General features: G+C 65.9%; 39 protein-coding genes and 1 pseudogene. 19 read left to right on the plus strand and 21 right to left on the minus strand.

Annotated features, from left to right (window positions below; all coding sequences use genetic code 11):
• The 3 genes from JNK99_RS09015 to JNK99_RS09025 form a co-directional block, all read right to left on the minus strand.
• A partial coding sequence (locus tag JNK99_RS09015; RefSeq protein ID WP_291851651.1) for an adenosylcobalamin-dependent ribonucleoside-diphosphate reductase occupies positions 1-2,613 on the minus strand: 2,613 nt, incomplete at its 3' end.
• Positions 2,614-2,971: 358 nt separating this feature from the next.
• On the minus strand, positions 2,972-4,390 hold the full coding sequence (locus JNK99_RS09020) for a bifunctional enoyl-CoA hydratase/phosphate acetyltransferase (protein ID WP_291851655.1): 1,419 nt from the start codon (positions 4,388-4,390) through the stop codon (positions 2,972-2,974).
• Positions 4,391-4,609: 219 nt separating this feature from the next.
• Positions 4,610-5,839: a ChaN family lipoprotein gene (locus tag JNK99_RS09025; RefSeq protein ID WP_291851658.1), complete on the minus strand. Its 1,230-nt coding sequence runs from the start codon at positions 5,837-5,839 to the stop codon at positions 4,610-4,612.
• A gap of 139 nt (positions 5,840-5,978) precedes the next feature.
• Between JNK99_RS09025 and JNK99_RS09030 the strand changes: the two genes are divergently transcribed.
• Positions 5,979-8,060 carry a molybdopterin oxidoreductase family protein gene (locus JNK99_RS09030; protein WP_291851660.1) on the plus strand — a complete coding sequence of 694 codons (2,082 nt, stop codon included), beginning with the start codon at positions 5,979-5,981 and terminating at the stop codon, positions 8,058-8,060.
• On the opposite strand, the gene rsmI is transcribed toward JNK99_RS09030, so the two are convergent.
• Positions 8,024-8,917 (minus strand): 16S rRNA (cytidine(1402)-2'-O)-methyltransferase, encoded by an 894-nt coding sequence (gene rsmI, locus JNK99_RS09035; RefSeq protein WP_291851663.1) that lies wholly within the window; start codon positions 8,915-8,917, stop codon positions 8,024-8,026. The genes JNK99_RS09030 and rsmI overlap by 37 nt on opposite strands.
• 16 nt (positions 8,918-8,933) lie before the next feature.
• Here rsmI and JNK99_RS09040 point away from each other — a divergent pair, with 16 nt between their 5' ends.
• The 4 genes from JNK99_RS09040 to JNK99_RS09055 are packed head-to-tail and all read left to right on the plus strand — an operon-like array spanning position 8,934 to position 10,975.
• Positions 8,934-9,323, plus strand: coding sequence for a YraN family protein (locus JNK99_RS09040; RefSeq protein WP_291851666.1), 390 nt, complete (start codon positions 8,934-8,936; stop codon positions 9,321-9,323).
• Entirely contained in the window at positions 9,304-9,696 is a 393-nt protein-coding gene (locus JNK99_RS09045; RefSeq protein WP_291851668.1) for an HIRAN domain-containing protein, read from the plus strand. Before JNK99_RS09040 ends, JNK99_RS09045 begins: the two co-directional genes overlap by 20 nt.
• A gap of 38 nt (positions 9,697-9,734) precedes the next feature.
• Complete coding sequence (locus JNK99_RS09050) at positions 9,735-10,328, plus strand: phosphoheptose isomerase (protein WP_291851757.1); 594 nt, start codon at positions 9,735-9,737, stop codon at positions 10,326-10,328.
• Positions 10,325-10,975 (plus strand): BON domain-containing protein, encoded by a 651-nt coding sequence (locus tag JNK99_RS09055; RefSeq protein WP_291851671.1) that lies wholly within the window; start codon positions 10,325-10,327, stop codon positions 10,973-10,975. The genes JNK99_RS09050 and JNK99_RS09055 overlap by 4 nt, the downstream gene beginning before the upstream one ends.
• 29 nt (positions 10,976-11,004) lie before the next feature.
• Here JNK99_RS09055 and JNK99_RS09060 read toward each other — a convergent pair whose 3' ends face one another.
• Positions 11,005-11,361 carry a dihydroneopterin aldolase gene (locus JNK99_RS09060; protein WP_291851674.1) on the minus strand — a complete coding sequence of 119 codons (357 nt, stop codon included), beginning with the start codon at positions 11,359-11,361 and terminating at the stop codon, positions 11,005-11,007.
• Between the two features lie 113 nt (positions 11,362-11,474).
• Here JNK99_RS09060 and plsY point away from each other — a divergent pair, with 113 nt between their 5' ends.
• The 6 genes from plsY (at position 11,475) to JNK99_RS09090 (ending at position 19,697) form a co-directional block, all read left to right on the plus strand.
• Entirely contained in the window at positions 11,475-12,101 is a 627-nt protein-coding gene (plsY, locus tag JNK99_RS09065; RefSeq protein ID WP_291851677.1) for a glycerol-3-phosphate 1-O-acyltransferase PlsY, read from the plus strand.
• Positions 12,102-12,193: 92 nt separating this feature from the next.
• Entirely contained in the window at positions 12,194-14,329 is a 2,136-nt protein-coding gene (locus tag JNK99_RS09070; protein WP_291851680.1) for a class I SAM-dependent DNA methyltransferase, read from the plus strand.
• Entirely contained in the window at positions 14,326-15,591 is a 1,266-nt protein-coding gene (locus JNK99_RS09075; protein WP_291851683.1) for a restriction endonuclease subunit S, read from the plus strand. Before JNK99_RS09070 ends, JNK99_RS09075 begins: the two co-directional genes overlap by 4 nt.
• Before the next feature lie 114 nt (positions 15,592-15,705).
• Entirely contained in the window at positions 15,706-16,179 is a 474-nt protein-coding gene (locus JNK99_RS09080; RefSeq protein ID WP_291851685.1) for a helix-turn-helix domain-containing protein, read from the plus strand.
• Positions 16,180-16,191: 12 nt separating this feature from the next.
• Positions 16,192-16,434 (plus strand): hypothetical protein, encoded by a 243-nt coding sequence (locus JNK99_RS09085; RefSeq protein WP_291851688.1) that lies wholly within the window; start codon positions 16,192-16,194, stop codon positions 16,432-16,434.
• Positions 16,434-19,697: a type I restriction endonuclease subunit R gene (locus JNK99_RS09090; protein WP_291851691.1), complete on the plus strand. Its 3,264-nt coding sequence runs from the start codon at positions 16,434-16,436 to the stop codon at positions 19,695-19,697. The genes JNK99_RS09085 and JNK99_RS09090 overlap by 1 nt, the downstream gene beginning before the upstream one ends.
• Positions 19,698-19,811: 114 nt before the next feature.
• Here the strand turns inward: JNK99_RS09090 and tsaD are convergent, their stop codons facing one another.
• Positions 19,812-20,834 carry a tRNA (adenosine(37)-N6)-threonylcarbamoyltransferase complex transferase subunit TsaD gene (gene tsaD, locus JNK99_RS09095; RefSeq protein WP_291851760.1) on the minus strand — a complete coding sequence of 341 codons (1,023 nt, stop codon included), beginning with the start codon at positions 20,832-20,834 and terminating at the stop codon, positions 19,812-19,814.
• 130 nt (positions 20,835-20,964) lie between these two features.
• Here tsaD and JNK99_RS09100 point away from each other — a divergent pair, with 130 nt between their 5' ends.
• Both JNK99_RS09100 and JNK99_RS09105 read left to right on the plus strand, forming a co-directional pair.
• Positions 20,965-22,137 (plus strand): right-handed parallel beta-helix repeat-containing protein, encoded by a 1,173-nt coding sequence (locus tag JNK99_RS09100; protein WP_291851693.1) that lies wholly within the window; start codon positions 20,965-20,967, stop codon positions 22,135-22,137.
• A 294-nt stretch (positions 22,138-22,431) separates the two neighbouring features.
• On the plus strand, positions 22,432-26,217 hold the full coding sequence (locus JNK99_RS09105) for a S8 family serine peptidase (RefSeq protein ID WP_291851695.1): 3,786 nt from the start codon (positions 22,432-22,434) through the stop codon (positions 26,215-26,217).
• 17 nt (positions 26,218-26,234) lie between these two features.
• Here JNK99_RS09105 and JNK99_RS09110 read toward each other — a convergent pair whose 3' ends face one another.
• The 6 genes from JNK99_RS09110 to JNK99_RS09135 all read right to left on the minus strand — a co-directional run bounded on the left by JNK99_RS09110 (position 26,235) and on the right by JNK99_RS09135 (position 31,638).
• The gene (locus JNK99_RS09110; protein ID WP_291851698.1) at positions 26,235-27,254 is read right to left on the minus strand and encodes an NAD(P)-dependent alcohol dehydrogenase; all 1,020 of its coding nucleotides are present in this window, start codon (positions 27,252-27,254) and stop codon (positions 26,235-26,237) included.
• Positions 27,255-27,378: 124 nt separating this feature from the next.
• Positions 27,379-28,326, minus strand: a complete 948-nt coding sequence (locus tag JNK99_RS09115) for a DMT family transporter (protein WP_291851701.1) — start codon at positions 28,324-28,326, stop codon at positions 27,379-27,381.
• A 39-nt stretch (positions 28,327-28,365) separates the two neighbouring features.
• A complete protein-coding gene (locus JNK99_RS09120; RefSeq protein WP_291851704.1) occupies positions 28,366-28,818 on the minus strand; it encodes an SCP2 sterol-binding domain-containing protein in 453 nt (150 codons plus the stop codon).
• Positions 28,818-29,738 (minus strand): U32 family peptidase, encoded by a 921-nt coding sequence (locus tag JNK99_RS09125; protein WP_291851706.1) that lies wholly within the window; start codon positions 29,736-29,738, stop codon positions 28,818-28,820. The genes JNK99_RS09120 and JNK99_RS09125 overlap by 1 nt, the downstream gene beginning before the upstream one ends.
• Positions 29,739-29,752: 14 nt before the next feature.
• The gene (locus JNK99_RS09130; protein WP_291851709.1) at positions 29,753-30,766 is read right to left on the minus strand and encodes a peptidase U32 family protein; all 1,014 of its coding nucleotides are present in this window, start codon (positions 30,764-30,766) and stop codon (positions 29,753-29,755) included.
• Between the two features lie 62 nt (positions 30,767-30,828).
• Positions 30,829-31,638 carry a helical backbone metal receptor gene (locus JNK99_RS09135; RefSeq protein WP_291851712.1) on the minus strand — a complete coding sequence of 270 codons (810 nt, stop codon included), beginning with the start codon at positions 31,636-31,638 and terminating at the stop codon, positions 30,829-30,831.
• A gap of 33 nt (positions 31,639-31,671) precedes the next feature.
• Between JNK99_RS09135 and JNK99_RS09140 the strand changes: the two genes are divergently transcribed.
• A complete protein-coding gene (locus JNK99_RS09140) occupies positions 31,672-32,397 on the plus strand; it encodes an SDR family NAD(P)-dependent oxidoreductase (RefSeq protein ID WP_291851715.1) in 726 nt (241 codons plus the stop codon).
• Positions 32,398-32,447: 50 nt separating this feature from the next.
• Here JNK99_RS09140 and JNK99_RS09145 read toward each other — a convergent pair whose 3' ends face one another.
• The 7 genes from JNK99_RS09145 to argS all read right to left on the minus strand — a co-directional run bounded on the left by JNK99_RS09145 (position 32,448) and on the right by argS (position 39,642).
• A complete protein-coding gene (locus tag JNK99_RS09145) occupies positions 32,448-33,671 on the minus strand; it encodes a carboxylate--amine ligase (protein ID WP_291851717.1) in 1,224 nt (407 codons plus the stop codon).
• 9 nt (positions 33,672-33,680) lie between these two features.
• Positions 33,681-34,634: a polysaccharide deacetylase gene (locus JNK99_RS09150; RefSeq protein WP_291851720.1), complete on the minus strand. Its 954-nt coding sequence runs from the start codon at positions 34,632-34,634 to the stop codon at positions 33,681-33,683.
• Positions 34,631-35,236, minus strand: a complete 606-nt coding sequence (locus JNK99_RS09155) for a phosphotyrosine protein phosphatase (RefSeq protein WP_291851723.1) — start codon at positions 35,234-35,236, stop codon at positions 34,631-34,633. The genes JNK99_RS09150 and JNK99_RS09155 overlap by 4 nt, the downstream gene beginning before the upstream one ends.
• Positions 35,237-35,544: 308 nt before the next feature.
• Positions 35,545-36,312, minus strand: coding sequence for an SDR family oxidoreductase (locus JNK99_RS09160; protein WP_291851725.1), 768 nt, complete (start codon positions 36,310-36,312; stop codon positions 35,545-35,547).
• A gap of 87 nt (positions 36,313-36,399) precedes the next feature.
• Positions 36,400-37,044 (minus strand): thiol:disulfide interchange protein DsbA/DsbL, encoded by a 645-nt coding sequence (locus JNK99_RS09165; RefSeq protein ID WP_291851728.1) that lies wholly within the window; start codon positions 37,042-37,044, stop codon positions 36,400-36,402.
• Positions 37,045-37,058: 14 nt separating this feature from the next.
• Positions 37,059-37,835, minus strand: a complete 777-nt coding sequence (locus JNK99_RS09170) for an SPOR domain-containing protein (protein ID WP_291851732.1) — start codon at positions 37,833-37,835, stop codon at positions 37,059-37,061.
• Between the two features lie 34 nt (positions 37,836-37,869).
• Complete coding sequence (argS, locus tag JNK99_RS09175) at positions 37,870-39,642, minus strand: arginine--tRNA ligase (protein WP_291851734.1); 1,773 nt, start codon at positions 39,640-39,642, stop codon at positions 37,870-37,872.
• A 139-nt stretch (positions 39,643-39,781) separates the two neighbouring features.
• Here argS and ubiB point away from each other — a divergent pair, with 139 nt between their 5' ends.
• Complete coding sequence (gene ubiB / locus JNK99_RS09180; RefSeq protein ID WP_291851737.1) at positions 39,782-41,314, plus strand: ubiquinone biosynthesis regulatory protein kinase UbiB; 1,533 nt, start codon at positions 39,782-39,784, stop codon at positions 41,312-41,314.
• A 19-nt stretch (positions 41,315-41,333) separates the two neighbouring features.
• Positions 41,334-42,458: a beta-ketoacyl-ACP synthase III gene (locus tag JNK99_RS09185; RefSeq protein ID WP_291851740.1), complete on the plus strand. Its 1,125-nt coding sequence runs from the start codon at positions 41,334-41,336 to the stop codon at positions 42,456-42,458.
• A 16-nt stretch (positions 42,459-42,474) separates the two neighbouring features.
• Here JNK99_RS09185 and JNK99_RS09190 read toward each other — a convergent pair whose 3' ends face one another.
• Positions 42,475-46,350: a DUF3683 domain-containing protein gene (locus JNK99_RS09190; protein WP_291851746.1), complete on the minus strand. Its 3,876-nt coding sequence runs from the start codon at positions 46,348-46,350 to the stop codon at positions 42,475-42,477.
• Between the two features lie 220 nt (positions 46,351-46,570).
• Here JNK99_RS09190 and ilvA point away from each other — a divergent pair.
• The 3 genes and pseudogenes from ilvA to JNK99_RS09205 form a co-directional block, all read left to right on the plus strand.
• Positions 46,571-48,094, plus strand: a pseudogene (ilvA, locus tag JNK99_RS09195) (threonine ammonia-lyase, biosynthetic); the annotation flags it as partial.
• Positions 48,095-48,181: 87 nt separating this feature from the next.
• Positions 48,182-49,114, plus strand: a complete 933-nt coding sequence (gene cysK, locus JNK99_RS09200) for a cysteine synthase A (RefSeq protein WP_291851749.1) — start codon at positions 48,182-48,184, stop codon at positions 49,112-49,114.
• A gap of 18 nt (positions 49,115-49,132) precedes the next feature.
• Positions 49,133-50,293, plus strand: coding sequence for a PatB family C-S lyase (locus tag JNK99_RS09205; protein ID WP_291851752.1), 1,161 nt, complete (start codon positions 49,133-49,135; stop codon positions 50,291-50,293).
• A gap of 131 nt (positions 50,294-50,424) precedes the next feature.
• Here JNK99_RS09205 and glnE read toward each other — a convergent pair.
• Positions 50,425-53,065: bifunctional [glutamate--ammonia ligase]-adenylyl-L-tyrosine phosphorylase/[glutamate--ammonia-ligase] adenylyltransferase (gene glnE / locus JNK99_RS09210; RefSeq protein WP_291851755.1), on the minus strand; the 2,641-nt coding region annotated here is incomplete at its 5' end.

A 53,065-nucleotide genomic window follows, 5' to 3' on the forward strand; every position in this document is an offset into this window, starting at 1 on the left:
GAGTGGCTCGGGGTAGTCGAGCAGCTTCCTGAGCTTCATGCCGATCCACGCCGGATCGAGCACGCGCATGTCGAAGGACAGCAGCTTGGTCAGGCCGTCGAGGGCGCGCGGGTAGTTGCCGGAGAGCCAGACCGAGTACGGTCGCGTGACGCCGTCGGGCAGGGTGATTTCCTTGAGACCGAGGACGAAGTCTTCGCCGGTGGCCGGGTTGAAGACGTCGACCGTCCAGGAGAGTGTGCCGTCGGTACCGGTCTTCGGCTCCTTGCGGCTGAACATGGCGTCGAGCACCGGGGTCGGGCCTTCATGGCGGAACGAGCCGAGGCGTTCGACGCGGAACTGGATCAACTGCGCCATCGCGGCGACCACCGAGGGCATGCGCTTGTGTTCGCCATGCGGCGGGAAAGGCATGTCGAAGCCTTCGTCGCCGGCCGTCCTGGCCAGTGATTCGAGCTTCAGCGCCAGCCAGCCGTGGTCGTTGGCGCGCATGTCCATCGACAGGGTCTTGGCGACGGCGCCGAGGCCGCGCGGCTGTTCGGGGCCGTTGACCCAGGCTTCGAACGGCCAGCAACGGCCTTCCTGTTCGATCTCGCCGACGAAGAGGGCGAATTTGCCGTGCGTGTGCTCGATCATGTAGGTCCACGCCATGTTGCCCTCCGCCAGGTTGGGCCGGTTGGGCCAGCGCAGGCTGGCGAGCACCGGTGCGGGCAGCGTCTTGATGGTCAGCCGGCGGTTGGCGTCGCCAAGCTCGAAATCCTGCGGCTGCTTGCGGTCTTCGATCTGTTTCTGCGAGATGGGCGGTGACCCGACCGAGAGCACCGAGCCGAGCACGGCGTTCGGGCGGTAGGTGGCCAGCCCCTTGAGGCCGGATTTCCAGGCGCTCAGGTAGAGATCCTGGAAGTCTTCGTAGGGGTAGTCGGCGGGGACGTTGACCGTCTTGGAGATCGACGTGTCGATGTACGGGGCGACGGCGGCGACCATGTCCTTGTGCGCCCTGGCCGAGATTTCGAGCGCGGTGACGAAGTAGTCGGGCAGCTTGTCGACGTCGCCGCCGAGGTGCTTGTAGAGACGCCAGGCGTAGTCCTCGACGGCGTATTCCTTGAGCGTGCCGTCGGCCATCCGCTTCTTGCGGTGGTAGGTCCAGGAGAAGGGTGGTTCGATGCCGTTCGAGGCGTTGTCGGCGAAGGCCAGCGAGATGGTACCGGTCGGCGCGATCGACAGCAGGTGCGAGTTGCGCAGGCCGTGCTTGCGGATCTCGGACTTGATGTCGGCCGGCAGGCGCGAGGCGAAGTTGCCGCCGGCGAGGTAGAGTTCGCTGTTGAACAGCGGGAAGGCGCCGCGCTCCCTGGCCAGTTCGACCGACGCCAGGTAGGCGGTGTCGCGCAGGAATTCGGCGATGCGGGCACCCATCGCGGTGGCTTCCGGACGATCGTAGCGCAGGCGCAGCAGGCACAGGGTGTCGCCGAGACCGGTGAAGCCGAGGCCGATGCGGCGCTTGTTGGCGGCTTCCGCACGCTGCCGGTCGAGCGGCCAGGCGGTGACGTCGAGGACGTTGTCGAGCATGCGGGTGGACACCCTGATCACCTCGCCGAAGGTCTCGAAATCGAACTCGGCGTCGAGGGTGAACGGCGCCTTGACGAACAGCGTCAGGTTGATCGAACCGAGGCAGCAGCAGCCGTAGGGCGGCAGCGGTTGCTCGGCGCAGGGGTTGGTGGCCTCGATGACTTCGCAGTAATAGAGGTTGTTGTCCTTGTTCATGCGGTCGAGGAAGAGGATGCCGGGTTCGGCATGGTCGTAGGTGGATTTCATTACCTGTTCCCAGAGGTCGCGCGCGCGCACCCGGCGGTACACCCAGATGCCGTCTTCGCGCTGGAAGGCGCCGGCGCGCCGGAGGTCCGGGCCGGGCTCGGCGCGATGCGTCAGTTCGACTTCGGCATCGGCCTCGACGGCACTCATGAAGGCGTCGGTGACGGCGATCGAGACGTTGAAGTTGGTCAGATCGCCGTGGTCCTTGGCGTGGATGAAGACTTCGATGTCCGGGTGGTCGCAGCGCAGGACGCCCATCTGGGCGCCGCGCCGGGCGCCGGCCGATTCGACCGTTTCGCACGAGCGGTCGAACACCCGCATGTACGACACCGGGCCGGAAGCGCGCGACTGCGTACCCTTGACCAGGGCGCCGATCGGCCGGATCGACGAGAAGTCGTAACCGACCCCACCGCCGCGGCGCATGGTTTCGGCGGCTTCGGCCAGGGCACTGTAGATGCCCGGTTTGCCATCGACGATTTCGACCACCGAATCGCCGATCGGCTGCACGAAACAGTTGATCAGTGTCGCCGCGAGCGTCGTGCCGGCCGCCGAGTTGATCCGTCCGGCGGGCACGAAACCGTTCTCCTGCGCCCACAGGAAGCGCGCTTCCCAATGCGCGCGCTGCTTCTCGTCCTCGTTCGCGGCGAGCGCGCTGGCGACGCGGCGGCGCACGTCGTGCACCGTCATTTCGTTGCCCTTGGCGTATTTTTCGACCAGCACCTCGCCCGAGATTTCCTGTTCGGCAAGCGGCGCGATCGCCGGCGCCTCGGCGATCGCCGACAGGGGTAGCTGGTAGGTCATCTGGCTCATGGGCTGTTCCTCGAAGTGAGTGAATCCGGTGGCCTGCGCTGCTGGCAGGGAATGGTTGCGGGTGATGTCCGTCCCGGGCACAGTGGCCGGCGCGGCTTGTGCCGCCTGCCGTGGAGCACCCCGGACGACGTGCGACGAGCAGACGGCGCCTATCGCGTAACAGACGCAAAGCTACTACATGTAGTTGTATGAAACAAGGAGACAACTAAATGTAGTTATCCACAATCAGCCGGCAATGACGCGGAAAGGTCGTGAAATCACCACCTTGGCGTACCGGGAGAGCGACATAGAATTTTTTTCTGAGGGCGGCGTGACCGGCGCGGCGGTTTGCGCCGGTCGGTCGGCTCCGCCTGCCGGCTCAGCTTGTCCTGACCCGCCCGCGGTTGGCGTGGGCAATCAGCGAGGCGATGACGCAGGATGCGATGCGCGTTTCGGCGGTGTCGGCGCGACTGGTGAGGACGATGGGCACGCGCGCGCCGAGCACGATGCCGGAACTCAGGGCGTTGGCCAGATACTCGAGTTGCTTGGCGATCATGTTGCCGGACTCGAGATCGGGCACCACCAGGATGTCGGCGCGGCCGGCCACCGCCGAGTTGATCCCCTTGGTCTTGGCGGCGACCAGCGACACGGCGTTGTCGAAGGCGAGCGGCCCGTCGAGCAGGCCGCCCTTGATCTGGCCGCGGTCGGCCATCTTGCACAGCGCCGCGGCGTCGAGGGTGGACTGGATCTTGGGATTGACGGTCTCGACCGCCGAGAGGATCGCCACCTTGGGTTCGGGGGTGCCGATGATGTGCGCCAGGTCGATCGCGTTCTGGATGATATCCACCTTGTCCGACAGCGTCGGCAGAATGTTGATCGCCGCGTCGGTGATCATGATCGGGCGCGGATAGGTCGGCACATCCATCAGGAAGACGTGGCTGATGCGGCGCTCGGTGCGCAGGCCGGCAGCGCGCGAGATGACCTCGGCCATCAGCTCGTCGGTATGCAGGCTGCCCTTCATCAGGGCCTCGACATCGCCGCTGCGCACCAGGGTGACGGCCATGGCCGCCGCTTCGTGGCTGTGCCTGACGTTCACGATGCGGTGCGAGCGCAGGTCGAAGCCGTTTTCCTCGGCAACCGCGCGTATCTTCTGCTCCGGGCCGATCAGGAAGGGATCGATCAGGTTTGCCTCGGCGGCGAGCAGCGCGCCCTTGAGCGACTCGCGGTCACAGGGGTGCACCACCGCCATGTCGATCGGCGCCAGGCCGGCGGCGCGTTCGACCAGCGCCTGCAACCGCGCGTACTTGTCGGAAATGGTGATTTCCGGCATCGCCGTGCGCTTGGTGCGCATCTTTTCCATCGGCGCCAGCACCTCGGCGCTGCCGGAGACCACCACCAGGCCGTCCTGATTGATGCAGGCGCAGTCGAGGATGATGTGATGATTGTGGTCGAACTTCTGCCTGACCGTCACCGTCACCGTCACCGTGTCGCCGATCGTCACCGGCCGGGCGAAGTGCAGGGTCGATTCGATCAGCACGGTCCCCGGCCCCGGGAACTGGGTACCCAGGATGGTCGACAGCAGGGAGGCGGACCACATGCCATGCGCAATGAAATCGCGGAACAGGCCGCTGTGGCGGAATTCGGCGGTGGCCAGTGCCGGGTTCATGTCGCCGGACATCAGCGCAAAGAGCTTGACGTCCTCCGGACGCAGGGTGCGCAGCAGCGACGACGAGTCGCCGACGCGAACCTCGTCGTAGGTCCGGCTTTCGAGGTATTCGAGAGGTGCTTCGAAATGCATGATCGTCCTCCGCAGGATGCTCAGAATCGGGTTCGGCCGCCGCCCGCATGCTGCAGCGCAGGCGCCACCGCTGCGCGGGTTGCTCCGCGCCAGCGTCAGGTGATGCCGGGCGAACGGATCGAGCGCGGCTGGCGGAGCATCGACATTATGCTGCAATGCACCACAAAATGGTATGGCGATTTGTCGAGTGAATGCTCGAGCCCGGCCGGCGACGCGCGCTCAGTCGGCGGGAAACCTGACGATCACCTCGATCTGGCGTCCATCCCGTTCGATCAGCAGCGGCAGCCAGGTGCCCGGCGGCTGGCGGCGGATCGCCGCCTGCACCTCGGCGATCCGCGCCACCGGCTTGCCGGCCAGTCCGCTGATCCGGTCGCCGGCCTGCAGGCCGCTCTGCCCGGCCAGGCTGCCGCTGCCGACACTGGCGATCAGCACCCGCCCGTCCTGGCTGTCGAGGGAAACACCGAGGCGCGGCGGATCGGGCAGCGTGGCAGGCAGCAGCGGCAGGGTGAACAGCGCATCGGCCAGTCCCGGCTGCAGGTCGGCGCAATCGGCGGTGGCCGGACGCGGCAGGAGCGTGCCGATCGAGCGGACGCCCAGGGCGCGCAATTGATGCGGCACGCCGTGTCCGGCACGCAGGTGTCCGCTCCCCATGATGCCGACCAGCAGCGGCCGGATGCCACGGCTGGTCGGCTGCGCCCGGCTGGCGAGGGCTTCCGCCATCGCCCGGTCCCAGGCCAGTTGGGAATCGACGAAGCGGGCAAACGCGGGATCGGTGACAGCGGCGTCGCCCGGCTTGCCGCGCCTCCCGGCGTGTTCGCCATAGACCTCGAAGAGGATGTCGCGGTAGGCCGGCAGCGCCGGCGCCGGCCTGCCGACCCCTTCGCGCTCCTCCACCGGCACGTCGTCCCAGCCCTTTTCGGCAATCGCCCGCGTCAGTTTTTCGTCGATGTTCAGGGCGAGCATCGGAATCCGGTTGAGGCGTGCGAAGTGGAAGAGCGGCAGGTAGATCTCGGCCGGCTGGCTCCAGACCGTGTCCCATTCGGCTTCGCGGAGAAACTCGCTGACCGTCAACTGGCCAGCCACCCAGCGCTCGAGCACCGGCTGCAGGCGGCGCGGAAACATCTCGAAGCCGATCACCAGCGCCGGTCGCAGGGCGTACAGTCCGGCGAGGACCTGCAACTGCCAGCGGTGATGATCGGCGTCGTCATGCTGTTCGCCGAGCAGCACGACATCGCGCTCGACCAGTTCGGCAAGCACGCGCTGCGCGTCCGAACGCTGCGCACGCTGATGCGTGAAGACCGTCCAGCTTGCCGGCGGCGGGCACGCCTCGCCGGGCAATTGCGCGGCGAGCGCCATTTTTCCGTCGGCCGCCGCCTGGCCGGCCGGCCAGCCGAGCATGGCAAGAAACAACAGGGTGCGAAGCGGGCGGGGGAGAAAATCGGTTTTCATGAGCAGGCAATCGGCCAGGGAGGGCGGGCGAGGGAACGAAAGGAAAGGAGCGGGCAAAGGATGGCAGGCAAAGGGTGCCACAAGAAGGATCAAGCTGCTATCGTATCGCCGTCACCATCCTTTGCCGGAGCACCCGATCATGGCCACGCCAGCCCTGCCGAGCAGCCCCAGCCAATCCGTGCGCGGCGCCTGCCCGCACGATTGTCCGGATACCTGCGCCCTCGAGATCACCGTACGTGACGGCCGCGTGATCAAGGTCGCCGGCGCAGCCGACCACCGGCCGACGGCCGGCGTGCTGTGCACCAAGGTGGCCTACTATCCCGAGCGCATCCATCATCCCGAACGCCTGCTGCACCCGCTGCGCCGCGTCGGCGCGAAGGGGCCGGGGGCGCGTTTCGAGCGCATTTCCTGGGAACAGGCGCTGAACTGCATCGCCGAGCGCCTGCGCGCCATTGTCGCGACCGACGGTGCCGAAGCGATCGTGCCCTACAGTTATGCCGGCAACTCCGGCCTGCTCGGCTACGGTTCGATGGACCGCCGTTTCTTCCACCGCCTCGGCGCAGCGCAGCTCGACCGGACGATCTGCGCCAGCGCGGGCGCCATGGGCTACCGCGCAACGATCGGGGCGAGCGTCGGCCTCGACCCCGAGAACGTCGTCGATGCGCGGCTGATCATCCTCTGGGGCAGCAACAGCGTGGTTTCCAACCTGCACTTCTGGCGCCTGGCACAGGAGGCGAAGCGGCGCGGCGCGCGCCTGATCGCCATCGACCCCTGCCGTACGGCGACGGCCGACAAATGCGACCAGCACATCGCCCTGCTGCCGGGCACCGACAGCGCCCTGGCACTTGGTCTGATGCATGTGCTGCTGCGCGACGATCTGCTCGACCACGACTACATCGCGCGCCATACGCTCGGTTTCGCGGCACTCGGCGAGCGCCTGCGCTCCTTCCCGCCGGAGCGGGTGGCCGAAATCTGCGGCCTCGACCAGGCCACCATCGAAAACCTCGCTCATGAGTACGGCAGCACGCGGGCGGCGGCGATCCGTACCAACTATGGCATCAACCGCACCGCCGGCGGCGGCATGGCGCTGCGCACCGTGGCCTGCCTGCCGGCGCTCACCGGCGCCTGGCGCGATCCGGCCGGCGGCGTGCTGCTGTCCACCTCGGGCAACTACCCGGTAGACACGGCAGCACTCGAACGCCCGGACCTGATGCCCGAGCCGGCACCGCGCACGATCAACATGAGTACCATCGGTCACGACCTGCTGCGCGCCCAGCCGCCGATCAAGGCCCTGTTCGTGTACAACAGCAATCCGGTGGCGGTGGCGCCGCAAGCGGGCGAGGTGGTGCGCGGTTTTGCCCGCGACGACCTGTTCACCGTCGTGCACGATCTGTTTCAGACCGACACCGCCGATTACGCGGACATCCTGCTGCCGGCGACCAGCCACATGGAGCAACTGGACATCCACAAGTCGTACGGACACCTCTACCTGCAGGTCAACCATCCGGCCATCCCGCCGCTCGGCGAAGCGCTGCCGAACACCGAACTGTTTCGCCGCCTGGCGCGGGAAATGGGCTTCAGCGAGGCGTGCTTTGCCGACAGTGACGAGGATCTCTGCCGTCAGGCCTTCGACTGGCAGGACCCCCGGCTGGCCGGATTGTCCTGGGAGAAACTGAGTGCCGACGGCCATGCACGCCTGAACCTGCCAACGCGCCACGCACCGTTCGCGCAGGGCGGTTTCCCGACGCCTTCCGGCAAGTGCGAGTTCTACAGCGCCATGCTCGCCAGCCAGGGATTCGACCCGCTGCCCGCCTTCACCGCGCCGCGCGAGTGGCGGCACAGCCCGCTGGCGCAGGAGTTCCCGCTGGCGCTGATCACGCCGCCGGCGCGCAACTTCCTCAACACCAGCTTCGCCAACTCGGCCCGCTTTCTGGCGCAGGAGAAATCGCCGGCGCTGCAGATCAACCCGGCCGACGCGGCGGCACGCGGCATCGTCGAAGGCAGTCCGTTGCGCATCTTCAACCGGCGCGGCGAATTCAGCGCGCGCGCCGTGGTCACCGACCGCGTGCGCCCGGGAGTGGCCATGGCCAGCTCGATCTGGTGGCGCAAGCTGTCGCCCGACGGGCGCAACTGCAACGAGGTGACCAGCCAGGCGCTGACCGACATGGCCGGCGGCGCGACCTTCTACGACTGTCTGGTGGAGGTGGCCGCCGCCCGATGAGCGGCCACGGCCTCGCCCGCCTCCTGCAGGCACAGGGCCTGCTGGTAAAGCGCCTTGCGGCCGGCGCCGGTGATGGCGTGCGCCAGACGTGTCGCCTGACTGACCGGCAGGCCGTCGTCGAGCAGCAGTCTGAGAACGCGTTCGCCCGCGCCGCCCTCTGCCGCCGGCGGCGCACCGGAAACGACGAGGACGAACTCGCCGCGCTGCCGATTGGCGTCGGCCAGCAGCCATTCCTGTGCCTCGCCCAGCGGGCAGGCGTGAATGCTCTCGAACAGCTTGGTCAGCTCGCGCGCCAGGACCAGGGTCCGCCCCGGACCAAAGGCCTCGGCCAGCGCGGCAACCGCTTCGACGATGCGATGCGGCGCCTCGTAGAAAACCAGCGCGTAGGGCAGCGGCGCGAGCTGGCGCAGTGCCTCGGCACGCTGCCCGGCCTTGCTCGGCAGGAATCCGTAGAACAGGAAGTGCGCGTCACCCAGCCCGGCAGCCGACAACGCGACGACCGCAGCACAGGGTCCGGGCAACGGCACGACCCGGTAACCGGCGGCACGCACCCGCGCCACCAGCCGCGCCCCGGGATCGGAAACGCCGGGTGTGCCGGCGTCCACCACCAGCGCCACCGACTCGCCGGCGGCGAGTCGCGTGATCACCTGCTGTGCCGCTCCTTCCTCGTTGTGCCGATGCGCCGCCAGCAGACGGGCGTTGCTGCCGTAGTGCCGGAGCAGCGGCGTGCTGTGGCGCGTATCCTCGGCCGCCACCCAGGGTACCTGGCGCAGAACTTCGATCGCCCGCTGCGTCATGTCGCCGAGATGGCCCAGCGGGGTGGGAACTACATATAATGCGGTCGATTCTTTCGTCATGAGGTCCGGCTTCCAGGTGAGCGGCAAAGATAACACGCCGGCTGGCGGCGGGCACCCCGCCCGGCCGGGGCAGGTGGCCGAGGATCTCGCGGCGCGCTTCCTCGACAGGCATGGCCTGCGCGTGCTGGTGCGCAACTTCCGCTGCCGGGATGGCGAGGTGGATCTGATCTGCCGCGAACAGAACGTCCTGGTCTTCGTCGAGGTGCGCCTGCGCCGCAATGCCGACTACGGCGGTGCCGCCGCCAGCATCACGGCGACCAAGCAACGGCGCATCATCCTCGCCGCCGAACACTATCTGGCCGGTTTGCCGGGCCGGGAGTGCGACTGCCGTTTCGACTGCATCCTGCTCGACGGGCTGTCCACGGCGGCGATCGAATGGATTCGCGATGCCTTCCCGGCGTCTTGACCAGGCGCTGTGGCTGGCCCGGCTGTGGCCGGCCTTTTTCTGTCTGCCGGCGGCGGCCGGCGAGACGGTCAAGGTGCTCGTGCAGAGTTCGCCACTGGCCGGCAGCCAGTATTACGCGGTGACCGAGCTATGGTCGCAGATCCGGCCGGGCGACCGCCTGACCCTGGTCCGCGAAACCGACAACCGACACGACCGCAACGCGGTGCGTGTCGAGTGGAACGGCCGGCAGCTCGGCTACGTGCCGCGCGCCGAGAATCGGGCCGTCGCCCGGGCGCTCGACGACGGGGAAAAACTGCAGGCGCGCGTCGCGCGCCTGCGCGAGGACCGCAATCCCTGGCGCCGCGTCGAGTTCGAGGTCTTCCTGATTCTCTGATGTTAGAATCCGGAATTGCCCGACGCGAAGCACGACCGATGGACCTGACCTCCCGTATCGCCCAGCACTTCAAGGACAGCGCGCAAACCAAACTCGACGCCATCGAACTGCTCGCCGCACCGATTGCCCGGGCAATCGAAGCGATGGTCGGATGCCTGCTCAACAACGGCAAGATCCTCGCCTGCGGCAACGGCGGCTCGGCCGCCGACGCGCAGCACCTGGCCGCCGAACTGGTCGGCCGCTTCGAGCTGGAGCGCCATGAACTGGCGGCCATCGCCCTGACCACCGACAGCTCGATCCTCTCGGCGATCGCCAACGACTACGGCTATCAGGCCATCTTCGCCAAACAGGTGCGCGCCCTTGGCCAGCCGGGCGATGTGCTGGTGGCGATCTCGACCTCGGGCAATTCGCCCAATGTCGTCGCGGCGATCGAGGTGGCGCACGAAAACGACCTGCGCGTCGTCGCACTGACCGGCAAGAGCGGCGGCGCGATCGGCGAAATGCTGCACGACGGGGACGTCCACATCTGTGTGCCGGCCGAGCGCACGGCGCGCATTCAGGAAACGCATGTGCTCGCCATCCATTGTCTGTGCGACGGCATCGATTGCCTGCTCATGGGAGTTGAAGAATGAAACGATCGCTCGCCACCGGTCTGCTGCTCGGCGCAGCCCTCATGCCCCTGCTGCAGGGCTGCCTGCCGATGGTTGCCGCCGGCGCCAGTGGTGGCGCCCTGGCGGCTTTCGACCGCCGATCGCTGGGTACGCAGACCGACGATGAAACCATCGAGTGGAAGGCCAGTGCGCGCGTCAACGAGAAACCGTGGGAGAACGTGCACGCCAATTTCACCAGCTATGGCCGCAAGGTGTTGATCAGCGGAGAAGTGCCCTCCGAGCAGGTGAAGATGGAGATCGAAACCATCGTCACCGGCGTGCAGCAGGTTCAGGGAATTTACAACGAACTCGGCGTCGGCCCGGTCAGCTCCTTCTCGACGCGCAGCAACGACTCCTACATCACCACCCGCGTCAAGAGCCACTTCGTCGACTCCGGCAAGTTCAACGCCATCCACGTCAAGGTGGTGACCGAGGCGGGCGTCGTCTACCTGATGGGTCTGGTGACCCAGCGCGAGGCCGATGCGGCGATCCAGGTGGCGCGCACCACCAGCGACGTCAGGAAGGTGGTGACGCTGTTCGAGATCATCTCCGACGCCAGGGCGCGCGAACTCGATGTCAGCCTGCCCAAGGCCGGCCCGCCGGCGCCACCGGCAACCGGCGGCGGCTGACCCGGCACGGCCCGCCAGGACGGGCGTGATCAGGCCGCGGCGCCGCGCTCGATCACCACGCCCACCCGTTGCACGCCGCGCATCATGCCGAGCTTGGCAATCGAGACCCGCACCCAGGTCGCGCCGAAATCCTCGAGCAGCAGGGTGGCCACGTACTCGGCCAGCCTTTCCAGCAGATTGAAATGGCGGATGGCGAGTTCGCTGCGCAAGCGGTCCACCACCTGCGCGTAGTCGATCGTGTCACCGATGTCGTCGCTGGCCCCCGCGCTGGCGGTGGAAGTGCCGATCTGCAACGAAATCTCGACGGTTTGCGGCAGGGCTTTCTCGCGCGGGTAGATGCCGATCAGCGTCGAGGCACGAAGGTCGTTGATGAAGATGAGGTCCATGCGGCAAGTGCGTCAGATGGCTGTAGTATCATTGGTCGGGCACGCCGCCCGCGACGCGACGACAGAGCGCGCATTCTAACCCAGCCCCCTCCGACCCACCGATCCTTCAACCGATGCCTTCGTCCCTGATCACGCTGCTTGCCGTCACCGCCGCCTATCTGCTCGGCTCCGTTTCCTTTGCCCTGGTCGCCAGCCGGCTCTTCGGTCTCGCCGACCCGCGCAGTTACGGCTCGAAAAACCCCGGCGCCACCAATGTGCTGCGCAGCGGCCACAAGGGCGCGGCCCTGTTTACCCTGATCGGCGACGCAGCCAAGGGCTGGCTGGCGGTTTTCCTTGCCGCGCACTATGCGCCGCTGTACGGGCTCGCCGGCTACACCGTCGGACTGGTCGCCCTGGCCGTCTTTTTCGGCCACCTCTACCCGATCTTCCTCAAGTTCAAGGGAGGCAAGGGCGTCGCCACCGCGGCCGGCGTGCTGCTGGCGATCAACCCCTGGCTCGGCCTGGCGACGCTTGCCACCTGGTTGCTCGTCGCCTTCAGCTTGCGCTACTCGTCGCTGGCGGCGCTGGTGGCCGCCGCCTCGGCGCCGCTCTACGCCGTCCTGATGTGGGGCAACGACCGCATCGTGCCGGTGATCGGCATCATCGCCATGGCGCTGATCGGCAAGCACTGGCAGAACCTGCAACGGCTGATGGCCGGCAGCGAACCGAGAATCGGTGACAAGCGTCAAGCGCGCCAATAACCCAGGAAAAATGCTGACGCCTTTTCGGCGGGCGCGCTCGGGCACCGAGCAGCAAAAGCGGAGCGCAAGGGTTTTCCCGTAACAGGCGTCTGATGAACCGAGAACAACTAAAAAAACTCGAACGCGATCTCTGGTCCGCCGCCGACAAGCTGCGCGCCAACAGCGACCTCAAGGCCAGCGAATACGGCACGCCGGTGCTGGGGCTGATCTTCCTCAAGTTCGCCGACAACAAGTACCGGCAGTTTGAGGACGCCATCCTCGCCGAGTATCAAAAGCACAAGGGTCGGCGTACGGAGCGCAGCCTGCAGGACATCGCCATCGAGAAATGCGGCTTCGCCCTCGGCCCGCAAGCCCGCTACGACCACCTGCTCGACCTGCCCGAGCGGGAAGACATCCCGAAAGCCATCCGCGCCGCGATGGCCAGCATCGAGGCCAGCAAGCCCGAGCTGCTGGGCGTGCTGCCGCAGCAGGAATACGACCGCTTCAGCCGCAACCCGCAGAACCGCGGCATCCCCAAGGCGCTGCTCAAACTGTTCTCCGACATCCCGCTCGACGCCGCCGGCGACGTCTTCGGCCAGATCTACGAATACTTCCTGGGCAACTTCGCGATGAGCGAAGGCCAGGGCGGCGGCGAGTTCTTCACGCCGCGCTCGGTGGTGCGGCTGATGGTGGAGATCATCGAGCCGCACGGCGGCAAGGTCTTCGACCCCGCCTGCGGATCGGGCGGCATGTTCGTGCAGTCGGCGCAGTTCATCGAGCAGCATCGCAAGGACGCCGCGCAGGACCTCGACGTTTACGTCTACGGCACCGAGAAGACGCTGGAGACCGTCAAGCTGGCCAGGATGAACCTGGCCGTGAACGGATTGCGCGGCGAGGTGAAGCAGGCCAACACCTACTCCGAAGACCCGTTCGGCGCCTTCGCCAACTTCGACTACGTGCTCGCCAACCCGCCGTTCAACGTGGACGACGTGCCGCTCGACCAGGTGGAGAACGACAAGCGCTTCAACACCTACGGCGTGCCGCGCAACAAGACCAGGGCCAGCAGTGGCAGGGGCAGCGCGAAGGCTGAGCAGAAGGCGCAGGAGACGGTGCCCAACGCCAACTACCTGTGGATCAACCTGTTCGCCACCTCACTGAAGCCTGGCGGCCGTGCTGCTCTGGTGATGGCCAACTCGGCCAGCGACGCGCGACATTCCGAAGCCGACATCCGCCGCACGCTGATCCAGAACAACCTGATCTACGGCATGCTCACGCTGCCGTCCAACCTGTTCTACACCGTCACGCTGCCGGCCACGCTGTGGTTCTTCGACAAGGGCAAGGCCGCTGAGTCCAAAGATTCGCGAGTGCTCTTCATCGACGCGCGCAACGTGTTCACGCAGATCGACCGCGCGCACCGCGAGCTGAGCGACGCGCAGATCCAGAACCTGGCGATCATCCCGCGCCTGCACAAGGGCCGGCGCGGCGAGTTCGTGGCGCTGGTGGATGGCTATTTCCGCAGCGGCTTGCAGAAGCTGCAGGCCGGCCATGCCACGCTGCCGGCGCTGGCCGAGCGGCTGCGCGCCGTGCTGGGCGACGACGCGGCCGAAGCGCCCGAAGCCACTGCGGCCGGGCTGGCGGCGGTGGACCACCTGCTGGCGCAGTGGGTGCAGCTCGAACAGCTGGCCCACACGCAGCAGGCGTACTTCGCGGCGCATGGCGACGGTGAAGACGTGGAGCCCCGCAACCAGGCGCAGCACGCGTTGCGCGCGACCTACACCCCGTTCTTCACCGCGCTGCACGCCAGCCTGAAAGCGCTGGACAAGGCCGTCCGCGACGGCGACAAGCGCAGGGCCGAGGCGACCAAGGCGGCCGGCCGGCGGGGTGGCAGCAACCGGCAGAGCAAGGCCGTGAAGGACGCGCTGCAGGCGCTGCACGACGAGGTGAAGATGGCCGAGAGCGATTTCGGCCACATCGAGTGGCTGCAGCAGCGCTTTCCGAAGGCAGCCTACGAGGACGTGACCGGGCTGTGCAAGCTGGCGACGCAATCGGAGATCGAGGAGCAGGATTGGTCGTTGAATCCAGGGCGGTACGTGGGTGTGGTGATCGAGGAAGATGGGAAAACTGAAGACGAGTTCCTCGAACAACTGGCTGAGGCGGCCGAGGAACTCAAGGAGCTCGAAGACAACGCCGCTGAGCTGTCAGCCGTGGTCGCGAGTAATGTTGCTGCGCTGCTCGGAGAGGCGGCGTGACTTGGACCCAGTCCCGGCTTGGTGATTTGCTCACGGTCGAGCATGGTTTTGCTTTCAAGGGCGAATACTTTAGCGATGCGGGTGAACTGGTGGTCTTGACGCCGGGGAACTTTCATGAGCGTGGCGGCTTCCGTCCCCGTCCCGAAAAGGATCGTTTCTACTTGGCCGCGTTTCCAGAGCGCTATTTGCTCAAGCAGGGCGATTTGATAGTTGCAATGACCGAACAAGGGGAAGGACTGCTGGGAAGCTCTGCGTTGATTCCAGAGGGCGGTCGCTATCTTCATAACCAGCGTCTCGGATTGATCAGGGAGAAGCCCAGCAAGGCAGACCGACGGTTTCTGTACTACCTGTTCAACGCACCGACGGTCCGAGAGCAGATACGGAACAGCTCTTCTGGAGCGAAGGTGCGACACACATCTCCCGAGCGCATCTGCTCAGTCTTGGTGCGCGCACCAGACCCGGGCAGTCAGCGCAAGATCGCTGCAATCCTCTCCGCCTACGACGACCTGATTGCCAACAACCAGCGGCGCATCGCGCTGCTGGAGGGCATGGCCGAGGAGATCTACCGCGAGTGGTTCGTGCGGATGCGGTTTCCCGGGCACGCCAGGGCTCGCTTCAAGTCCGGTTTACCGGACGGTTGGACGCAATGCCGACTCTCCGCGGTCGCTGAGGTCAATGCTCGTTCTATGAAGAATGGATCGGGGCCGGAGTTGATTCGCTACGTCGACATCAGCGCCGTTGGCACAAACGAGATGAATTGGCCCGACGAGATCCCCTTTTCGCAGGCACCGGGGCGTGCCCGCCGCATCGTTCGAAGCGGGGACATTCTCTGGTCATCTGTTAGGCCGGGAAACAAGGCCTATTGCATCGTTGTCTCGGCCGCAGCCAATCTCGTCGCATCAACAGGATTTGCCGTCATCTCGCCCAAGCCAGGGCAACCGTACTCCTACCTTCACCAGGCGACGACCACGCAGAACTTCGTCGACCAGATGGTGGCCATCGCCAAGGGTTCAGCCTATCCCGCGACGTCGTTCGACGATTTCAGGCGAGCGCTCATCATTTGGCCCGATGCGTCACTGTTGAGCGAGTTTGATGCGCTGTGCAAGCCCATGTATGAGCAAGTGGACGGTCTCCGAGCGGCGAACAGGCAACTCGCGACTCTGCGCGACGCCCTCCTCCCCCGCCTCATCTCCGGCAAACTCAAGGTCGATCACCTCGCCATCCGCCTGCCCCCGTCCATGCAGGAAAGCGTCACCACCTGACGCAAGGCCGCCGCCCTACCTGTTGCGTTTATTGCGTTTATTGCGTATGGTTCGAGCCTACCGCCCCGCCAACAACGGCAGCCCACCCGCGCCGTGATGCCCGGAGAACCCGCCATGCCCCGCCCCGCCGAAACCGCTGATAACGCGATGGACACCGTGCTCGACGAGCACGACGCCGCGCTGGCGCAGGCCGCGCAGCGCTGCCTGATGGCGGCGCTGGACCATTCACGCGCGGCCACGGTTCGCCTGGTGGCCGACGGCCAAGACATGCCTTCTGTCGAGCTGCCGCCCAAGGCGCTGCGCCTGGTGGCCGACATGCTGGGCATGATGGCGCAGCGCCAGCCGGTAGTGCTGCTGCCGCAGAAGATGGAGCTGTCCACACAGGACGCGGCGGCCTTCCTCAACGTGTCGCGGCCCTTCGTGGTCAAGCAGATCGACGAAGGGCGGCTGCCCTGCCGCAAGGTAGGCCGGCACCGGCGCATCCTGTTCGACGACCTGCTGGCCTACCAGCAGGCGCTGCACGAGCAAACCGAGGCCGCGTTGCAGGCGCTGGCCGACCAGGCCCAGGCGCTCGGACTGGACCGCTAGGCGTTTGCGCAGATGGCCGGCTCGGCCCGCTACACGGCCATCCTCGACGCCAACGTGCTCTATCCGGCGACGCTGCGCGACCTGCTGCTGAGCCTGGCTCGCGACGGGCTGTACCACGCGCGCTGGACAGAGCGCATCGAGGCGAGCCTGACCGGGCTGCCCGATGCCGAGGCGCTGGATCTGGCCGGGGCAATAGAGAAGCTGCAGATGCCACTGGTGGCGGCGCGCCTGCGCGAAGTGGCCGAGTTGATCTGATGGCCAACTTCATCTCCGAAGACGATATCGAGCAGGCCCTGTTGCAGCGGCTGCAGCACCTGGCCGGCTGGAACACGCTGAACTGCTTCACCGCCCAGGCCGACGATCTGAACGACGGATCGGGCCGCGCCGACAAGCGCGAGGTGATCCTCGCCGACCACCTGCGCGCGGCCATCGCCCGCCTGAACCCGCAGGTGCCGCCCGCCGCCCAGGAGCAGGCCGTGGCCACGCTGCTGCAGCCGCGCATGGCGATGAGCCTGGTGAAGGCCAACCGCGAGGTGGATGGCCTGGTCCGCGACGGCGTGGTGGTAGAGTTCGAGGCCACGCAGGGGCCGGAGGCCGGCAAGACCGTGACCGAGCGCGTGCGCGTCATCGACTTCGAGCAGCCTGCGCCCGGACGCACTGAATCAGGCCGCAACGAGTACCTGGCCGTCGCGCAGCTGTGGGTGCGCGGCGAGAAGGGCTACCGCCGCCCCGACGTGCTGTTGTACGTCAACGGCCTGCCACTGGTGTTCGTCGAACTGAAGAACAGCAACGTCAAGCTCAAGGCGGCCTACGACGACAACCTGACCAACTACAAGGCCGAGATCCCGCAACTGTTCGCGGCCAATGTGCTGTGCCTGCTGAGCAACGGCATCGAGACCAGGGTGGGCAGCCTGACGGCCGAGTGGGAACACTTCTTCGCCTGGCTGCGCGTGGACGACGGGAAGGAAGTGATCGACCGTGCGCAGCTGGCCGACAGCGCTCTGAGCCTGGAACGCGCGGTGCTGGGCCTGCTCGCCCCGGCACGGCTGCTGGACTACGTCGAGAACTTCGTCGTCTTCCACCGCGAGACGAACAAGGTGGTGGCGCAGAACCATCAGTTCATCGGCGTGAACAACGCCTTCGAGGTGTTCACGCGTCGGCAGACGGTGGGCGGCAAGCTGGGCGTTTTCTGGCACACGCAGGGCTCGGGCAAGAGCTTTTCGATGGTGTTCTACACGCGCAAGGTCTGCCGCAAGCTCAGCGGCAACTTCAGCTTCGTGGTGGTGACCGACCGCGACGACCTGGACGGCCAGATCTACCGCAACTTCCTGCACACCGGCACCGTGGCGCCCAGGGACGAGGTGCGCCCGCGCGACAGCGCCCAGCTGCGCGACATGCTCGGCAAGAACAAGCGCGTGGTGTTCACGCTGATCCAGAAGTTCCGCTACGACAAGGGCAAGGACTACCCGCTGCTGTCGGACCGCGACGACATCATCGTCATCGTCGACGAGGCGCACCGCACGCAGTACGCCGGCTTGGCCGAGAACATGCGCGCCGGCCTGCCCAACGCCAACTACCTTGCCTTCACCGGCACGCCGCTGCTCGGCAAGGACCAAAAGACGAACGCCTGGTTCGGCGACTACGTCTCGGAATACAACTTCCAGCAGAGCGTGGAAGACGGCGCTACGGTGCCGCTGTTCTACGAGAAGCGCGTTCCCGGGGTGCTGATCCAGAACGACAACCTCAACCAGGAGTTCGTGGAGATCCTGGAGGACGAGAACCTGGACGACGCGGCGCAGCAGAAGCTGGAGCAGCGCTTTGCGCAGGAGATCGAGGTCATCAAGCGCGACGACCGGCTGGAGCTGATCGCCGACGACATCGTCTTCCACTTCCCGCGCCGCGGTTACCTGGGCAAGGGCATGGTGATCGCGGTGGACAAGTTCACCGCCGTCACCATGTACGACAAGGTGCAGGCGAAGTGGAAGCAGGAGATCAAGTCGCTGCTGGGGTGCATCGCGGCCACGCCGAACGAGATCGAGCGCGTTCGGCTGAAGCGCATCCTCGACTGGATGCGCAAGGTCGAGATGGCGGTGGTGGTGAGCGCGGAGAATGGTGAAGAGGAGAAGTTCGCCGCCCGCGGCCTGGACATCAAGCCTCAGCGCAAGCGCATGGACGCGCTGGACAGGAACGGCCACGACATCGAGCACAACTTCAAGGACCCGGAGCACCCGCTGCAACTGGTCTTCGTCTGCGCGATGTGGCTGACGGGCTTCGACGCACCGACGGTGAGCACGCTGTACCTGGACAAGCCGATCCAGGGCCACACGCTGATGCAGACCATCGCGCGGGCCAACCGGGTGACCTCGCACACCATCAACGGCGTGGCCAAGCGCAACGGCGAGATCGTCGACTACTACAATGTCTTCCGGCGCATGAAGAAGGCGCTGCGCGACTACGCCGCCGGGCCGACCGACGACGACGAGCTGCCGGTGCGCGAGAAGGAAGCGCTGTTCACGCTGCTGGACGAGGCCATCGAGCAGGGCCTGGCCTTCTGCCAAAGCAATGGCGTGCCACTGCGCGAGGCGCTCGGCCGCGACGACGTGTTCACCAAGCTCGGCCAGTTCAACGCCTACGCCAACACGCTGCTGGCCGGCGACGAACTGCGCAAGAGCTTCAACGTCTACGAGAACACGATGACTGCGCTGTACGAGGCGTGCAAGCCGGAAGTGCTGAGCCGCGGCAAGGGCCGCGTCGTCTCGGCCTTCCAGTTCCTGCGCGGGGTGATGGACACCATCGTCGAACAGGTGGACGTGGATGCGGCAGTGCGGCGCCTGGGTGAACTGCTCGATGAAAGTGTGGTCGTCGACCAGGCCGAGACCTTCAAGGCCAGGCAGTTCGCCGCCGAGTACCAGATCGTGCAGCGCGGCAAGGCCTGGGACCTGAGCAGGGTGGACGTCGACAAGCTGCGCGCGGAGTTCGGACAGGCCGAATACAGGAACATCGCCATCGCCGACCTGCGCTCCTTCATCGAGAAGAAACTGGCCGACATGCTGGCGCAGAACGCGACGCGTACCGCCTTCGCGCAGCGGTTGCAGGCGGTGATTGACGCCTACAACTCAGGGGCGACGGCGACTGAGGACTACTACCAGCAGCTCACCGACTACGTGGCCGACATGCAGGCGGAAGCCGAGCGCCATGTGCGCGAGGGACTGACCGAGGACGAGCTGGAGCTGTTCGACCTGCTGAAGAAGGAGGCGATGACGCAGGACGAGACGCAGCGCGTCAAGCTGGCGGCGAAGCGGCTGCTGAAGCGTTTGGTCGAAGAGCACCCCAAGGTGCTGGTACAGGACTGGTTCAAAGACAACCAGACGCAGAAGCAGGTTCGGTCAGAGATCGAGCGGGTGCTGGATGAAGGGTTACCGGAGACCTACGAGCGCGCGCTGTTCAAGCAGAAGTGCGACAACGTCTTCGACCTCGTTGTGGACTATGCGAGCCGCGGGCGCAAGTGGGCGGCCTAGGCAACTGCCGGGCCAGCCTGCGTCGGTCGCCTGGCGCCTCAGGCCAAGGCGCTCGCCAGTTCCGGCCGTCGCGCGAGCACGGATTCAGGTGTTGCCTTGCCTCTTCAACCAGGCTCAAATCCCGGTCAGCGGCCAGCGCGGCCGCACGGCAAAGGCGCCGGCCGGCTTGCCGGACACGCCGGCCTGCAGGCGCAACGCGCCGGCCAGCGCGATCATCGCGCCGTTGTCGGTGCAGAATTCGAGTTCCGGGTAGTAGACGGCGATCCTGGCGCGCGCCGCCTGGGCGTCGAGCTGGCGGCGCAGTTCGCGGTTGGCGCCGACGCCACCGGCCACCACCAGTTGCTTCAGGCCGCTCTGTTTCACCGCGCGCAGCGACTTGCCGACCAGCACTTCGACAATTGCTTCCTGAAAGCCGCGCGCAATGTCGGCGCGCTGCTGGTCGCCGAGACTGCCCAGCTCGCGCACCCGGGTCAGCACGGCGGTTTTCAGGCCACTGAAGCTGAAGTCGAGATCACCCGATTTGAGCATCGGCCGCGGCAATCTGACGAGGCCGGCGCGACCGCTTTCGGCGAGTGCCGCCAACGCCGGTCCACCGGGGTAACCGAGGCCGAGCAGCTTGGCCGTCTTGTCGAACGCCTCGCCGGCCGCGTCATCGAGCGTTTCGCCCAGCAAGGCGTACTCACCGACACCGGTGACCCGCATCAACTGGCTGTGACCGCCCGAGACGAGCAGGGCGACGAAGGGAAAACGCGGCGGCCGGGCGGACAGCAGCGGCGACAGCAGATGGCCCTCGAGGTGGTGCACCGGAACGGTCGGCACATCCAGAGCCGTCGCCAGTGCTTCGGCGAACGCCGCACCGACCAGCAGGGCACCGGCCAGCCCTGGCCCCTGCGTGTAGGCGACGGCGTCGAGTTCGGCCAGCCGGCACCCGCTGTCGGCGAGCACCTGCCGCAACAGCGGCACGACGCGCCGGACATGATCGCGCGAGGCGAGTTCGGGCACCACGCCGCCATAGTCGGCGTGCATGCTCACCTGCGAATGCAGGGCATGCGCGAGCAGACGGCCGCCAGCCTCGCTGCCGCTGTACAGCGCCATACCCGTTTCGTCGCAGGAGGATTCGATTCCGAGGACCAGCACCGGCGGCATTCTAACACTCCAGTACTCTGGCGCGGCCGGCCCGGCCCCACGGCACGGGACGCCGGGTGCCGATGCCACGGTTTCGCGCCACGGCCGAAGCAAGGTAAGCTGCACCGAGGAGGAAGCACTGATGCCGGTCTTGCCATCACCGGCCGGAGCGACCGATTCGTGGCAAGCGACCGCGATCGGCCGCGCCGTGCCGCCGCACCGCCCTGCCCTGCTGGCGCTGGCCCTGTTGACCCTGACGACCGCGGCAGGAGGCACGCCGCCGAACTGTCCACGCGCGGAGGAAATCACGATCACCCAGGATACCCGGCTCGACCCGGCCTGCATCTACCGCAGCACGCTGCGCATCGTGGCCGGCGGCGTGCTGCTCGACTGCCGTGGCGCGCTGATCGATGCGCGCGGGCGACGTTTCGGCATCCTGATCGGCGATCGTCAGGCGGTGAGCGAGGTGACGGTCCGCAACTGCCGCATCCGCGGCGGCGGCAACGGGGTCTTCGTCGGCCGCACCGAACCCGACTCGGTCAAGGCCGCCGCGCATGACCGGGAAACGCTCTACCGCATCTCGCCGCATCACGTCATCCTGGAGAGCATCAGCGTTGACGGAGCGGCCGGCGTCGGCATCTACCTCGACGACTACGTCAGCGCGGTGCGCATCATCGGCAGCGCGGTGCATGGTGCGGGCTCGGCCGGAATCTATCTCGAACACGGTTCACGGCACAACGAGATCATCGGTTCGACCATCACCGGCAACGGCTACGGCAGTTTTCCGCGTTATCGCTTCGGCGCCTCACGCCGCGAGGGGATCGCCATCGACGCTTCGGCCGACAACCGCGTGCAGGGCAATCACATCGCCGGCAACGCGGCCGGCGGCATCTTTCTCTACAAGAACTGTCAGGAGCACGTGCACAGCCGGCCGCACAGTGTTCCACGCTGGCAGGGGGCGGATCGCAACCTGATCCGGGGCAACCGCATCGAGGACGAGCAGGTGGGCGTCTGGATCGCCGCGCGACAAAGCCGCGACCTCAGCGCCTGGGACTGCGGCGATCCCCCCTACCTGGGCTCCAGCCACTACCTCGACCATGCCCGCCACAACCGGGTGAACGACAACCGCTTCGAGAAGGTCGCCACCGGGGTACGCATCGAGGACGATGACAACACGGTCGACGGCAACACCTTCATCGACAGCGACACCCCCGTCGAACTGGGCGCGCAGCTGCGCCAGGCGGTTTCGGGCCGGGCGCTGCAGGGGGTGGAGATTCGGGACAACGTGGTCAGAAAAAGCGGCGCCGACCGCTGAGGGTGCGCCGACACCGCCCCCGCCAGCCGGGCCGGCAGGAACGGTGACGACATCTTGCCGGGTACAGTGGCAGCCTGCCGTGTCGGCTTGCGGCAACAGGGCATCGAGCCGGGCAGGACGTGCCGAAGCCACGTCGCGGAGCAGGTTGAACAACCGTTGCGGCTGGCGTAGCATCGGCCGCATTGGCGTCACGATACCGACCGGGACGGCCATCCCGATCCATGCCCGCTGCACGATTGCGCCGGGCCACGGTCAGTACACTGGAACATCCGCCGTCTGCGAGGAAACGATCCGATGACTACCCCGACCCCCGTCAGTCCTGCCGCAGAACGCACTCCGAGCTCCACCGGCCAGCCCCTGGCCGACTACAACGACCCCGCGCTGGCGGGGTACTGGCACCTCTGGAGCGCCGCTGGCGCGACCAAGGGCGCCAACGTGGCAAGTGTCTGGAGCGACTACCGCGGCAGCGGAGTGGTGGTCGCGGTCATCGACGATGGCATCGACTACACGCACCCCGACCTGACGGCCAACTACGCCCCGGCGCTCGATCGCGACACGCGCGACCATGACGACGACGCCTACCCGAGCGACCCGACGGACCGGCACGGAACGACCGTGGCAGGCGTGATTGCCGCCGCTCTGGATAACGCCATCGGGGGATCGGGGGTCGCCCCCGCGGCCACCCTGGCCGGCTTCCGCATCGGTTTTGGCAACAACGGAACCCTCGGGCAGATTCTCGAAGCCTATGAGCGGCTGGTGACGGTCGATGTGGCCAACAATAGCTGGGGCTTCGGCGGCTTCTTCAGCGACAGTTTTCTCGATCCGGAGCTGGGCGGCATCGCCGCCGCCCTGCAGACTGCGCTGGCCAGCGGACGCAACGGGCTAGGCACGGTCGTCGTTTTTGCCGCCGGCAACGGCCGCTCGTCCGGCCAGGACGTCAACTACCACGCTTTTCAGAACCAGCGCGGGATCATCTCGGTCGCCGCCACCGACTGGACCGGCAACTACGCCTACTTTTCGACACCGGGCGCCGCACTGCTGGTCGCCGCACCCGGACAGGACATCAGCACCACCGACCGGGTCGGAGCGCTCGGTTACTCCGGCGACTCTTACGCCACGATGAGCGGTACGTCGTTTTCCTCGCCACTGGTCAGTGGCGTCGCCGCCCTGATGCTCGACGCCAACGACGGGCTGGGCTGGCGCGACGTACAGGAAATACTGGCAGCGACCGCGGTGCAGACCGGAGGGTCGGCTGGCTGGTCGTTCAACGGTGCGAACAACTGGAACGGCGGCGGCATGCATGCCAGCCACGACTACGGTTTCGGGCTGGTTGACGCCTTCGCGGCCGTGCGCGTCGCCGAAAGCTGGCGGAACACCTCCACCTCCGACAACGAATGGGTCGCCGGCGGGGTGCAGTACCCCGGCGCCGCCATCCCGGACGTCGGCAGCATCTCGTCGTCCATCACCTTGCCCGACGGCCTGCGCATCGACCATGTCGAGGTCGAGGTGCTGCTGACGCATGGCGCCATCGCACAACTGCAGATCACGCTCACCGCGCCGGACGGCACGCAGAGCCTGCTCGTGCACAACCCCCCGACCAGCCAGGCCAACCTCCATTTCAACCTGTCCACGACGCACGACTGGGGTGAGCTGTCGGGTGGCACCTGGACGCTGACCATCACCGACCCCCAGAGCGGCGCCTGGGGGACGTTCAACGCCTGGGCACTGCGCGCTTACGGCGATCTGGCCGGCGACGATACCTATGTCTACACCGACGAATTCGGCAGTCTCGCCAGCGCCGACCCCGCGCGGCTCGTCCTCGCCGATCAGGATGGCAATGACACGCTCAACAGCGCGGCGGTCGGCTCGGATAGCGTGCTCGACCTGCGGCCCGGACAGCTCTCGTCGATCGACGGGCAGACAGTGATCATCGCCAGCGGGACGCTGATCGAGAACGCCGACAGCGGTGATGGCAACGATCGGCTGATCGGCAACGACGCGGCGAACTCGCTGCGCGGCTGGCGCGGCAACGACACGCTCGACGGTGGAGCGGGCAACGACACGCTCGACGGCGGGAGCGGTGACGACACCTTCCTGATCGACGCAAGCGGCGACCTGATCATCGAAGCTGCCGCAGGTGGCAACGATACGGTCGTCACCACCCTGAGCAAGTATGTCCTGGGCGCCTCGCTGGAAAACCTGAGCCATGCCGGAACGGCGGCCTTCAGCGGGACCGGCAATGCAGCAGCCAACTCGATCAGCGGCGGCGCCGGCCGGGACACGCTGAGCGGCGGACTGGCTGCCGACACCCTGCAAGGCGGTGCAGGCGACGACACCTATTACGTGGACAATGCCCTGGATATCCTCGTCGAAGCCCCGGGCGAAGGCTCGGACACCGTCTACAGCAGTATCGACTGGGTCCTCGGCGCCAACATCGAACGGCTTTACCTGACCGGCGCTGCCCTCTACGGCAACGGCAACGATCTCGCCAACACGCTCTATGGCACCGCCAGCAGTACCGGCAACCTGCTGCGCGGCGGCGCGGGGAACGACACCTACTACGCCGGCGCCGGCGACAGCGTCGCGGAAAACGCGAACGAGGGCACCGACAGCGTGTACTGCTACGGCGACTTCACTCTGGCGGCCAACGTCGAGCATCTCTATCTCAACGTCACCGTCGCCGCATCGCTGAACGGCAACAGCCTGGCCAACAGTCTGCGCGGCAACGCCGGCAATGACGTCCTGGGGGGCCTCGAGGGCAACGACACGCTGAATGGCGGCAGCGGTGCCGACACCCTGTACGGCGGCGCCGGCAACGACACCTACTACGTAGACAACGTCCTCGACAGCATCGTCGAAGGCTCGGGCGACGGCTCCGACACCGTGTACGCCAGTATCGACTGGGTCCTCGGCGCCAATACCGAACGGCTTTACCTGACCGGCAGCGCCATCAATGGCAGCGGCAACGATCTCGCCAACACGCTCTACGGCACCGCCAGCAGTACCGGCAACCTGCTGCGCGGCGGACCGGGCAATGACGTCTACTATGCCGGCGCCGGCGACAGCGTCGAAGAAAACGAGAACGGCGGCAGCGATGCCGTGTACTGCTATGGCGACTTCACCCTGGCGGCCAACGTCGAGCATCTCTATCTCAATGCCACCGTTGCCGCATCGCTGAACGGCAACAACCTGGCCAACAGTCTGCGCGGCAACGCCGGCAACGACCTGCTGTGGGGCTTCGAAGGCAACGACACGCTGAATGGCGGCAGCGGCGGCGACACCCTGTACGGCGGCGCCGGCGACGACACTTATTACGTCGATGACGCGCTGGATGGCGTCGTCGAACTGCTGCCCGGCGATGGTCGCGACACCGTCAATAGCAGCATCGACTGGGCGCTCGGTGCCAATCTCGAACGGCTTTCCCTGACCGGTAGCGCCGCCATCGCCGGCAGCGGCAACGACCTCGCCAACACGCTCTACGGCAACAGCAACAGCGCCGCCAACCTGCTCAGTGGCGGCCAGGGCAACGACACCTACTATGCCGGGGTTGGCGACACGATCATCGAGGCATTGAACGCGGGCAGCGACAGCGTGTACTGCTACGGCGATTTCACGCTGCAGCCCAACGTCGAGAACCTCTATCTGAATGTCACCAGCGCCGCGACGCTGGCTGGCAACGAGCTGGCCAACAGTCTGCGCGGCAACGCCGGCAACGACCTGCTGAGCGGTCTCGAGGGCAACGACACGCTGAACGGCGGGCTCGGCGCCGACACGCTCAACGGGGGAGTCGGCAACGATCTCCTCTCGGGCGCGGGGGGCGCCGACCGCTTCGTTTTCGACCGCAGCACCGGCTCGGACAAGGTCATCGACTTCACGCGCGGCGAGGACCTGATTCAGTTGAGCAGTGCGCCCGGCCTGGCCGGTTTTGCCGACCTCGACACCAATCACGACGGCATCGTGCAGACCGGCGACGACTGGGTCCGCATGGCGGGCGCCGACCTCGTGCTCGATATCGGCGGTAGCCAGTTGCAGATCGTCGGACAAACGCAGTTGCTCGGCACCGACTTTCTCTTCGTCTGAGCGACTGCCTCAGCGCGCTAATCCGGATGGCGAATGCAGATCTTGCCGAACTGCGCGCCGCTCCTGAGATAGGCCAGCGCCTCATGCAGCGCCGCGAACTCGAACACGCGGTCGACGATGACCGGCAGCCGATGCTGTTCGAGCGCCCGCAGCATTGCCTCGAAGCCGTCGCGGTGGCCGACGGTAATCCCCTGCAGCCGCACCTGGCGGGTGATGATCAGACCCAGCGGCGTGGACAGTGACGAGCCGGAAAGAACGCCGATCATCGACAGGCTGCCACCCGGGCGGATGCAGCGCAGCGACTGCGGCAGCGTCTTCTCGCCGCCGAGTTCGACGATGTGATCGAAACCACGGCCAGCGGTGATCTCGCGCGCCGGCTTCGACCATTCCGGAGTCGTCGAGTAATTGATCGTTGCATCGGCGCCCAGCGCCTGCAAGCGCTCGATCTTCGCATCGCTCGACGAGATCATGGTGACGTGGGCGCCGGCCAGCTTGGCGAAAGCCAGCGCGAACAGCGCCACACCGCCCGACCCCTGAATCAGCACCCGCTCGCCCGGGCTCACCCTGCCGTGGGTGGCCAGCGCGCTCCAGGCGGTCAGCGCCGCACAAGGCAGGCTTGCCGCTTCGACATCGCTGAGGTAGGCGGGCACCTTCACGACGCCCTGCTCGGAGAGGCACATGAATTCCGCCATCGTTCCGTCGATCGGGCCGCCGAGCGACCCGGTCATCCGCCCGAGGTCCGGATCGCCGGCGATCCAGCCCTGGAAGAAGGTCGGGCAGACCCGGTCGCCAACCCTCACCCGGCTGACCCCGGGACCGGCCTGGACGACCTCGCCAACGCCGTCGGAAACGGGAATCAGCGGCAACGTGCCGGTGAAGCTGCCATAGCCGCGCTCCGGCACGACCAGATCGCGGTAATTGAGCGAGGCGGCGCGCATGCGCAGCAGCACCTGGCCCGGCCCCGGCTCGGGCTGCGGTCGTTCGGCGAGCTTGAGATTCGCCATTCCCCAGTCATCCTGAATCTGAAAAACGCGCATGGGTCACCTCCGATGATTGGCGCCATCCCGGCGCGAGGGGCAGCCGCGACGATCCGGGCTGCAACGCATCCATCATCGCACATCGCCCGATGCGCCGGGCGAGGCACCTGGAGTCGTGTGCTTCTCAGGCCGCCCGGAAGGCACGCACGCCGAGGATGACACCAGTGACCAGCAGTGCGATGCCCAGCAGCGCGCTGCCGCCCGGCAGCGCGCCTCGCCAGACGAAAGCGTAGGCAAAGGCGGCGAGTGTTTCAAAGACGATCAACTGGCCGGTCAGGCCGGTGGGCAGCAACTGACTGGCGCGGTTCCAGAGCAGTGTGCCGAGCCACGAGGCACAAAGGCCGAGGGTCAGCATCAGGCCGACATAGCGCAGCGGCTGCGGCCCGAGCGGATAGTCGAAGCCGTCGATTGGCCAGAGTCCGGCGGCGGCCATCCCGATCGCTGCCAGAGGCAGTGTCGCCAACCCCTGGGCAAGCGCCCAGGTGCCCGAGTTCAGCGCCGGTCGCTGGCGCAGCCAGCGCGAATTGCGCACCGGATACCAGGTCCACGCGGCGACCGCAGCAATCGCCAGCAGCCCGCCGAGAAGGTAGTCGTGAACACTGCGCTGCGCGCCGAGCAGGGCCATCTCATGGTGGTTCACCAGTGCGATGCCACCCGCCAGCACCGCCAGGGAAGGAAACAGGCGCCGCCACGGCAGGGCGTCGCCGCCAAAGTTGGCGACGATGGCAATGACGATCGGCAGGGTGCCGATGAGCATCGTCGGCAGGGGTGCGTCGGCCAACTGGATCGCTGCCGACAGGAAGACGTAATACAGAAGGTTGCCGACCAGCGCCAGCTCGAAGGCCATTCGCCAGTCCTGGCGCTGCAGGCGGAGCAGGTGCGCACGGTCGGCCCAGGCGAGCAGCAGCGCAATGACGCCGAAGCCAAGGTAGCGGCCGAAGGAGAGGATCACCGGCGGGTAGTCGGGCAGCATCAGGGGAACGACGAACACCAGGCCCCAGAGCAGTCCGGCAGCGAGGGCGCAGGCAATGCCCTGGACGAGGCCGCGGCTAGCCGTCAATGGCGGTCGCATGGCGCGCGGCGGCCACGGCGGATTGCCCGCCGCGCCGGCTCAATGGCGAAAAATCGGCAACCGGGGGAGCGGCGGCCACTCGATGGCGTCGAGCATGTTCTTGACCAGCAGGCCCAGTTCGGTGTCACCGACGATCGTCAGCTCGCGGTTGAAGAACAGGGTATCCGGGTCCTCCTGGCGTACCAGCAGTTGCAGGAAGGCCGAGAGATTGGCCCGGAAGCACAGGTCGGGCGCCGCCGGAGCAGTCAATAGTGGCCGGAAGAGGCCGCCCCGGTAGGTGAAACAGGCCTGCCCGCCAGCGTCCAGAACTTCGACGACGAAGCTTCGTCCCGCGAGCAGGGCGAGACTGTCTGCGGGCAGCACGCCGAGTCTGGCCGCGGCGTTGAGTGCGCTGGCCAGAGCCAGTGAGTGCGGCCATTGCGGCAGGTGCGCGCCGATCGTCGAGAGCATGCGCGGCAGGGTGAAACGGGGAATCGAGAAGCCCTGGGTCATCAGCGGGTTCCTTGCAGTGGAGCGAAAGCCGGAGACTGGTGCTGCGCGATTCCGGGCTCGCCGAACCAGTAGCCGTTGACCAGTCCGTCGTCTGCCCAGTCGGCGGTGTCGGGAGCGACCGCGGCGCCGCGACGTGCCGTGTCGAAAGCGGCAATGATCGCCTTCATGGCCTGCGGCTGCGGGCTGATGCGCAGCACCTCGACGCCCATCGCCAGTAGCTCCGGCACCTGCGGCAGGAGGTTGTAGGTCTGTGCCGACATCGTCTGAATCCCGTTGATGGTCAGGAAAGGCTGCCCGTCGCGGGTGCGCAGGGTCATGCCCTGCGGGTGGTCGAGGCACTTGAACTGGCAGTCGTCCTTGTTCAGGCTGTAGTGACGGGCGGTGAAACAGCGGGCCGAGAAAGCCAGCGGCAGCTTGCCGAAGACGAACACTTCGCTGGCGACGCCAGCCGGACGACTGCGGTGCAGTGTCTCGATCAGCCGGCGGTCAGCTTCGAGCGGTGGCACCCAGCGGCGCATGCCAAAGCGGGCATAGGTGGCCAGCGTCACTTCATTGTAGATGTTGAGATGAGGACCGGCGACGAAGGGGCGGCCGGCGGCGATGTTCACCGCGCCGAGGTCGTTGGCTTCGAGCCAGCAAGCGCTGATCTCGCTCAGTTCGTCGGCCAGGCGGCGCAGCGCCTTGAGGTCGCTTTCCGATTCGAGCAGCGCCTGTGCCGAGATGACCACCTCCTTGCCCGCCCCGGCGAGGTCGCGCGCCAGCCCCAGCCAGTCGGCGCCACGAATCTGCTGGCGACGCGAGCAGACCACTTCGCCCAGGTAGATGATGTCGAGCGCCGGGTTCTCCGCCATCTCGGCATAGAACTCGAAGACCTCATGTTTCGGCCAGAAGTAGAGCAGCGGTCCGAGCGAGAGTTTCATCGTTCAGCCCTTCCCTATCGCCACGGCCGATTGTAGGCGCCCAGGGTGACCTGGCTGCCCTCGGCCAACCTGGCCAGCTCGGCCTGCCACGCCGACCTGACGTGAAAGCGCTGGGCGTCGCGCGCCAGTTCGTCGAGCGCCGCCCGCAGGGTACGGGTGACCTGCGCGACGTAGGTCGGGCTGCGCTGGCGGCCTTCGACCTTGATCGCGGCGACGCCGATTGCGGCGATGTCGGGCAGGATTTCCAGCACGTTGAGGCTGGTCGGCTCTTCGAGCGCGTAATAGGTTTCGCCCTGTACCTCGAAGCGTCCCTTGCACAGCGTCGGGTAACCGGCCGGCTCGTCGTCGGCGAAGCAGTCGATCAGGATGCCGTTCAGCCGCGTCTGCATCTGGCCGGGCGATCTTTCCCACTGCACGAATCTGGCCGGCGAACAGGCGCCAACCGTATTCGGCGACTCGCCGGTGGCATAGGAAGAGAGCCAGCAGCGGCCCTCGTTCATGACGCACAGACTGCCGAATCCGAAAACCTCGATCTCCACGGGTGTGTTGCGAATCACTGTCTCGACCTGTGCCAGCGTCAGCACACGTGGCAGCACCGCTCGTCGGACGCCAAACTCGCGATGAGCGAAATTCACCGCCTCGTAGCTGGTCGCCGAGCCCTGCACCGAGAGATGCAGACGCAGCGCCGGGTGACGACGGCTGGCATAGTCGAGCAGGCCGACGTCGGCCAGGATCACCGCGTCCACGCCGAGATCGGCCGCGCCATCGACGGCACGCTGCCAGTCGGCGAAACGACCGGGCTGTGCGAAGGTATTGATCGCCATCAATACCTGGCGCTGGCGCGAATGAGCGTAGCGGATTCCTTCGACCATCGCCTTGTGGTCGAAATTGAGCCCGGCGAAGTTGCGTGCGTTGGTGTCGTTGCGGTAGCCAAGATAGACCGCATCGGCGCCGTGGTCGACCGCCGCCTTGAGTGCCGGCAGGCTGCCGGCGGGGCAAATCAGTTGGGGTACAGTGCGACGTGTCATGGAAACCTCGTCAACGAAGCTCGCCAGTATAGTCACGCCGGCCCGGCAAGGCTTGATGCTGGTCAATTTCCAGCCGATTCGGCCAGGCGGCTCCTGAGTTGCCGCAGATAGGCCAGACCGGCGACCGCCCGGCTGCCGTACCAGGAAACCATCTCGCCATCGATCAGGGTGCAGCGCGTCGCCGGCAGTTGCTCCTGCAACTGCCGCAAGTGGCGCTCCCGGAAGGGGTAGGGTTCGGTCGAGAGAAAGACGATCTCTGCCTCGCCGGCGACGGCCGGCAGCTCGACCGGCGGGTAACGCAGCGGGCTGGCGGGTGGCAGTGTGTCCCAGCCGGCGGCGGCCAGCATGCGCGAGATGTAGGTATCGCGCGCAACGCTGAGCCACGGATCGCGCCAGATCAGGTAGAGCACCGGCTGGCGCGGCAGCGTGTCGGCCAGCGCGGCGAGCGCCGCCCATTCGCGCTCGAACTCCGCACACAGTGCTGCGGCCTGCTCCTGCCGGTCGAACACGCCACCCAGCAGACGGTAGAGATCGAGGTTGTCGCGCGCGGCCAGCGGATGGGTGACGATCAGGTGCGGCACGAATTCGGCCAGGGCGTCCACCTCGTCGCGCCGGTTCTCGTCGATATTGACGATCACATGGCTGGGACGCAACGCGCGCAGCTTGCCGCGGTCGAAACCCTTGGTGCCGCCCAGTTTGGGAATTCGTCGTACCACCGCACGCGGATGGATGCAGAAACCGGTGCGGCCGACCAGGCACTCGGCCAGCCCGAGGGCCACCAGCAGCTCGGTCAGGCTCGGAACCAGGGAAACGATGCGCGGCGTACCCGGATAGCGGAGGTGCGCCTTGCCCAGCGCATCAGACCATTGCATGATGAGACTTCCACGGACAAACAGGAGGAAAGGATGCTAGCTCAGAAAGTTGCCGTTGTGAGCGGTGCGGCACGAGGCATCGGCCTGGCAGTGGCGCGTGATCTGGCGGCGGCCGGCTGCGTCGTCCTGATGGTCGGGCGCCACGCCGAATCGATCGCTGCGGCGGCCGCACAACTGCAGGCGAGCGGCCATGACGTTCTGCCGCATGCCGCCGACGTGACCGATGCGAGCGCCGTCGCAGCGCTCGCTGCCCGCCTGCGGCGCGAGTTCGGGCGAACGGACATCCTGATCAACAATGCCGGCGTCTTTCTCGAACCGCGCGACTTTGCCGCGCCACAGGGCGCCAGTGTATTCACGGTCGCCCCGGAGGTGGTCGCCGCGACGATCGACTGCAATGCGCTCGCCCCATTGCGCCTGCAGCAGGCCTGCGTGCCGCTGATGCGGGAGAACGGCTGGGGGCGCATTGTCAATGTCTCGTCGGGGATGGGACAATTGAGCGACATGGGCGGCTTCTGGCCGGGCTACCGGATGTCCAAGGCGGCGCTCAACGCGCTGACCTGCCTGACGGCAAAGGAACTCGCAGGCACGCCGATCAAGGTCAACGCCGTCTGCCCGGGCTGGTGCCGCACCGCGATGGGCGGTGAGGAGGCGACCCGCAGCGCCGACGAGGGCGCCCGCGGTATCGTCTGGGCAGCGCTGCTGCCGGATGACGGCCCGAGCGGCGGCTTCTTCCGTGACGGCCAGCCGATCGACTGGTAGAAACTCGGTGCCGCCTGGCGGTCTCGCCGACCGCCCGTTCAGGAAAGCTGTCAGGCGTTGCGCAACAGATTGCGCAGGTCGGCGAAAAAGGGCCGCGGATCATTCAGAGACCAGACGTAGTACCTGACCGTCGGGCGAAAGAAATCCTGCACGAAGCGCCACACTTCCTGCCACGGCCGGATCCGGAAACACGGATCGGCAATCAGGCCCGGCCGGAGAACGATGCGCGACAACCGCTTCAACTCGGTCGCCACCATACGGCAGCGCAAATCCGAGCGCGGCGCCACGTCCAGCTCGGCGAGCGGCAGACCCGCCGCCTGACGATAGCAAAGCAGCGCAAAACCGGCGCCGGCATGATAGGCCAGCGGGAAACTCCCCCAGAAGCGACCGTTGATCTCCATCAGCCGGGCTGCGCAACGGAGCGGATCGTAGCGATATTCGACCATTGCGACGCCCTCCCAGCCGATCGCCCTCAGGAGGGCAATCGATCGTTCCTGCAGATCGACATGTTCAGTCAGCGGCACCGCATCACAGACGCTCGAGAAGCCACCCTCCGGTGGCCATTCGGCAACCCGCCGATGCTGAAAACGGCGCAGGGCCTGTCCCTGGTGCATGAAGAAGAACTGGCCGAGACCGTAGCCCGCGCAGTATTCCTGGACCAATGGCCATTGACCAATCGCCGAGTAACGAGACAGCGCGACCTGCAAGTCGGCGCGGGTGTGCACATACTCTGCCTTGAGCAGCGGCAGCCCGTGGCTCTCAAGCTCACGCACCACGGCGTTCGGATCACTCCACTTGAGCACCACCGGCAGGCGGCAGCGGCTCACAAGATCATCCATCTGCCAACCTGGCTGCGGCTGTATCGAAACGGGGGTATCGATGCCAACCGCGCGCGCCACGTCCAGTGTGGACTGCTTGTCAAGGACGATACGCAGTGCGGCGGCTTCGGGTACGACCGGCGTCACCTGACCAAGTGACTCACGATGCCTGCTCAGCCAATCCAGATTGGCCTCCGAGATGGCCAGCAGAGGGCACGGTCCGAAGCGCTCTCCAATCGCACGTATTGCCTGCAGCAGCGCTTCGCTGCGTGCTTCGCCGACCACCATGCCGGTCGTCAGGTAGCGTGAACACAATCCGATCGCGTCCTCTTCCTGTGCGATACCAATCACCGACACGCCGGCACGCCCAAGCTCACGCACGACGCACAAGCCGATCTGGGTCTCCAGACCCAGCACGACGCAGGGTGGCCACCGGCTATCGAGAACGCCGTTCATCTCGCTCCCTCAGAAACGCCTCAGCAATTGCTCGAAGTGACGCTGCAGGGTTGCAGACAGTCCGACGCGCGGTGGTGCGGCTTCAGACCGGCTGCTCCCGACGCGGCAGTCGGAATACAGGGCGGTCGGCAAATGCTGGCTGTTGTCTCCGAGATAGCGACAAAGCCTGGCAAAGCGCCGAACGACAACCGGGTCCGGCTGCGCACTGTTCGGCTTGAGCATTTCGAAGTTGTGCGACACGATGACGAATTCGTCGTGGCCGGCCATGGCGGCATTTTCGATGGCATCGCGCAGTTCGGCGAAGCTGCAGCCGCCCACCTGCGCCGAGCGTGTCTTGCCCAGACCGTCGGCAAACAGCGAGACAGGAAACGAGCTGATGCCTTCGATCACCGACGGCAGCAAGCGCCAGGGGCCATCGCACAGGTCCGCACCACTGACCTCGTAGTTCGCGTTCAGGCTGCTGTCGAAGCCGATGTCATTCTCCCCCAGAGCGCGAAAAGTGTCGCGATTGCAGCCGAAGTTGCCAGCGCGGAAAGCGTTGACCGGACCCGCCCCTGCCTCCAGCAGCATCTGCTTGCCACGTGCAATCAGCGCGCTCTGCTCGACGAGTGTGTAGTAGCTCATGTGTTGCCGCTTCACCCGGTTATCGGGAATGATCGCTGGCGAGATTTCGTCGGTCCACTCCGGATGCAGATGCAATTGAACATCCTGCCCGGCATTACGGATCAGGTCGATGATGGTCACCAGGTGATGCAGTCCAAAACGTGCGGCAAAGAGCGGTTCGACAAAGAATACTCCACGCAACCCGCAGGCATTGAGCATCTCGAGCGTCTTCGGCAGGGCATATTCACCCTGGGATGAACGACCGTAAACATAGCGGTCGAAGGCCGCGGGGAAGGTTTCGTCCAGGCGCGCCCAGCCGCCGCACCAGACCTCGATATCAAAGCTCAGCAGGACCTTCACGGCAGGGTGCACGGGCTGCCGGCGGAGCGCAAGTCCCCGACCAGATTGATCACGGCCGAATGAATCAGCGCAAAGCAGGTCATGAAGTACTCTTCCGGAATCAGGGCAGGGTCGTGCAGATGCAGCCGGCGAGGACTCGACCAGGCACCGAGCAGCACGATGGCGTCGGGCGGAATGCCATTGGCGATCAAGCGATGGGCGTGACGGATCTCCATGACGAGCATCAGGTCACCCGGCTGGTAAGCGAAATCGCCGAAGTCCGTGGCGCCGTGGGACGACAGGTCGATGCCGAAACGCCGGGCCGTGTTGACCGCGGTCACGTAGGCCGGCACCCCGGTGGTGGTGGCCAGACCCAGCGAACAGACCCGCACCCCGTGGCTGCGCGCCACGCCCTCGGCAAAGGCACTGCGATTGATGTTGCCGAGGCAGACGAACACCAAGCGTTGGGTACGACCGGGATCGATCCGCAGGAAACGATCGACTCGTCCGCTCACCCATTCGAGCTGCGCCAGAAGGTGTCGCACCCAGCCACGAAAGCTGCCGTAGTTGCAGGTCGTCAAGTGCTGCACGGTCTGTCTGGAGCGCTGAAGATGCTCGAGCATGGTGACGGCGGGTAATCCACGGTCGCTCAACGCAGCACCGCCGACCCAGCGACGCTGCACAAGCTTACAGCCTGCGTGATCACGCCCGAAGAGCGCAGGACAGGGTTGTCCTCAAAGAGGAATGGCCCGACCGCGCTTGACCGCAGGCTCCGGGCAACCGGATTTCGTCTCATTTTTCTGTCTGGACTTTCTGTTGCCGCCCTCGATTGGTTCCCGTCCCTACCACCCGGCAACTTCGCCATCCGACTGGTCAGCGCTTGAGGCCCAAGCATAACTGCAAAACAACTCCCGCAACAATCCGCGCGTGTCTAGCGCTGCGGCATGCCGCGCGGCTTGCGGGGCACATGGGCGAACAGCCGGTCGTAGAGCGGGTTGGGCAGCAAGCGCAACAACTTGCTCACGATCGCCATCGGCCAGGGAACCACCCGATAACTGCCACCCCGCGCGATCGCCCGGGCGCAAGCCCTTGCCGCCGCTTCTGCGGTGATCAGGAAGGGCATCGGGAAGGGATTGTCCGCGGTCATCGGCGTTCTGACGTAGCCGGGACAGATGGTGATCACCCTGATCCCGGAATCGCGCAGCTCGACGCGCAGGCTCTCGAGATAACAGATGGCCGCAGCTTTCGAAGCGCAGTAGGCTGCCGCCCCCGGCAGACCACGAATCCCGGCGAGCGAGGCGATCCCGACCAGGCGGCCACCGCCGGCCCGGCGCATGGCGCCGATGAACGGCGAGAAGCAGGCTGCCAGACCAAAGCAGTTGACCTCCATGATCCGCCGGATGACTTCGAGATCCTCGGCGCATTCGGTCAGTGTCCCGGCCGACACCCCGGCGTTGGCGATCACCACGTCGGGAGCACCCAAGCGCGCGATGAAGTCCTCCGCCGCCGTGCGCAGCGCCACGGCATCGGTCACGTCGAGCGGGTAGCAGTCGATCTGCCCTGGCCAGCGCGCAGCCAGGCCATGCAGCAATTCCGCCCGCCGCGCGCAAAGACCGAGGCGTGCCCCGTTGGCCGCATAGTATTCGGCCAAGGCACCGCCGATGCCCGACGAGGCACCGCTGATGAAAACCTTGAGCAAGGCCGGGCGGATTAGGGCACGGGAAAGTCCCGGTCGCCGGAGGGAACAGCTCCCCCACCGGCGGCACGTGCCCGGACTAGGCCAGGATCATTTCTTGCTGCGATCACGACGTGCCAGGTCGATCACCTGGTCGGTCAGCAGGACCAGGTCGGGCAGACCCTTGATCTCCTTGCCGGTGACCAGGTACTTGCCATCCACCGCCATGGCCGGGACGCCCTGAATCTTGTACGACTGCGCCATCTGGTCGGCCCGCTTGACCTTGCTGATTACCCCGAAGGAGTTGTAGGCGTCGGCGAATTTCTTGCCGTCGATGCCTTGCGCGGTCACCCAGTCGATGACGCTCTTGTCGTCGTACAGTCTGGCCCCTTTCTTGTGCAGTGCATCGAAGACGGCCGCATCGAGCCTGGTCAGGTCACCGCTAGCCTCCAGTGCGTAGAACAGTTTGGCAAGCGTCGCCCATTGCGGTCGGCCGAAGCTCACCGGCACACGTTTGAAGACGACGTCCGCCGGCAGAGCGGACGACCACTTGCTGACTATGGGGTGAAACTCGCTGCAATGCGGGCAGCCATAGGAAAAAAACTCGAGGACTTCGATCTTGGCGGGATTGTCGGTCAACTGCGCCGGCACGATCGGCACGTAGTCGCGGCCGACCGCGAGCTGCGCTCTCGCCGGTAGTGTCGCCAGCATGGCAAGAATGACGGCCAATACCCATCCGCTGATACGTAGCTGCATGAATTCACTCCTTCCTAGTCCTTGCGCACCACGTTGGCATCGATGCCCTGTTTGGCAAGATCGGCGCGCAAATGGTTCACCTCGTCCATTTTGTGGTACGGCCCGAGCCGGACGCGATACCACACCTTGTCCTGCAGCATCACCTGCTGGATCCTCGCTTCCGCTCCCATTAACGCCAGGCGCGCCTTCTGGTTGTCGGCATCACTGGCACTCAGGAAAGAACCGGCCTGCAGGTAAATCGGCTCCTTCAGCGTGTTTTCATTCTTGCCCTCGGGTGGCTTGCCGGCCGCAGACTTGCTCTCCACGGGTTTGCTCTCTGCCGGCCTGGCGTCCGCCGATTTCGCCTCACCCGAGGGCCTGGTCTCGATCGGCCTGGTCTCGATCCCCTTGGTCTCGATCGGCTTGATCTCGCCTGACTTGCTGACCGCCGGTTTGTCGGCTGGCTTGACTTCCTCCGGCTTTGGATCCGGAATCGCCTCCGCCTTGCCGGGCAGAATCTTGTAGAAGTCGAAACGCGGCTTTTCGACAATCGGGTCGCCGGGCTTGCCGGGCAAGGGGGCCGGAGCAGAGGCGACGGGCGGTACTTCGGGAGCCGCCTGGGCCGCCGGCTTGCCGGCAACCGGCGGCGCAAGCTTCGGCTGTTGTCCCGTTGTGGTGAAGGGCAAGGGCGCCCTGTTGACGTACCAGACGACGCCAGCGACGGCAATCACGCCAATGACCAGTCCGATGAACAGGCCGAACAGCGTTCCGCCAGCCGATTTTCTGTTCGGCAGCGCCTTGCGGGGTCTCATGTCACGACTCATGGAAATCCTCTGGACTCTCTGATTACATCGACTCCGGACAGGCAACACCCAGAATCGTCATGCCGTTGCGAATCACCTGCCGTACGGCAGCGGCCAGCGCCACACGCGCCAGGCGGAGCGCCGACGCATCAACCAGTATGCGCTCGGCATTGTAGTAGCTGTGGAATTCGGCCGCCAGATCCCTGAGGTAGAAAGCGACGAGATGTGGCGCCAGCTCCTGTGCAGCCGCTTCAACCACCTCCGGAAACTCGGCCAGCCGGACCACCAGGGCCAATTCGTGCGGGCCATCGAGACAGGCGAGGTCGGCCGCAGAGAGCTGCTCCAGATCGCCGCCCCAGCTTGTCAGCACCGAGCAGACGCGTGCATGCGCGTACTGGATGTAGTAGACCGGGTTGTCGTTCGACTGACTCTTGGCGAGATCGAGATCGAAATCGAGGTGCTGGTCGGACTTGCGCAGCACATAGAAGAAGCGGCAGGCATCGTTGCCGACATCCTCGCGCAGGGTGCGCAGGGTAACGAAATCGCCCGAACGGGTCGACATCTGCGCCTTCCAGCCGGAACGATAGAGCACCGCGAACTGCACCAGAGCCACATCGAGTACGGCGGGGTCGATGCCGAGCGCGGCGAGCGCGCCCTTGACGCGAGGAATGTAGCCGTGGTGATCGGCGCCCCAGACGTTGATCAGGCGGTCGAAACCACGCTCGTACTTGTTGAGATGATAGGCGATGTCGGACGCGAAATAGGTGTACAGACCGTTGTCGCGTTGCACGACACGGTCCTTCTCGTCGCCGAACGCAGTCGAACGGAACCAGCGGGCACCGTCCTGCACATAGAGATGACCAGCTTTGTCGAGTCGCTCGACGCAGCGTGCGACGAGACCGGTGGCGAACAGCGACTGCTCGGAAAACCAGACGTCGAAATGCACGCCCGACTCTTCGAGATCGCTGCGGCAGTCGGCGAGCTGCTCGGCCAGCACGAAATCGTGCACGTATTTCCAGTCCTCGCCCAGCAGCTTGCGGGCATTGGCGATCAATGCGTCGAGTTGCGCCTCACGCTGGCGCGCCGCTTCGGCATCGGTGCGCGCGGGGTCGGGCAGACCCGGCGTAGCCTCGCCCACCCTGGCCGGAGGGTGCTGGTAGCGTCCACCATGCGCGGCCAGCATCTGCCGGGCCATGGCGCGCACGTAGTCGCCCTGGTAGGCATTCGGCGGAAAAGCCACGGGCTCGCCCGGCGGGCTGCACAGCTCCAGGTAGCGCAGCCAGGTGGACAGGGCAAGAATGTCCATCTGGCGGCCGGCGTCGTTCACGTAGTACTCGCTGGTCACATCCCAGCCGGCGTAGGCCAGCAGTTTGCACAAACTGTCGCCATAGGCGGCGCCGCGGCCATGCCCGACGTGCAGCGGGCCGGTCGGGTTGGCCGAAACGAACTCGATCAACACCTTGCGCCCAGCGCCGGCTGGTGAGCGCCCGAAGGCCGCAGCCTCGTCGAGAATGCTGCGCAACACCTCGCGCCGGGCTGCGGGGGCCAGACGAAAGTTGATGAAGCCGGCGCCGGCAATTTCCACCTTGTCGAGCCAGTTCGAATACGGCAGTTCCGAAACCAGCAACTGGGCCAGTTGGTGCGGGTTGCGCTTCAGCGGACGCGCCAACTGCATCGCCAGATTGCAGGAAAAATCACCATGCGCGGACTGTTTCGGACGCTCGATGTGGATCGGCGTATCGGCTTCGCCGGGCGCCACGCTGAGCAGCGCGGCGCGCATCAGTTCGGCGAGATGGGACTTCAGATCGGAACTCATCGCGGTGCATCAATCAAGGAATCGGGTCAAGCCTCTGATTATACGACGCCCGACCGGCGCCCGGGCGAACGATGCGGAGCGAGGGACTCCGTTTCTGTGTAAACTCGCTGCTTTGCCGACCGCCAGGTCCCTGCCCGCCGTGCGACTCTTCCGCCTCGCCAAAATTCTGAGCATTGCGAGCCGCTACGGCCTCGACGAAATGATTCTCGAGCACGAGCCGAGCGGTCGTCTGGCCGCCTGGTCGCGCGCGCTGCACTTCTGGCGACGCTTCGACACCCCCTCGGCAGTCCGCCTGCGGCAGGCCCTCGAATCGCTCGGGCCGATCTTCGTCAAGTTCGGTCAGGTGCTGTCCACACGGCGTGACCTGCTGCGGCCCGATATCGCCGACGAACTGGCCAAACTGCAGGATCGGGTGCCGCCCTTCTCGTCGGAACTGGCGCTGGCCGAGATCGAGAAGGCTTATGGTCGACCAGCCAGCGAGGTGTTCGCCGAGTTCGACGCGACCCCGGTGGCCAGTGCTTCGATCGCCCAGGTCCACTTCGCGCGTCTGCGACCGGAAGACGGCGGCCATGAGGTGGCGGTCAAGGTCCTGCGCCCGGCAATGCACACGGTGATCGCCAACGATCTGGCGCTGCTCGAAACGCTGGCCACGGTACTCGAGAAAGTCTGGTCGGACGGCAAGCGCCTGAAGCCGCGCGAAGTCGTTGCCGAGTTCGCCAAGTATCTCTACGACGAACTCGACCTGATGCGCGAAGCGGCCAACTGCTCACAGTTGCGACGCAACTTCAGCGCTTCAAGGCTGCTGCAGGTGCCCGAGGTGTACTGGGATCAATGTACGACGACGGTGATGGTGATGGAACGGATGCGCGGCATCCCGATCAGCCAGACCGAGGCGCTGGTCGCCGCCGGCATCGACCTGGCGGCGCTGTCGCGAGCCGGCGTCGAGATTTTCTTCACGCAGGTGTTTCGCGACGGCTTCTTTCACGCCGACATGCACCCGGGCAACATCTTCATTGCCACCGACGAGCCCCATCACGGCAGCTACATCGCGCTGGACTTCGGCATCGTCGGCACACTCACCGACAACGACAAGAATTATCTGGCGCAGAACTTCCTCGCCTTCTTCCAGCGCGATTACAAACGGGTCGCGACGGCGCACATCGAAGCCGGCTGGGCGCCTCCCGAGACGCGCGCCGACGAGTTCGAGGCGGCCATCCGTGCCGTCTGTGAACCGATCTTCGACCGGCCGCTGCACGAGATTTCCTTCGGCCGCGTCCTGCTCCGCCTGTTTCAGACCTCGCGCCGCTTCAACGTCGAGATTCAGCCGCAACTGGTGATGCTGCAGAAAACCCTGCTGAATATCGAGGGACTGGGCCGTCAGCTCGACCCCAACCTGGACCTCTGGAAGACCGCCAAGCCTTTCCTCGAGCGCTGGATGAGCGAGCAGCTCGGGCGACGTGCCTTCCACCGCGGCATCCAGCAGGAAGCCCCATACTGGGCACGCACCCTGCCGCAACTGCCGCGCCTGGTCTACCAGGCGCTGGCCGAACGCAAGGAACCCGATCTGACACCCTTGCTGGCCGAACTGACGCGCACGCAGCGCCAGCAACGGCACCTGCTGAGCGCCATCGCCGTGCTGCTGGCCGCACTGCTGGTCAGCCAATATCTATGACACCCCCCGGAGAATCTGCATGAATCGCGTCGTGATCAGTGCCAGCGGCCTCTACACCGCCCCGCACACCATCAGCAACCAAGAGCTGGTGACCTCCTACAATGCCTTCGTCGGCCAGTTCAACGCGGCCAATGCGGCACGCATCGTGGCGGGCGAGGTCGCGGCGCTGGAAGAGTCGAGTGTCGACTTCATCGAAAAGGCCTCCGGCATCACCCGTCGCTACGTGATGGACAAGGCCGGCGTGCTCGATCCGCAGCGCATGCGTCCGAAGTTCGTGCCGCGCGGCAATGACCAATTGTCGATGCAGGCCGAGATGGCCGTCGCGGCCGCCGGCGAGGCACTGGTGGTGGCCGGCCGCAGCGCCACCGAAGTCGATGCGGTGATCTGTGCCGCATCCAACATGCAACGCCCCTATCCGGCGATGGCGGTGGAAATTCAGCGCGCCCTGGGGATCAGCCAGGGCTACGCATTCGACATGAATGTCGCCTGTTCGTCGGCCACCTTCGCGCTCGAACTGGCGGTCAACGCGATACGCTGCGACACGGCGCGCAGCGTGCTGGTGGTCAATCCGGAAATCTGTTCGGCGCATCTCGCCTGGCAGGATCGCGACTGTCACTTCATCTTCGGCGACGTGTGCACGGCGATCGTCGTCGAAAGACTGGAAACCGCGACGTCGCCGAACGCCTGGGAAGTACTTGGCAGCCAGCTGGCCACCAGCTTCTCGAACAACATCCGCAACAACGCGGGTTTCCTGTCGCGCTGCGAAGACCGCGACCCGACCGAGCGCGACCAACTGTTCGTCCAGGAAGGACGCCGCGTCTTCAAGGAAGTGTGCCCGATGGCGGCCGAGCACATCACGCGACACCTCGCCAGTCTCGATCTGGCCCCGGCACAGGTACGACGTTTCTGGCTGCATCAGGCCAATCTGGCGATGAACCAGTTGATCGGCCGCCGCCTGCTCGGCCGCGAAGCGACCGCCGACGAAGCGCCGGTGATTCTCGACGAGTTCGCCAACACCGCGTCGGCCGGCTCGATCATCGCTTTCCACCGGCACAGCGCCGACCTGGCGGCCGGCGACCTGGGCCTGATCTGCTCCTTCGGAGCCGGTTATTCGATCGGCAGCCTGATCGTCCGCAAGTGCTGAGCCGGGCCGGCCGGCGCTACAGCAGGACGCGCTCGATGCCGCCGTTGTTGGCCTGGTTGATGTAACGCACCATCCAGTCGTCACCGAGCAGTCGCTTGGCGATTTCGACCACGATGTAGTCCGCCTCGGTGCCCGCGTCTTCGTTGTAGCGCGACAAACCTTGCAGGCACGACGGGCAGGAGGTGAGCAGCTTGAGCGTGCCGTCGAAGCCATCGGCCCGCAGCCGGCCGGCACCCTTCTCGATCTCCTCCTGTTTGCGGAAGCGGACCTGCGTGGACACGTCGGGACGGGTCACCGCCAGTGTCCCCGATTCGCCGCAGCAGCGATCCGACAGTTCGACCGGCTGACCCATCAACTGGTTGACCACCCGGATGCCCGGCAGTGTGCGCATCGGCGCGTGGCACGGGTCGTGATACAGGTAGCGTGTGCCGCCGATGCCGTCGAGCCGGATGCCCTTTTCGAGCAGGTACTCATGGATGTCGAGCAGGCGGCAGCCAGGAAAGATCTGGTCGAAGTGGTACTTCTCGAGCTGGTCCATGCAGGTGCCGCAGGAAACGATGACCGTCCGGATATCGAGATAGTTGAGGGTATTGGCCACCCGGTGAAAGAGCACCCGGTTGTCGGTGGTGATTGCCTGGCCCTGGTCGGCCTCGCCGGCCGCCGTCTGCGGATAACCGCAGCACAGATAGCCGGGCGGCAACACCGTTTGCGCGCCGATCTCGTAGAGGATGGCCTGAGTGGCCAGGGCGACCTGCGAGAACAGACGTTCAGAACCGCAGCCGGGAAAATAGAAGACGGCGTCGCCGTCGTGATCGGCCGCACCGATCTTCCGGGGGTCGCGGATGATCGGCACGATCTTGTCGCCTTCGATGTCGAGCAGGGCACGTGCGGTGCGCTTGGGCAACCCGGCGGGCAGCGGTTTGTTGATGAAGTGGATGACCTGCGCGCGCAGCGTCGGCGCACCGAGAGTGGCCGGCGGTTGCTGCGTCTGCGCGCGGCTCAGGCCGAGCGACCGGGCTGCCCGGTGAGCCAGCCGCTGGGCACGGTAGCCCCAGTCGATCATCAGCTTGCGCACCAGCTTGATCGTCGCCGGGTCCTTGATGGTCAGGAAGGCCATCGCCGCCGCCTTGGCCGGGACGAACTTCTTCTTCCCCTGTTCGCGCAGCAGGTTGCGCATGCGGATCGAGACATTGCCGAAATCGATGTCGACCGGACACGGCGTGACGCACTTGTGACAGATCGTGCAATGGTCGGCGACATCGTTGAACTCGTCGAAATGCCGCAAGGAAACACCGCGCCGGGTCTGTTCCTCGTAGAGAAAAGCCTCGATCAGCAGCGAGGTCGCGAGAATCTTGTTGCGCGGCGAGTAAAGCAGGTTGGCGCGCGGCACATGGGTCGAACACACCGGCTTGCACTTGCCGCAGCGCAGGCAGTCCTTGACCATCGTCGCGATGTTGCCGATCTCCGACTGCTCCATGATCAGCGACTCGGTACCGAGCAGCGAGAACGAAGGGGTGTAGGCCCTGACCAGGTCGGCGCCAGGCAACAGCTTGCCCTGGTTGAAGTGTCCGGCCGGGTCAACCCTGGCCTTGTAATCGCGGAACGGTTGAATTTCCGCCTCGGAGAGGAACTCCAGTTTGGTGATGCCGATGCCGTGTTCGCCGGAAACCACGCCATCGAGGGCCCGCGCCAGGGCCATGATGCGCTCGACCACGGCATACGCCGCCTGCAGCATTTCGTAGTTGTCCGAGTTCACCGGGATGTTGGTGTGCACGTTGCCGTCACCGGCGTGCATGTGCAGGGCGACGAACAGCCGGCTGCGCAGGATCTCGCGGTGGATCGCGCTGATCCGTTCGAGGACCGGCTGATAGACGACGCCATCGAAGATATCCCCGAGTTGCGGTTCGAGTTCGTTTTTCCAGGAGACACGTACCGAGTAATCCTGCAGCCGGTGGAAAAGCGTCGGCGCCGACGCCCGGTTGCGCAAGGTCCCGGCATGCACGCCGAGGCTGGCGAACTGCTCTTCGGCCTGCGGCAGCGGCAGATCGAGATGATCGAGCAGCCACTGCCAGCGGGCGCGCACGCCGCTCACCACCTCGAGCGCCGTCGTTCGCCGTTCGCCGATCAGGAGTTCGTTGTCGAGATCGGCATCACCCCGATGCAGCGGCAATTCTCCCGTCAGGAAGCTGCCCAGCGCGTCGCACAGCGACAGCTTGTTGCGCAGCGAGAGTTCGATGTTGATCCGCTCGACGCCGTCGCAGTACTCGCCCATGCGGGGCAGCGGAATGACGACATCCTCGTTCAGCTTGAAGGCATTGGTGTGGCGCGAGATGGCGGCGGTGCGGGCGCGATCGAGCCAGAATTTCCGGCGTGTTTCGGCATCGACGGCAATGAAGCCTTCGGCGCTGCGCAGGTTGCACAGGCGCACCACTTCCGAGGCAACGGCCATCACGGCCGCTTCGTCGTCACCTACGATGTCGCCAATCAACACCATTTTCGGTCGGCCGGCGGTTTCCGCCCGACGCTTGGCCTTGGTCGCGTAACCGACGGCGCGCAGGTAACGCTCATCAAGATGTTCCAGGCCGGCCAGCAGCACGCCGCTCTGCTGACCCGTTCCACCGGGCCGGAAGTAATCGGTGATCTCGACAATCGCCGGCACCGCTTCGCGCACCTGCCCGAAAAATTCGAGGCAGACGGTGCGCGTGTGCTGCGGCATCCGATGCAGCACCCAGCGGGCGGCGACGATCAGGCCATCGGTTCCTTCCTTCTGGACGCCCGGCAGGCCAGCGAGAAACTTGTCGGTCACGTCCTTGCCGAGCCCCGTCTTGCGAAAACGTGTACCGGGAATTTCGAGGATCTCGGGCTGGCCATAAGGTGTCCGTCCGTCTCGCCGAAAGCGCCGGATTTCGAAACGCACCATTTCCTGCTCGTGGATCTTGCCCAGGTTGTGGTCGAGACGCGTCACCTCCATCTCATGGCCGGTGGCATCGACCATCTTCCACCAGGCCAGATTGTCGAGCGCCGTCCCCCACAGTACGGCCTTCTTGCCGCCCGCGTTCATCGCAATGTTGCCACCGATACATGAGGCTTCAGCCGAGGTCGGGTCGACGGCGAAGACCCGACCGGCGGCGGCCGCTGCCTCGGCGACGCGCGCCGTGACGACGCCGGCACCAGTACGGATGGTGGCGCAAGGACGGGAGCAGCCGGGCAGCATGATCTCCTCGACAACACCGAGACCGACCAGCTTTTCGGTGTTGATCACCGCCGACAGGGGGGTCAGCGGGATGGCTCCGCCGGTGTAACCGGTGCCGCCGCCGCGCGGGATGATGGTCAGGCCCAGTTCGATGCAGTCACGCACCAGCGGCGCCATCTCTTCCTCGCTGTCCGGGTAGAGGACGACGAAGGGATACTCGATCCGCCAGTCGGTAGCGTCGGTGACATGTGAAACGCGTGCCAGACCGTCGAAAGCGATGTTGTCACGCCGGGTATGCCGCACCAGCACCCTGCTCACCCGGGCGCGCAGGCGTGCGGTGTCGACGAAGTGTCGTTCAAAACGGTCGACCGCCTCCTGTGCGGCGACGATCAGGGGCTGCACCCGATTGTTCCCCTGCCGGCGCTTTTCGATTTCCCGCAAGCGGTGGCGCAGTGCTTCGACCAGCGCGTCACGTCGCTGGCTGCTGGTCAGCAGGTCGTCCTCGAGGTAGGGATTGCGCTGCACCACCCAGATGTCCCCGAGCACCTCGTAGAGCATGCGCGCCGAACGGCCGGTTACCCGTTGGGTGCGCAGTTCGTCGAGCAGCGCCCACATCTTGGCGCCGAGCAGGCGAATGACGATCTCGCGGTCGGAGAACGAAGTGTAGTTGTAGGGAATCTCGCGCAGGCGTGCGTTCATCCGTGCCCCCGGCTGCTGCCAAAGGGCGCATTCTAACTTACTGCAATGCAGCATCACAGCCGTCCGTCCTCGCCCTGCGGCGTGGCGGCGGCCGACCCGGCGGGCACCCGCAACCCGCTGCCGCCCTGCGGGCGATGCCCGCGACACACGCTTGCCGCGCCGCGCCCGGCCCGTGCGCCCCTTCTGCTGCTAGAATCCGGCGTTTCGTCAGACGAACGCCCCAGCCACCACCATGCATACCGACTACCTCGCACGCATCCTCAACGCCCAGGTCTATGACGTGGCGATCGAAACGCCGCTCGATCCGGCGCCCGGCCTGTCGGCCCGACTGGGAAATCGTGTGCTGTTGAAGCGCGAGGACCTGCAGCCGGTGTTCTCCTTCAAGCTGCGCGGCGCGTACAACAAGATCGTCCATCTCTCGGCCGAGAAGCTCAAGCGCGGCGTGATCTGCGCCTCGGCCGGCAACCACGCGCAAGGTGTCGCCCTGGCAGCGGCCAAGGTCGGTTGCCGGGCAGTGATCGTCATGCCGACCACCACCCCGCAGATCAAGATTCAGGCCGTCCAGCAGCGCGGTGGCGAAGTGGTGCTCGCCGGCGAATCCTACGATGACGCCTACGCGCACGCGCTCGAACTCGAGAAAAGCGAGAAGCTGAGCTTCGTGCACCCGTTCGACGATCCCGAGGTGATCGCCGGGCAGGGGACGATCGGCATGGAGATCCTGCGCCAGCATGCAAAGCCGATTCATGCCGTCTTCTGCTGCGTCGGCGGCGGCGGCCTGATCTCCGGTGTCGCCGCCTATATCAAGCAGGTGCGGCCGGAAACCAGGATCATCGGTGTCGAAGCGGTTGATGCCGACGCCATGGCGCGTTCGCTGCAGGCCGGCAAGCGCGTCAGGCTGGAGCACGTCGGCCTGTTCGCCGACGGCGCAGCGGTCAAGTACGTCGGCGAGGAAACCTTCCGCCTCTGTCAGACCCTCGTCGATGAAATGGTGCTGGTCGATACCGACGCCATCTGCGCCGCGATCAAGGATGTCTTCGAGGACACGCGGGCCGTGCTCGAACCCGCCGGAGCGCTGGCGGTGGCCGGAGCCAAGGAGTACGCCAAGCGGCACAAACTGAAGGACAAGACGTTGATTGCGACAGCCTCCGGCGCCAACATCAACTTCGATCGCCTGCGTTTCGTCGCCGAGCGCGCGGAGATCGGTGAACAGCGTGAGGCGGTTTTTGCCGTCACCCTGCCCGAACGGCCCGGCGCCTACAAGCAGTTCGTCACGCTGATCGGCGCCCGCAACATCACCGAATTCAACTACCGCTACAACGACCAGCGTGATGCGCACATTTTCGTCGGCATCCAGGTCGCCTCGCGCGCCGAATCGGTGCGCCTGATCGAGCACCTGCGCAAGCACGGCTACCCGACCCTCGACCTGACCGACGACGAGATGGCCAAGGGCCATGTGCGCCACCTGGTCGGTGGCCACTCGCCACGCATCAACAACGAAATCCTCTACCGCTTCGAGTTTCCGGAACGACCAGGCGCGCTGATGAATTTCCTCAACCGCATGAGTGCCGGCTGGAACATCAGTCTCTTCCACTACCGCAACCACGGCGCCGACTACGGCCGCGTACTGGTCGGCATGCAGGTGCCGCCGAGCGAAATGGGCGACTTCGCGAATTTCCTCAATCAACTCGGCTATGCGCACTGGAACGAAAGCGAGAATCCGGCCTACAAACTGTTCCTGGGCTGAACCGCGCTCCACCGCAGACAGCTCGCCAGAAACGTAGGGCACCGCCTTGCCACCTTTTTCGAACCCCATTGTCCAGAGATCATTCCCATGAACATCGCCAGCAACATCACCGAACTGATCGGCAACACCCCGCTCGTCAGGCTCAACCGCCTGACCGCCGGCCTTGACGGCAGCGTCTGCGTCAAACTCGAGTTCTACAATCCGGCACACAGCGTCAAGGATCGCATCGCCGCGGCGATGATCGACGCGGCGCAGGCGACTGGCCGGATCGGCCCGCAAACGGTGGTGCTCGAACCGACCTCCGGCAACACCGGCATCGGCCTCGCCATGGTGTGCGCCGCGCGCGGCATCAGTTGCTGTTTCGTCATGCCGGAAACGATGAGCCGCGAACGTCGCCTTTTGCTCAAGGCCTACGGTGCCGAGCTGGTGCTGACCCCTGGCCCGGATGGCATGGGCGGCGCGATTCGTCGCGCCGAAGAAATGGCCGCTGCCGATGCGCGCTATTTCATTCCGCAGCAGTTCGAGAACCCGGCCAATCCGGCCATCCATCGCGCGACGACCGCCGAGGAAGTGTGGCGCGACACCGACGGCCAGGTCGACATCTTCGTTTCCGGGGTCGGCACCGGCGGCACCATCACCGGCGTCGGTGAAGTGCTCAAGGCGAGAAAGCCCGGTCTGCAGATCATAGCCGTCGAACCGGACGCCTCACCGGTGCTGTCCGGCGGGCCCAAGGGGCCGCACCCGATCCAGGGCATCGGTGCCGGTTTCGTACCCAAGGTACTCAACACCGCAATCTACGACGAAGTGCAGCGCGTCAGGGCGGATGACGCCTTTGCCGTGGCGCGCCGCCTGGCGACCGAGGAAGGGCTGCTGGTCGGCATCTCGTCGGGAGCCGCCGTCTGGGCAGCGCTCGAAGTGGCGCGTCGCCCGCAGAATGCCGGCAAGCTGACGGTGGTGATCGTCCCCTCCTTCGGCGAGCGCTACCTGTCCACCCAGCTTTACGCGCACCTCGAAGTCTGAGCGGCCAACCCGAGCGGCGTGGTGCAAGGATTCGACTTCGATCGCGTCATCGACCGGCGCGGCGGCGATTCGCTGAAGTGGAACCGGTACGCCGGGCGCGACATACTGCCCCTGTGGGTGGCAGACATGGATTTCGCGTCACCTCCGGCGATCATCGCCGCCCTCGAACGGCGCGTCGCACACGGCTGTTTTGGCTACGCCGAACCGTCGCCGGCACTGCACGAGGCGGTCCTCGGGCACCTGTGGCGCGAGTACGGCTGGCAGGTCGAAGCCGAGTGGCTGGTGTGGCTGCCGGGCCTGGTCAGCGCACTGAATGTCGCATGCCGGGCGGTCGACGGCGACGTGCTGACCGCGACGCCGGTCTATCCGCCCTTCCTGTCGGCGCCACGCCTCTCCGCACGGCAACTGTCGACCGCCCCGCTGTGTCAGGTCGATGGCCGCTGGGTCTGGGACTTCCCGGCACTGCACGGCGCGCGGCGTCCGAACAGCCGCCTCTTCCTGCTCTGCCACCCGCACAACCCGGTCGGACGTGCCTGGCGGCGCGACGAACTCGAACAGTTGGGCGCTTTCTGCTGCCGCCATGATCTGATCGTCTGCTCGGACGAGATCCACTGCGGACTGCTGCTCGACGAGGACCGCCAGCATCTGCCGCTGGCCATGCTCGACACCGAGCTCGCGCGGCGCACCATCACCCTGCTGGCGCCTTCGAAAACCTGGAACATTCCCGGCCTGGGCTGTGCTTTCGCGGTGATTTCCGACACCGCGTTGCGCCGCCACTTCAGCGGCGCCATGCGCGGCATCGTGCCCCATGCGAACATCCTCGGCCTGGCCGCGACCGAAGCGGCCTATCGCGATTGTGACGACTGGCGACGCGACCTGCTGCACATCCTGCGGCGCAATCGCGCCCGCGTCGAAGCGGCGGTGGCCGCCATGCCGGGGCTCGCGATGAGCCATGTCGAGGCCACCTACCTGGCGTGGATCGACGCGCGCAGCCTCGGGGTCGGCGATCCGGCTGCCTTTTTCGAGGCGGCCGGCGTCGGCCTGTCCAGTGGCGCCGACTTCGGCCTGTCCGGTTGGGTGCGGCTCAACTTCGGCTGCCCGCTGGCCACCCTCGAGGCCGCATTGCAACGCATGTCGCAAGCCTGCGGACAGGCCGCCCGGGGCACTCCATCCGCCTGATCGTAGCCGGCCGACCGTCCTGTCCACCTCGCCCTCGATGCGCTGCAGCGCTTGCTTGGCAGAACGCCGCAGAGTGACCCCTGCGCCACCCGGGTTTGCCGCGACGCGCCTGACGACGCCCCGCCTGGCGATCATGGCTCCCCGAACACCGCCTGCCAGAGGGAGAGCACCGCTGCGCAACGGCGGCTGACCAGGACACGTTCGACGCGTGCCCGGCGCCCGGCGTTGAGGCGCAGGACGTGTTGCATGCGGCGGAACTCGCGGTAGGCGCTCTGCACCGGCTCGGCCAGTGCGGCCGGAATCAGACCGAGTTCGGCAGCGATGCCGAGCAGCGCGATATTGCCGAGGTTGCCGCACAGGCGATCATGTTGCTGCGCGTAGCCAAGGATCAGGTACTGCACGATGAACTCGACGTCGATCAGGCCACCGCGGTCATGCTTGATATCGAAGGACTCGTCACTGCCCGAAGCGTGCTGCTCGAGCATGCGCTGGCGCATCGCCAGGACTTCTTCGCGCAGCGTCGCGAGGTGACGCGGCTGACGCAGAATCTCTATGCGAATGGCCTCGAACTGGCGGCCGACGGCGGCATCGCCGGCGCAGAAGCGGGCACGCGTCAAGGCCTGATGTTCCCACACCCAGGCATGTTGCAACTGGTAGTCGCGAAAGGCGTCGACCGGACTGACCAGCACCCCCGAATCGCCGTTCGGGCGCAGGCGCAGGTCGACCTCGAAGAGCGTGCCGGCCGAAGTCTGGCTCGACATCCAGGTGCTCATCCGTTGGCCGAGGCGGGCATAGAGTTCGCCGGCGTCTGGTTCCGGATCGTCATGCAGGTAGACCAGGTCGAGATCCGAGGCGAAACCAAGCTCCTTGCCGCCGAGCTTGCCGTAGGCGACGACCGCAAAGCGCGGCGGACGTTCGGGATGTGCATGCCGGTGCCTGAGTTTCTGCCAGCAGAGATCGAGAGTGGTCTGCACCATGAGGTCGGCGAGTTCGCTGAGGCGGTCGGCCAGGTGCTCGACGGTATGCATGCCGGCGATGTCCTGCGCCAGAAAGTGGAAGACCTGCGCGTGGTGGGTTTCGCGCAGGATGTCCATTTCGCGTTCGGTGTCGCCGACATGTTGCGCCAGACGCGCCTGCAGATCCTGCCCGAACTGCAGCCAATCGGTGGTGACGTCGAAGATGCGTGAGTCGAGCAGTTCATCGAGCAGGATCGGGTGACGCGTCAGGTAATCGGCTGCCCAGGAAGAACTGCCGATCAGTTCGGCCAGCTTCCTGAGTGCCTGCGGATACTGTTGGAGCAGCGCCAGATAGGCACCGCGGCCACTGATCTTGTCGAGAAAGTCGAGGCCGCGCTGCCAGGTGGCGTCGGGCGTCGTGGTGGCTGCCGCAGCGTCGATCAGGCGCGGTCCGAGGGCATCCAGGCGCTCGCGGTTACTCGCCGGCAGTTGCAGGTAGCGGCCGCTACGCCGGAAGCTGTGCAGTCGTTCAAGCAGTGCCTGCGGCTGGCGAAAACCGAGCGCGGACAGACGTTCCAGGCCTTCATCGCCGGCCACCGTGCCATCCCAGATGCCGGCCAGCGGATGTCGCCCTTCCTCGGGTTCGGAAAAAATCTGCTCGAAATGACGGCCAACGATGGCCCGATGCATGTCAAGCACGTTCAGGAAGGCAGGCCAGTCGGCGAAGCCCAGCGAAGCGGCGATCTGGCGACGCTCGTCGTCGCCACTCGGCAGCCGGTGCGTCTGGGCATCGCCAACGTATTGCAGGCGATGTTCGAGACGACGCAGAAAGTCATAGGCGGCGGCCAGTTCACGCTCGGCCTCGACCGGCAGGAGGCGTCGTTCGGCGAGCAGCGCGAGCACGCTCAGGGTCGGACGGATCTGCAGCGCCGGCTCGCGGCCACCGCGAATCAGTTGAAAGACCTGGGCGATGAACTCGATTTCACGGATTCCGCCGGGCCCCAGTTTGATGTGCTCGGCCATCTCCTTGCGCGCCACCTCGCGTCGTATCTGTGCGTGCAGGTCGCGCATGGCGTTGATGGCGCCAAAATCCAGGTACTTGCGGAACACGAAGGGACGGCAGATGCGCTGCAGCGCCTCGACCCATTGCGGCTGCAGATTGACACCCTGGTTCATCACCCTGGCCTTGATCCAGGCGTAACGCTCCCATTCACGGCCCTGGGTAATGAAATAGTTTTCCAGCGAACCAAGCGAGCCGACCAGCGGGCCGGAATCGCCGTTCGGGCGCAGGCGCATGTCCACCCGGAAGACCTGGCCGTCTTCGGTGTGATCGCCCAAAGCACCGATCAGGCGCTTGCCGAGACGGAGGAAGAAGTCGTAATTGTCGATCCGGCGGCCGTTACCCGCCGTCCTGCCCTCTTCGGGGTAAACGAAGATGTAGTCAACGTCCGATGACACATTGAGTTCGCGCCCGCCGAGCTTGCCCATGCCGACAATCAGCAGGCGCTGCGGCTGTCCCTGACTGTCGAGAGGCTCGCCGAACTGCTCGACGAGTTGTCGATGCAGAAAGTCGAGCGCGAAGTTGGTGCTCACATCGGCCAGTTGGGTCATGCTTTCGACCACTTCGCTCAAGGCTGCCACACCGCCGATGTCGCGCACGATCAGGGTCGCCATGACGCGCTGACGGAGCCGGCGCAAGGCCCGCCTGAGGGCCTTCTCCGAAGTCGGTGCGGCGCTGGCGAGAAACTCGCTCATCTGCCCGACGGTCAGGGGCTGCGCCGCATGCTCGCCGAGCCAGGCGGCGACCTCGGGACGA

The organism is Accumulibacter sp. (assembly GCF_016789985.1).
In the GTDB taxonomy this organism is placed as follows: domain Bacteria; phylum Pseudomonadota; class Gammaproteobacteria; order Burkholderiales; family Rhodocyclaceae; genus Accumulibacter.

Bases quoted from the DNA above. Each gene is read 5' to 3' on its own strand.
- JNK99_RS09185 (WP_291851740.1), top strand. From the start codon at position 41,334: ATGAATCGCGTCGTGATCAGTGCCAGCGGCCTCTACACCGCCCCGCAC.
- JNK99_RS09115 (WP_291851701.1), bottom strand. From the start codon at position 28,326: ATGCGACCGCCATTGACGGCTAGCCGCGGCCTCGTCCAGGGCATTGCC.
- JNK99_RS09135 (WP_291851712.1), bottom strand. From the start codon at position 31,638: ATGCAATGGTCTGATGCGCTGGGCAAGGCGCACCTCCGCTATCCGGGT.
- plsY (WP_291851677.1), top strand. From the start codon at position 11,475: ATGCCTTCGTCCCTGATCACGCTGCTTGCCGTCACCGCCGCCTATCTG.
- JNK99_RS09120 (WP_291851704.1), bottom strand. From the start codon at position 28,818: ATGACCCAGGGCTTCTCGATTCCCCGTTTCACCCTGCCGCGCATGCTC.
- JNK99_RS09020 (WP_291851655.1), bottom strand. From the start codon at position 4,390: ATGCATTTCGAAGCACCTCTCGAATACCTCGAAAGCCGGACCTACGAC.
- JNK99_RS09190 (WP_291851746.1), bottom strand. From the start codon at position 46,350: ATGAACGCACGCCTGCGCGAGATTCCCTACAACTACACTTCGTTCTCC.
- JNK99_RS09090 (WP_291851691.1), top strand. From the start codon at position 16,434: ATGGCCAACTTCATCTCCGAAGACGATATCGAGCAGGCCCTGTTGCAG.
- JNK99_RS09100 (WP_291851693.1), top strand. From the start codon at position 20,965: ATGCCGGTCTTGCCATCACCGGCCGGAGCGACCGATTCGTGGCAAGCG.
- JNK99_RS09125 (WP_291851706.1), bottom strand. From the start codon at position 29,738: ATGAAACTCTCGCTCGGACCGCTGCTCTACTTCTGGCCGAAACATGAG.
- JNK99_RS09110 (WP_291851698.1), bottom strand. From the start codon at position 27,254: ATGCGCGTTTTTCAGATTCAGGATGACTGGGGAATGGCGAATCTCAAG.
- JNK99_RS09060 (WP_291851674.1), bottom strand. From the start codon at position 11,361: ATGGACCTCATCTTCATCAACGACCTTCGTGCCTCGACGCTGATCGGC.
- JNK99_RS09055 (WP_291851671.1), top strand. From the start codon at position 10,325: ATGAAACGATCGCTCGCCACCGGTCTGCTGCTCGGCGCAGCCCTCATG.
- JNK99_RS09105 (WP_291851695.1), top strand. From the start codon at position 22,432: ATGACTACCCCGACCCCCGTCAGTCCTGCCGCAGAACGCACTCCGAGC.
- JNK99_RS09130 (WP_291851709.1), bottom strand. From the start codon at position 30,766: ATGACACGTCGCACTGTACCCCAACTGATTTGCCCCGCCGGCAGCCTG.
- cysK (WP_291851749.1), top strand. From the start codon at position 48,182: ATGAACATCGCCAGCAACATCACCGAACTGATCGGCAACACCCCGCTC.
- JNK99_RS09025 (WP_291851658.1), bottom strand. From the start codon at position 5,839: ATGAAAACCGATTTTCTCCCCCGCCCGCTTCGCACCCTGTTGTTTCTT.
- JNK99_RS09155 (WP_291851723.1), bottom strand. From the start codon at position 35,236: ATGCTCGAGCATCTTCAGCGCTCCAGACAGACCGTGCAGCACTTGACG.
- JNK99_RS09080 (WP_291851685.1), top strand. From the start codon at position 15,706: ATGCCCCGCCCCGCCGAAACCGCTGATAACGCGATGGACACCGTGCTC.
- JNK99_RS09050 (WP_291851757.1), top strand. From the start codon at position 9,735: ATGGACCTGACCTCCCGTATCGCCCAGCACTTCAAGGACAGCGCGCAA.
- JNK99_RS09170 (WP_291851732.1), bottom strand. From the start codon at position 37,835: ATGAGACCCCGCAAGGCGCTGCCGAACAGAAAATCGGCTGGCGGAACG.
- JNK99_RS09045 (WP_291851668.1), top strand. From the start codon at position 9,304: ATGCCTTCCCGGCGTCTTGACCAGGCGCTGTGGCTGGCCCGGCTGTGG.
- JNK99_RS09145 (WP_291851717.1), bottom strand. From the start codon at position 33,671: ATGAACGGCGTTCTCGATAGCCGGTGGCCACCCTGCGTCGTGCTGGGT.
- JNK99_RS09070 (WP_291851680.1), top strand. From the start codon at position 12,194: ATGAACCGAGAACAACTAAAAAAACTCGAACGCGATCTCTGGTCCGCC.
- rsmI (WP_291851663.1), bottom strand. From the start codon at position 8,917: ATGACGAAAGAATCGACCGCATTATATGTAGTTCCCACCCCGCTGGGC.
- JNK99_RS09085 (WP_291851688.1), top strand. From the start codon at position 16,192: ATGGCCGGCTCGGCCCGCTACACGGCCATCCTCGACGCCAACGTGCTC.
- JNK99_RS09140 (WP_291851715.1), top strand. From the start codon at position 31,672: ATGCTAGCTCAGAAAGTTGCCGTTGTGAGCGGTGCGGCACGAGGCATC.
- JNK99_RS09030 (WP_291851660.1), top strand. From the start codon at position 5,979: ATGGCCACGCCAGCCCTGCCGAGCAGCCCCAGCCAATCCGTGCGCGGC.
- JNK99_RS09165 (WP_291851728.1), bottom strand. From the start codon at position 37,044: ATGCAGCTACGTATCAGCGGATGGGTATTGGCCGTCATTCTTGCCATG.
- argS (WP_291851734.1), bottom strand. From the start codon at position 39,642: ATGAGTTCCGATCTGAAGTCCCATCTCGCCGAACTGATGCGCGCCGCG.